Source organism: Micromonospora cathayae, from assembly GCF_028993575.1.
Lineage (GTDB): Bacteria > Actinomycetota > Actinomycetes > Mycobacteriales > Micromonosporaceae > Micromonospora > Micromonospora cathayae.
Genome location: NZ_CP118615.1, coordinates 6,348,818 through 6,406,488 on the forward strand (window position 1 = coordinate 6,348,818; position 57,671 = coordinate 6,406,488).

Genomic DNA, 57,671 nt, shown 5'->3' on the forward strand with positions numbered 1-57,671 from the left:
CCCTCGCCCGTGCCTTCCCCGCCGGCACCACCCAGCCGGTCGCCGTGCTCACCACCCCGTCGGCGGTACCGGCGGTCACCGCCGCCGCCGAGGCCGTACCCGGGGTCGCCTCGGTCCGCCCCGGCGACGCCGGTCAGGACGTCGCCCAGGTCGACGTGATCCTCGAGGACGAACCCGGCACCCCCGCCTCCGACCGGACCGTCGCGGCGCTGCGCGAGGCGGTCGCCGCGGTACCCGACTCGGCCCCACCCGCCGTCGACGGGGTGGACGCGTTCACCGGGGCGGTGGTCGGCGGCAGCGTCGCCGCCACCTACGACACCGACGAGGCCAACGGCCGGGACCTGCGGCTGATCCTGCCGATCATCCTGCTGCTCGTGCTCGGCGTGCTGGTGGCGCTGCTGCGCGGCCTGGTCGCGCCGGTGCTGCTGGTGCTCACCGTGGTGGCGTCGTTCTTCGCCAGCCTCGGCGCGGCCTGGCTGCTCTTCGACCACGTGCTCGGCTTCCCGGCCCTGGACAGCGGGGTCGCGCTGCTCGCCTTCGTGTTCCTGGTCGCCCTCGGCGTGGACTACAACATCTTCCTGGTCACCCGGGCCCGCGAGGACGCCCGGACCGCCGGCACCCGGGACGGGATGCTCTCCGCGCTGCGGGTCACCGGCGGTGTCATCACCAGCGCCGGCGTGCTGCTCGCCGCGGTCTTCGCCGTGCTCGGCGTGCTGCCGCTGATCCTGCTCACCCAGATCGGGATCATCGTCTGCATCGGTGTGCTGCTGGACACCCTGCTGGTGCGGACCGTGCTGGTGCCGGCGCTGGCGTTCCTGCTCGGCGACCGCTTCTGGTGGCCGGGCCGGATCACGCCCGCGCCGGCCGAGGACACGCCCACCGAGCGGGAGCCGGTGCCCGCCGGACAGTAGACCGGTCCGGTGGCCGGTGGGCGGCGGGATCCCGCCCACCGGCCACGGCCGGCTCACACCCCGAGCCGGGCCCAGTCGCCCCAGATCGCGAAGGTCATCCCCCGGCTGGCCTGGATGTTGACGAACAGGGTCCGTCCGTCCGGGCTGAACGTCGACCCGGCGAACTCGTCGTTCGACCGGTCCGCGCCGGTGCTGCTGCGCAGCCGGTTCAGCGCGATGTCGAACAGCTCACCGCGCGGGGTCAGCCCCCGGATGAAGTTGTCCGCCGAGTTGTCCTCGCACACCACCAGGGTGCCGCGCGGGCTGGTGGTGACGTTGTCCGGGAAGTCCAGCACGTCCGGGCCGGGCGACTCGTACACCAGGCGCAGCACCCGCGCCCGGCAGTCGTACGCCCACACCTGGCCGTGCCCGTTGCCGTAGCCGTCGGCGACCGGCCCGGTCGACGTCTCCGCCGGCCCACCGCCCTGGGTGGCGGTGAAGTACACCACCCCGTCGTCGTACGCGGCGCCCTCCAGCCGGGAGAAGTACGCCGCGCCCTGCGACCAGCCCTGCCGCCCGACGTACGTCAGGGCGGTGTCGTTGCTGGTCGGCGCGGTCTCGCCCGGCGTGTACGGGAACGTCGGCGCCGGGTCGTCGATGTCGACCCACTGCACCGGGTAGGTGGCGTGCCGCCGCTGCCCGGCGGCCAGGTCCAGGTTGGGCCGTCCGCGTACCGCCAGCATCTGCAACCGGCCGCCGTCGGCCAGCCGCCCGGTCTTCATCGGATCCTTCGGCGGGGTGTACCGGTAGAACCCGGACGGGAAACCGAAGTTGTCCTCGGTGAGATAGAGGTGCCCGCCACGCGGGTCGTACGCCACCGACTCGTGCGCGAACCGGCCGGCGTGGGTGACCGGCTGCCGGTCGGAGTGCCCGTCGGCGGGCACCTCGAACACGTACCCGTGCGGCTTGGTCAGCGGCACGTTCGACGCGCCGGTGAAGTCGGGGCCGACGTCCGGCCCGTTGACCGTCTCCTCGCAGGTGATCCAGCTGCCCCACGGCATCCGCCCGCCGGAGCAGTTCATCATGGTGCCGTTGAGGCTGGTCCAGGCGCGCCGCACCTCGCCGGTGCGGGTCACCTCGACGGTGGTGGTGCCGCCCTGCGCCATCGGGTCGTACGCCCGCGCGGCGTCCCCGAACGCCGGACCCGGGTTGTTGACCTCATGGTTGCGGACCAGCCGCACGGTGCCCCCGGGGCCCGGGAACGCGCCCATGCCGTCGTGCCGGCCGGGCAGCAGCGTGCCGTCGTCGAGCACCACCGGGGACTCGGTGTCGTGGAACGACCGGTACCCGAACCCGTCGGGCAGCCACAGCCGCACCGCGCCGTCACGCAGGTCGGGCACCGGCTTCAGGGCGGGCCGGGGACGGGGACGGTGGCCGGCCGCGCCGGCCGCGTCGCGGGCCACGAAACCGAGGAACGGTCCACCGAGGACGGCGCCGCCGGCCACCGCGGCGGCACCGCGCAGCAGACCACGCCGGTTCACGTCAGACATGAGGGACTCCCTTGTCGCCACGGCCACCGGGGGAGGTGACCGACCACGTGATCCTCGTCAGAGAGATCGACGTTGGCAACCTCGGTCACCGGCGGTACCGGTGCCGGAACCCGCCGCCGGGCTCCGGGTGACCGGTCAGTAGTCCAGGCAGACGCACTCGGTCATCAGGGCCCGCACGTTACGCACGTACTGCGGGTTGGGCACCGCCAGCGGCTCGCCCTCCCGGGCCACCGCGTGGTGGCCGACGTTGTACGCGGCGATGACCGCGTTCAGCAGGCAGGAGTCCAGCTCGGCGGTGCACAGGTCGGCGTCGAGCCGGTAGTCGGCGTCGAAGTACATGTCGCCGATGTACTTGGTCAACCAGGCCAGGTAGGTGGCGCCCAGGTACGCGTTGTCCCGGTGGTCCCGGACGTCGTACGACTGACCGAACCGCTGGTTCATCCAGTCCGCGGTCGCCGGCATCACCTGCATCAGGCCGATACCCCCGTCGCAGGCGACGATGGTCGACTGCCAGCCGCTCTCCTGCCAGGCGGTGGCCTTCACCAGGTCCAGCGGGATGCGGATGTCCGGGGCCGACGTCGGCCAGTACGTCCGCGCCGCCGCGTCACCCAGCGCCGCCTTGACCTGGCTACGGCTGGCCTCGGTGCCGGAGTAGGTGGGCCGGCAGCCGCTCGGGGCCGGCTTCGGCGGGGGCGGCGGCACCTTCGTCTCGGTCGGGGGCTTCGGGGTGGCCCGGGGACCGGTGGTGCGTTTCGGGGTGGGTTTCGGCGTCGGTTTCCCCGACACCGACGGGCTGGCCGTCACCGTCGGCCCGCGGCCCATCGACTCCACCGCCGACGGCGTGGCCGCCGGGACCGGCGACCCGTCGACCGGTGGGACCAGCGGCAGGCCGGTCGACCCGGCGGCCAGGTCGTCGACCGGCACCTCCCCGCCGCCACAGCCGGCGGCCGAACCCGCCGCCAGCGCCCCGACGAGCAGCACCGCACCGATCCGACGCGCGAACGACGACCGCATCGCCCACCTCCCCCGTGACCCGACGACGCCGCACCCTAACAGGGATCGACCTGCCCGGTTGCCCCCTGCCGGAGCGGGCCGGCAGGGTCGGCCGGCGGGCTGCCGGCGTCGACCGGCGGCCCCGCACCCCGGTCGGAGCCAGGCCGGTCGGAGCCAGGGTCGTCCCGGCGGGCCTGCCGGACGGCGCGGTCCCGGGTGGCCCAGGCCACCACGAACACCACCGTCCAGAGCACCCCCAGCAGGATCGAGCCGACCGTCCCGCTGGCCGAGCTCAACCCCAGGTAGAGCCGGGCCAGCCCGACCCCGGCGACACCGACCGCGGCCGCCGTCCAGACCGCCACCGCCACCGGCCACCGGGTGCCCCGGGCCAGCAGCCAGGCCAGGGTGCAGAAACCGGCCGACACCACCGCGTTCTGGGTGGGGAAGAGCAGCCCGCCGGCCGGCCGGGTCACGTCGGCCACCACCGCCACCACCACCGGCGGGACGAACGCGCCCACCGTGCCCAGCAGACCCAGCAGGTCCGCCCGGCAGATCCGCCGCCGCCAGGCCAGCACCGCGGCGGCCAGGGCGACCACCGCGATCAGCACCGGGCCGCGCAGCACCGACACCACGGCGAGCGTCACGTCCACCGCCCCCGGGGTGCGCCGGGACGCGAACCACTGCGCGATCGCCGTGTCCACCACGGCCAGCCCGCTGTGCCGGACCACCAGCCCGAGCAGCCAGGCCATGGCGAACCCGGCCCCGAACAGCAACGCCAACCCCACGGTGAGGTTGAGCAGCAGCGTCCAGGTCGGGCCGATCCGGGTGCCGAGCAGGAACAGCAGCACCCCGTACCGGCGGCTCACCCAGCTCAGCGGGGGCACCGCCATCGCCCGGTCGAACAGCGCCCGCACCGGATCGGGGTTCCGTCCCAGCCACCGCCCGGCCAGCACGATCACCAGCACGCAGCCGGCCAGCACCAGCACCGCCCCGGTGGCCCGGCCCAGGTACGCCGAGACCGTCTCGTACGACCCGCCGGCGAGGTAGCCGACCAGCACCGAACCGCCGACCCAGGTGACCACGCCGGCGACGTTCCACGGCAGGAACCTCGCGTACGGCATGCCCGCCGCCCCCGCCAGCCGGGGCACCAGGGTCCGGGCGAAGGCCACCCAGCGGGCCGCGCACACGCCCCGCCCACCCAGCCGGCCGAGCATCGCGTCGGCCCGGCCCCACCGCTCGGGCCCGACCCGGGCACCCCAGCGGGAGGCCCGCAGCCGGGGACCGTACCGCCGGCCGGACCGGAAGGCCAGCGCGTCCCCCAGCACCGCCGCCGCGACCATCAGCACCATCGCCGGCCCCAGCCGCAGGGTGCCGGTGAAGGAGAGGAAGCCCACCAGCAGCAGCGTCGCCTCACCCGGCGCGACCAGCCCCACCAGCAGGGCGGTTTCCCCGGCGACGACCAGCGCCGCGACCAGGTAGATCAGCTCGGCCGGCAGGTGCTGGAGCAGACTCACCAGATCGTGCACATCAGCCCCCGACACACGGGGGCCAGCATGCCAGGTCCCCTACCCAGTGTGACAGGAGTTTCACGGGAGATCCGGGCCGGCTCCGGGGTGACCCCGACGCCGCCCCTGATCCCGGGGGACGGGAGGATGGAGAGCATGCAGCTTCGCACCGACCTCCGCAACGTCGCCATCATCGCCCACGTCGACCACGGCAAGACCACCCTGGTCGACGCCATGTTGCGGCAGGCCGGCGCCTACGGCGCCCGCGGCGAGACGACCGAGCGGGTGATGGACTCGATGGACCTGGAACGGGAGAAGGGCATCACCATCCTGGCCAAGAACACCGGCGTGCGCTACCTGCCGGCGGACGGCTCCGACCCGGTCACCATCAACATCATCGACACCCCCGGGCACGCCGACTTCGGTGGCGAGGTCGAGCGCGGGCTGACCATGGTCGACGGGGTGGTGCTGCTCGTCGACGCCAGCGAGGGCCCGCTGCCGCAGACCCGCTTCGTGCTGCGCAAGGCGCTGAAGGCCCGGATGCCCATCATCCTCGTGATCAACAAGGTGGACCGTCCGGACGCCCGGATCAAGGACGTCGTCGACGACACGTACGAACTCTTCCTCGACCTGGACGCCGACGAGGAGCAGATCGACTTCCCGATCGTCTACGCCTGCGCCCGCGACGGCATCGCCTCCCTCACCCAGCCCGCCGACGGCGCGGTCCCCGAGGACAGCACCTCCCTGGAGCCGCTGTTCCGTACCCTGCTCGACACCATCCCGCCGCCCGCGTACGACGAGGACGCGCCGCTGCAGGCGCACGTCACCAACCTCGACGCGTCGCCGTTCCTGGGCCGGCTCGCGCTGTGCCGGGTCCGGCAGGGCACCATCGCCAAGGGCCAGACCGTCGCCTGGTGCCGCACCGACGGCAGCACCTCGCGGGTCCGTATCTCCGAACTGCTGATGACCGAGGGCCTGGAACGCAAGCCGGCCGACTCCGCCGGGCCGGGCGACATCATCGCCGTCGCCGGCATCCCCGAGATCATGATCGGTGAGACCCTCGCCGACGCGGAGGACCCCCGCCCGCTGCCGCTGATCACCGTCGACGAGCCGGCCATCTCGATGACCATCGGCACCAACACCTCCCCGCTGGTGGGCCGGGTCAAGGGCGCCAAGGTCACCGCCCGGATGGTCAAGGACCGCCTCGACAAGGAACTGGTCGGCAACGTCTCGCTGCGGGTGCTGCCCACCGAACGCCCCGACGCCTGGGAGGTGCAGGGCCGTGGCGAACTGGCCCTGGCCATCCTGGTCGAGCAGATGCGCCGGGAGAACTACGAACTCACCGTCGGCAAGCCGCAGGTGGTCACCCGGGAGATCGACGGCAAGACCTGCGAGCCGGTCGAGCGGCTCACCATCGACGCCCCCGACGAGTACCTCGGGGCGATCACCCAGCTCCTCGCCACCCGCAAGGGCCGGATGGAGCAGCTGGTCAACCACGGCACCGGCTGGATCCGAATGGAGTGGCTGGTCCCGGCGCGCGGCCTGATCGGCTTCCGGACCGAGTTCCTCACCGAGACCCGCGGCACCGGCATCCTGCACCACGTCTTCGAGTCCTACGAGCCCTGGTTCGGCGAGCTGCGTACCCGCAACAACGGCTCCCTGGTCGCCGACCGGTCCGGGGCCGTCACCGCGTTCGCCATGACCAACCTCCAGGAGCGCGGCCAGCTCTTCGTCGAGCCCGGCACCGAGGTGTACGAAGGCATGATCGTCGGCGAGAACTCCCGCTCCGACGACATGGACGTCAACATCACCAAGGAGAAGAAGCTCACCAACATGCGGGCGTCGACCTCCGACGAGACCGAGAAGCTGATCCCGCCGCGCAAGCTCTCCCTGGAGCAGGCGCTGGAGTTCTGCCGCGAGGACGAGTGCGTCGAGGTCACCCCGGTCGCCGTCCGGATCCGTAAGGTCGTGCTCGACCAGACCCAGCGCGGCCGGATGGCGGCCCGCCGCAAGCACGCCGGCTGACCCGCGCGTCGCGCCGGCCGGCCCACTGAGCAGCCGACCGGCCCGCTGAACACCCGACCGGGACCGGGGGGACGGGCCACCACGCCCGTCCCCCCGTCCGCTACGGTCAGCGCCATGACCTGGGACGACCTCGACGCCCGTCTGGCCGCCGTACCCGGCACCGTCTCCGCGTACGTGGGCCGGCCCGGCACCGCCCCGACCTGGGTCCACGCCGAACACGCCACCCACTACGCGGCCAGCACCATGAAGGTCGCCGTGCTGGCCGCCCTGTACCGGGCCGCCGACGCCGGCCGGCTCGACCTGGACACCCCGGTACCCGTGCACAACGACTTCCCGTCGGCCCGCCCTGACGCGCCGCGCTACCAGCTCACCCCGCACTACGACAACGACGACGCCGTCTGGCACCGCCTCGACCGCACCGCCCCGCTGCGCTGGCTCGCCGAACGGATGATCGTCCGGTCCAGCAACCTCGCCACCAACATCGTCCTCGGCCACGTCGGCGTCCCCGCCGTCGCCGAGGTCTGGGCGGCGGTCGGCGCCCGGCACAGCGTCACCGGCCGGGGCATCGAGGACTTCGCCGCCCGGGAGGCCGGCATCACCAACCTGGTCACCGCCGCCGACCTGGCCGCCCTGTTCGGCGCGCTCGCCCTCGGTGCCGCCCACCCCGGCGGCCCGGCCACCCCGGCCAGCTGCGCCGCCATGATCGACGTGCTCTGCCGCCAGGAGTTCCGCGAGGACCTCCCCGCCGGGCTGCCCGCCGGCGTCCGGATCGCCCACAAGAACGGCTGGGTACGCGGTGTGCGGCACGGGGCCGGCCTGGTCCTGCCCGACGACGCGCCCCCGTACGTGATCGTGGTCTGTGCCACCACCGACCTCGCCGACGGCGGCCCCAGCGGCGACGACACCGACGACGACGCCTGCCGGCTGCTCGCCGACGTGTCCGCCCAGGTCTGGGCCGCCCGCCATCGGCTCGACCCCGCCCGCTGACCGACGCACCGAAGCCGCGCCCGGCCCGCCCGCCGAGAGCGCACCCCGGCGGTGGCCGGCACCCGGCCCCACCGCCTACGCTCCCCGCACCACCCCCACCAGGGAGCCCACCATGCCGTACCGCCGGATCCTGCTCGCCGCCTTCGTCGCGGTGACCGTGGCGAACCTCGCCGCCCACGTCACCGACAGCCGGACCGGCGAACTGCTCACCAAGCCGCTGCTGATGCCGCTGCTCGCCGGCTACCTCTGGCGGGCCGCCCGCGACCAGGGCCGACGACCCGACCGGCTGGTCCTGGCCGCGCTGGCCCTCTCCACCGGCGGCGACATCGCCCTGCTCGGCGACGGCACCGGCCCGTTCCTGACCGGCATGGTGCTGTTCCTCGCCGCGCACGGGTGCTACATCACCGCGTTCACCCGCGGTGGCGCGGCCCGGCCCCTGCGCCGCCCGCCGCTGGTCGCCGTCCCGATCGGGTACGCCGTCGCCACCACCGCAGCCCTGGCCTGGATGTGGTCGGGCCTCACCGACGCCGGCCTGGCGCTGCCCGTCGCCGGGTACGCCGTCGCCCTCGCCACCATGGCCGCCACCGCCGCCGCGCACGGCCCCCGGGTCGCTCTCGGTGGCGCGCTGTTCCTCGTCTCCGACCTGCTCATCGCCACCGGGGTCGCCGAGGTCGGCGACCTGCCCGGCCCACCGGTGTGGGTGATGGCCACCTACTGCGCCGCTCAGGCCCTCATCGCCACCGGCTGGGCGGCCCGCGCCGGCACCCCGGCGGCGCTCACTCCAGCAGGTTCGCCCGTACCGCGCTGACCAGCTCGTCGGTCATCCCCAGCCCGTCCCGCAGGTACGCCCCGAACGACCCGTGCACCCGCGTCACCTCGTCGTACGCCGCGTCCAGGTACTCCGCGCGCACCTCCAGCACCGGACCCACCGCCGCCGGGTCCAGCTCCGGCCGACGCCGGCACATCGCCTCCAGCAGCACCTCCCGCAGACTCACCGTCAACTCGTTGTGCCGCAGGTAGTCGGCCCGGATCGCCGCCTCGTCCACCCCCAGCACGGTCAACAGCAGCACCGCCAGCCAGCCGGTCCGGTCCTTACCGGCCGAACAGTGGAACACCAGCGGCAGGTTCGCCGGGTCGGCAGCCAACCGCAGCGCCCCGGCGAACCCGCGCCGCGCCGCGTCCCCGGTCACGAACCACCGGTAGATCGCCGCCATCGCCGCCGGAGTGCCCTCCCGCGCCAGCCCGTCGTACGCGGCCAGGTCGTGCCCCAGCAGCAACGCCGACACGTACGTGAAGACCGGGTGCTCCGGATCGTGCACCGGCAGGTGCGCCACCCGCGCCCCGGCGGTCAACCGGTCCGGCGGCGCTTCGGCGATCTCCACGGGAGCCCGCAGGTCCACCACACAGGCCGGGTCGATCGTCCCCAGCACCAGCAGGTCCTCGTCGGTCAACCGACCCAGCGCCGGGGTACGCAGCAACCGTCCGGCCCGCACCCGTCGCCCGTCCGCGCCGACCAGGCCACCCAGGTCCCGCGCGTTCGGCGCGCCCACCAGTTCCCATTCCCGAACAGTCATCCGGCCCTCCCCTGCCCGCGTCCGTCCGCGTATAGGGTGCCGCACATGACGATCGCCGCGGTACGCACCCACCGGCTTTCCGCCCCCTTACACACCCCCTTCGTCACCGCCCTGCGCCGCACCACCACCGTGGAGACCCTGGTCGTGGAGGTCACCGACGACGACGGCCGCTCCGGGTTCGGGGAGGCCCCCCAGGTGTGGCAGGTCACCGGGGCGTCCATCGCCGGGGCCCGGGCCTGCGTGCACGAGGTGCTCGGGCCGTTGGTCGCCGGCCGGGACGCCGACGACCTCAACGCCCGCTGCGCCGAGGTACGCCGGGCGGTCGCCGGTAACGAGGCCGCCAAGGCGGCGCTGGACGTGGCCCTGCACGACCTCGCCGCCCGCCGGCTCGGCGTACCGCTGGTCCGGCTGCTCGGCGGCACCGCCCGGCAGGTCCAGACGGACGTCACCCTCGCCGCCGGTGACGCCGTCGAGCTGGCGGCGACGGCGAAGCAGCGCCACGCCGACGGTTTCACCGTGCTCAAGCTGAAGGTCGGCACCGACCCGGCCGGCGACCTGGAACGGGTCCGCGCGGTGCGCTCGGCGGTCGGGCCCGGGGTGCGGGTCCGGCTCGACGCCAACCAGGGCTGGACGCCCCGCGAGGCGGTCCGGATCATCCGGGGCATCGAGGACGCCGGACTCGACGTCGAACTCGTCGAGCAGCCCGTCGCGCACTGGGACCTGGACGGGCTGGCCTGGGTCAGCGACCGGGTCGACGTGCCGATCCTCGCCGACGAGTCGGTGTTCGGCCCCCGTGACCTGATCGAGGTGATCCGCCGCCGGGCCGCCGACATGGTCAACGTCAAGCTCGCCAAGGCCGGTGGCCTGCACCCGGCCCGGACGCTGCTCGACCTGGCCGCCGCGCACGGCGTCGGCACCGTGGTCGGGTCGATGATGGAAAGTCAGATCGGCGTCGGCGCGGCGGCGAGCCTGGCCGCCGCCTGCGGCACCAGCGCCGTCGCCGACCTCGACGCCGCCTGGTGGCTGGCCTGGTCCCCGGTGCGCGGTGGCATCCGGTACGACGGCGCCACCGTCGTGCTGCCGGACACGCCGGGGCTCGGTGTCACCTCGATCGATGAAGCAAAGGTGCAGCGACATGGTTGATGCCCGTCGGATTCTTTCATAGGCTCACGGGGAACCGACCGGGCGACGCTGCCACCGGGACCGACCGGGCAGGCTGTCACGGAGCCGGCCGGGTGACGCTGGAGGATGCACGTGGAACCGCTGACCGGCCACCGGGCCGTCGTCCGGGTCGCCGTGGCGACCCTGTGGACCTCCCCCGACGCGGTACGCCCGGTCGACGCCCCCGCGCTCGGCCCGCACGCCGACACCGCCGCCTGGATCGCCGGCATGGACGCCGACCAGCAGGTCGGTGACTGTGTGCTCAGCCAACTGCTCCTCGGCGAACAGGTCCTGGTCACCGAGGAGCGCACCGGCTGGGCGCGCGTCGTCGCCGTCGAACAGGCCGCCGCACCGCTCGACCCGCGCGGCTACCCCGGCTGGCTCCCCACCGACCAGCTCGCTCCCGTACCGGACGACGAGCCGACCGGCCCGCCGCTGGTCGTGGACACCACGGTCACCGCCCTGCGTGCCACCCCGCACGGCCCGGTACGCGTCCCCGGGGTCGTGCTCGGCACCCGGCTGCTCCCGGCCGGCCCGGCGGTGGACGGCTGGCGACCGGTGCACGTACCCGGCCAGCCCGCCCCGCACTGGCTTCCCGAGCACCACGTCGTCCCGTTACCGGACCGGCCGCCCGCCGCCGGGGAGGTGCTCGGCGTCGCCGACCGGCTCCGCGACGTCCGGTACGTGTGGGGCGGCCTCTCCCCGGCCGGCATCGACTGCTCCGGGCTGGTGCACCTGGCCTGGCGGCGGTTCGGGGTGCGGCTGCCCCGCGACGCCGGCGCGCAGGCGGCGGCCACCGCACCGGTCGAGCTGGGCACGGAACGCGTCGGCGACCTGTACTTCTTCGCCCGCCCCGGGCGCGGGGTCCACCACGTCGGCATCGTCACCGCGCCGCCGGGTGAGGCCGGGCGGCGGATGCTGCACGCCTGCTACCGGCACCGCCGGGTGGTGGAGGAGCAGCTTCCCCCGGACCGTACCGCGACCCTGATCGGCGCCCACCGCATCTGACCCGGTACCCGGCTGGCCCGGGACGCCCAGACATGGTGCGGGCGTCCGTCGCGGTGCTCGCGGCGGACGCCCCCGGTGGTGCGACGGATCAGTGCTTGACGACGGTGGTCAGTTCCCGGCGGCGGTCCCGGGAGGACTTGATCAGGCTCGCCGCGGTGGCGACCGCGAGCGTGCCCAGGATGACCGTCAGGGAGAGCCAGATCGGGATGTGCGGTGCCCAGCCGACGTGCTCGCCGCCGTTGATGAACGGCAGGTTGTTGTCGGCCAACGCCTCCAGCACCAGCTTGACGCCGATGAAACCGAGCACCACGGCCAGGCCGATGCTCAGGTAGATCAACCGGTTGAGCAGGCCGCCGAGCAGGAAGTAGAGCTGCCGGAGCCCCATCAGGGCGAACACGTTCGCGGTGAAGACCAGGTACGGCTCCTGGGTGATCCCGAAGATCGCCGGGATGGAGTCCAACGCGAAGATCAGGTCGGTGGTGCCGATCGCGATCATGACGATCAGCATCGGGGTGAAGTACCGCCGGCCGTTCTCGTGGGTGGTCAACCGCGCCCCGTCGTAGCCCTTGGAGATGGGCAACGCCCGGCGGCTCCACCTGATCAGCACGTTCTCGGTGAACTCGTCCTCGTCCGGCTCGCCCTGCCGGGCCAGATTGATCGCGGTGTAGATCAGGAACGCGCCGAAGATGTAGAACACCCAGGAGAACTGCGAGATCAGGGCCGCGCCCGCCGCGATGAAGCCACCGCGCATGACCAGCGCCAGCACGATGCCGATCAGCAGCACCTTCTGCTGGTACTGCCGGGGCACGGCGAACCGGGCCATGATGATCACGAAGACGAAGAGATTGTCCACCGAGAGGCTGTACTCGGTGAGCCAACCGGTGTAGAACTCGCCCGCCGCCTTGCCGCCGGCGGTCAGCCAGAGGCCGGCTCCGAAGAGCAGCGCCAGACCGACGTAGAAGCCGACCCAGAGGCTGGATTCGCGGACACTGGGTTCGTGGGGGCGTCGACCGATCACCAACAGGTCGATGACCAGGATCGCGGTCAGCGCGACGAGGGTTCCCGCCCAGACCAGTCCGGACACGTTCAAAGTCTATCCTCCGGCAGACACGCAGCGCCGGGCACACCACGAGGGCCGGGCTGGGCCCGGTGAAGCTTCGGTGTGCCGGCGACGCTGACTCTGGTGACTGTCGGAGGTCTCTCCCGCCACCGCGCCGCCGAGGCGGATCGGTGACCGACGATGCCGGGTCGTCCGCCGGGTGGCGTTCGACCGTGCTGACGACATCGCCGCGAGGGAATACTCCCCTCCTCGGCGGTCATTGTTCCCCATCCGGACCGCTGCGCGCACCTCCGAGCGGGGCGATGCCGGCCACGTCACCGTCCGTAGGGCTTCCTAGGAGACTAGGTGCCGGGTGGGAGCGGGCAGGCCCCTGACCCCACCCGGCGCCCCGACCCCGCATCTCGACCCGCGCCCCGGCCCGCACGCCGACCCCGTGTCCCGGCCCCGCCGCACCTCCGGCCATCGCACTCCCGGCCCCGCCGCACCTTCCGGCCATCGCACTCCCGGCCCCGCCGCACCTCCGGCCATCGCACTCCCGGCCCCGCACCGCACGCCCGGGGACCGGCATGGCAGGCTGCCACCATGGTGCTCGAGGTCGCGCTGATCGACGTACTGCCCGGACACGAGGACGCGTTCGCCGCCGCGTACGCGCAGGGACACCCCATCCTCGCCGGCACGCCCGGCTGCCGTTCGGTGCGGATGACCCGTGGCATCGAGTCACCGTCGCGGTTCGTGCTGCTGGTGGAGTGGGACTCCGTCGAGGCGCACGACCAGGAGTTCCGCGCCACCGAGCGGTTCCAGCAGTGGCGGGCCCTGATCGGCCCGCACTTCGCCAACCCGCCGCTGGTGGAGCACTTCACCGACGTACCCGCCTGACACCCGACCCGGGCGGTCGCGCGCGGTCCGGCGGGCAGCGGTCCGCAGGCGCTGCCGTTCTGGCAGCTGGTCATCGCGGTCTGGCGGCCCCGACGGACCCGGCAGGCCCGACGGATGCAGGCCGGCGACCCCGACGGACGCGGGCCGACAGTCCCGACGGACGCGGTAGGCCCGACGGACGCGGGCCGGCCGACCCCGGCGGACGCGCAGGTGACCGGACGGGCAGCGGGTCGCAGGTGGGCGGGCGGACGCAGGCAGTTGGGCGGACCGCAGCGGCTCCCGGGCAGCCACGAGGGCCGGCGGAACGGGTGGCCGGCGGAAACGGGTGGCGGGCGGGACGGGGCTTCCGGTTGAGTGGCCGGCATGACCGACGATCGGGTGGCTCTGGTGACCGGCGTCAGCCGGGGTGTCGGCATCGGCGCAGCGGTCTCCCGGGCACTCGCGGCGGACGGCCACCGGCTGCTGCTCACCGGGCTGCCCAGCTACGACGACGCCCAGCCCCACGGCGGTGACCCGCACGGCGTGCCGACCCTCCTGGCGGAGCTGGACGACCGTGCCGACCACGTCACCGCCGACCTGCTCGCCCCGGCCGGCCCCGCCGAGCTGGTCGCCGAAGCGGTCCGCCGGCACGGACGGTTGAACACGGTGGTCGCCGTGCACGCCTACTCCACTCACACCCGGCTGGGCGCGCTGGACGCCACCGAGATCGACCGGCACCTGCTGGTCAACGTCCGGGCCACTCTGCTGCTCGCCGAGGCGTTCGCCGCCGCGTTCACCGCCGGCACCGGCGGCCGGCTGGTGTTCTTCACCAGCGGACAGCGGCTCGGCCCGATGCCCGACGAACTGGCGTACGCGGCGAGCAAGGCCGCGGTGGAGAACCTCACCGTCCAGCTCGCGCCGCTGCTGATGCCCCGGGGGATCACCGTCAACTGCGTCAACCCCGGCCCCACCGACACCGGCTACGCGCCGGCCGACCTGCACGCCGCGGTGGCCCGGCTCTTTCCCGGCGGCCGCTGGGGCACCCCGCAGGACGCGGCCCGGCTGGTGCGGTTCCTCTGCTCACCCGAGGCCGGCTGGATCACCGGTCAGGTGATCGACTCCGAGGGCGGGTTCAACCGGTACGCCTGAGGCGACCCCGGTCACTCCTCGGCGTACCGGTTCAGCAGCGCCACCGTGTCCGGGGTGGACAGCGCCGCGTCCAGCAGCCAGCCGGCGAGCTGTTCGTACCGACGGACGTCCGGTTCCGCGGTCAGCCGCAGGTCGGTGGTGAGCGCCTCCAGTACCACGGTGCGCGGGTCGGCCGGGTCGGGGAAGGCGTAACAGGAGAACGGCGTCATCGGGTGCAGCACGCTCCCGGCCACGGGCACCCCGCGCGGCAGCACCCGGATGGTCACGTTGGCCCGCCTGGTCAACGTCACCAGGTGCCGCGCCTGCTCCCGCCACACCGGCTCGGGAACGCCGGCGCGGGAGAGGGCGGCCTCGTCGAGGACCGCCGTGTACCGGGGCGCGTCCGCCCGGTGCAGCACGTCCTGCCGGGCCGCGCGGGCGCGGGTGTCCGCCTCCACGTCGATCTCCGGGTCGAGGAGCCGGCCGGCGGCGACCCGCAGTCGCGCGTACGCCCGGGTCTGGAGCAGGCCCGGCACCACCGCCGGTTGGTACTCGAAGATGGTGGCGGCGCCGGCCTCCAGCTCGGCGTAGGTGCGCTGCCGTTCCCCCATCTCGCCCAGTGCCTTCCACCAGCTCCGGTTGGTGGCGGCGTCCCGCGCGATGACGATGAGTGTCTCGCGCTGCCCACCCGGGACGTCGTAGACGTCCAGCAGGTCGAAGACGTCGGCCAGGTCGGGCCGGCTCTGCCCCAGCTCGATCCGGGACAGTTTGGAGGTGGAGGCCCAGCCGAGCCGCTCACAGACCTGGTCGAGGGTGAGCCCGGCCTGCCGGCGGAGCTGACGCAGCTCCGCGCCCAGGCGCGCCCGACGAATGACAGGACTTGTTGGCAGCGGCATCCGGCCTCCCATCGTGGGAGAGTACGGGCACCGGCAACCCAAAGCAATACCCTGCTCACAGAGAGCAACAACGGTAGTGGTGGCCGGTCCGGGCACCTCGACAGGGCACGCACTTGGGCGGGTGGACCGACGGCCCGGGGCGTCGACCGAGAGCCCCGGGGCGGTGGACCGAGAGCCGGGGCCGTCAAACCGAGGACCGGCGACGCCGAGGTCAGCTCACCCCGGCCGCGTCCATGCCGCGCAGTTCCTTCTTGAGGTCGGCCACCTCGTCCCGGATCCGGGCGGCCAGCTCGAACTGCAACTCCCGGGCGGCGGCCAGCATCTGGTCGTTGAGTTCCTGGATGAGCTGGGCCAGATCGGCCCGGGCCATGCCGGCCCGGGACGGACCGGCGGTGGCCCGGGACCGGCTGCGGGTCTCCTTGACCGGGGCCTTGCCCCGGGAGAGCTGCCGGGCCGCGCCGCCGACCCGGGAGTCGGTCTCGGTGTCCTCCGCCTCCCGGTAGATGTCGTCCAGGATGTCGTGGATCTTCTTGCGCAGCGGCTCGGGGCTGATCCCGTGCGCCTCGTTGTGCGCGATCTGCTTGGCCCGCCGCCGGTTCGTCTCGTCGATCGCGGCGGCCATCGACGGAGTGATCTTGTCGGCGTACATGTGCACCTGGCCGGACACGTTCCGGGCGGCCCGGCCGATGGTCTGGATCAGCGACCGGCCGCTGCGCAGGAAACCCTCCTTGTCGGCGTCGAGGATCGCCACCAGGGAGACCTCGGGCAGGTCGAGGCCCTCGCGGAGCAGGTTGATGCCGACCAGCACGTCGTACTCGCCCTTGCGCAGCTCACGCAGCAGCTCCACCCGGCGCAGCGTGTCCACCTCGGAGTGCAGATAACGCACCCGGATGCCGTTGTCCAGCAGGTAGTCCGACAGGTCCTCGGCCATCTTCTTGGTCAGCGTGGTGACCAGCACCCGCTCGTCCCGCTCGGTACGCAGCCGGATCTCGTGCATCAGGTCGTCGATCTGCCCCTTGGTGGGCTTGACGACCACCTCCGGGTCGATCAGGCCGGTGGGGCGGATCACCTGCTCGACGTACTCGCCCTGGGCCTGCTCCAGCTCCCAGGAGCCCGGGGTCGCGGACAGGTAGACCATCTGCCCGACCCGCTCCAGGAACTCGTCGAACCGCAGCGGCCGGTTGTCGGCGGCGCTGGGCAGCCGGAACCCGTGGTCGATCAGCATCCGCTTGCGCGAGGCGTCGCCCTCGAACATGGCGCCGATCTGCGGGATCGTCACGTGCGACTCGTCGACCACGGTGAGGAAGTCGTCCGGGAAGTAGTCGAGCAGGCAGTGCGGCGGGCTGCCCGGCAACCGGCCGTCGATGTGCATGGAGTAGTTCTCGATGCCCGAGCAGAAGCCGACCTGGCGCATCATCTCGATGTCGTAGGTGGTACGCATCCGCAGCCGTTGCGCCTCCAGCAGCTTGCCCTGCCGCTCCAGCTCGGCCAACCGCTCGGCCAGCTCGACCTCGATGTCCCCGATGGCGCGTTCCATCCGCTCCGGGCCGGCCGCGTAGTGCGTGGCGGGGAAGATCAGCAGATGGTCCACCTCGCGGACCACGTCCCCGGTCAGCGGGTTGAGGTAGTAGAGGTTCTCCACCTCGTCACCGAACAGCTCGATCCGCACGGCCAGTTCCTCGTACGCGGGAATGATCTCCAGGGTGTCGCCCCGGACCCGGAACGTGCCGCGCTGGAAGGCCATGTCGTTGCGGGCGTACTGGATGTCGACCAGCCGGCGCAGCAGCTTGTCGCGGTCCAGCTCCTGGCCGACGGCGACCCGGACGGCCCGGTCCAGGTACTCCTGCGGGGTGCCCAGGCCGTAGATCGCCGAGACGGTCGCCACCACGATCACGTCCCGCCGGGTCAGCAGCGACATGGTGGCCGAGTGCCGCAGCCGCTCGACCTCCTCGTTGATCGAGGAGTCCTTCTCGATGTACGTGTCGGTCTGCGGAATGTACGCCTCGGGCTGGTAGTAGTCGTAGTAGGAGACGAAGTACTCCACCGCGTTGTGCGGGAGCAGCTCGCCGAACTCCTTGGCCAACTGGGCGCAGAGGGTCTTGTTCGGGGCGAGCACCAGGGTCGGCCGTTGCAGCCGCTCGACCAGCCACGCGGTGGTGGCGCTCTTGCCGGTGCCGGTGGCGCCGAGCAGCACCGTACTGCGGTCACCGCGGCGGACCCGCCGCTCCAGGTCGTCGATGGCGGCCGGCTGGTCACCGGCGGGCTGGAACTCACTGACGACCTGGAAACGTCCGTCGAGGCGGGGGATGTCGAGCGCCATGGTCCCCACGGTACGCCGCCGGTGTGACACTCCGGGCCGGCTACCGCCGGTGCCCGACCGGCTTCGATATTCGCATTGTGGGCTACATCTCACCGGGCTAGGGTGTGCAGCGTAGGCCGCTCGCGGCGGCCGTCCGGGACGGTCCGGCCCTCGTCGGCCGGGACACCCGGCGCAGGGGTCGCAGCACCCGGTCAGGCCGGCGTGCGCCTCCGGTGCGGTCGCGCGGACGCGCAGACCGGCCGCCGCGAGCGCCCCTGCTCGTCACCCCAGCGCCGCCGGGCCGTTCAACCACTCGTGGAGACCTCGCCCCGACCGGCCCGGAGACCGGAGCCCGGACCGGCCCGGAGCCCCGAGCCGGAACCCGACCAGGCCCCTGCGCACCGGGCGGCCCGGACCCGGGAACCCGACCAGGCCCCGGCCCGCCGGACGGCGCGGACGGACCGCCGCCGACGGCGCGTGCGCGCCGGGCTCGGTGGGGTCGCGGCGGTGGCCGCCATCGCCCTGGTCGCCGGCCTGCTGAGCTGGGGCCCCGAACCGACGGAGCCGCCCCGCGCTCCGACCGCCGACGAGGTCGACCGGCTGGCCGCCGTCCGGGTCACGAACTACCGGGACGGGCGGGCCGGCCTGCGGGCCACGGTCGGCGACGGCGGTGCCCGCACCGAGGTCGTCGGCTGGGTGGACTGGGCCGATCCGCTGGTCTATCTCGACGTCGGCGGCCCCGGGGCGGGCCCGGCGCGCGGCCTGGTGCAGGCCCGGCCCGAGCTGGTCGCGGTACGGCCCGACCCGGCCGCGGTGCTCACTCCCGCGCCGCCACCGCTGGTCCCGCCGGCGGACGGCTGGCGGATCCGCGAACTACCCGACCGGCCACCCCTGGCGGACCTGCTCGACCTGCTGCTGGTGCTCGCGGCCGACCGGCCGGACCCGGCCGCGCCGCTGCGCTCCGGGGCGGTCCGCTGGGTGGGCCGGGACACCGTGGGCCGGACCCCGGTGGACGTCTTCGAGCTACCCGCCGGGACACCCGCCCCACCGGCCGGCACCCCCACCGCCACGTCGGTACCGGGCCCGCCGGCCCGCACCGGAACCCGCTACTGGGTGGACCGGGACGCCCGGCTGCACCGGCTGACCGCACGGTTGCCCGGCCGGCTACCGGTCACGGTGGAACTGGACCGGGCCCAGCGTCCCCCGCTGCGCCCGGTGGACGCGCTCGGCGGGCGGCCCGGCCTTCCCCGGGACCTCACCTGGGAGGAGGCCGACCGGCTGTCCCGGCTGCCCGCCCGCACCCGCGACCTCGGCAGCGTGGCGTTGCACCTCACCGTCCCGACCGGTACCGGGGCGAACCTGCGCGGTGCGGGCTGGCTCGACTGGGGCGACCAGGTCGCCTACCTCGCCACCACCGACCTCGACGCGCCCGGCACCCGGACCCTGGCCCACTACCAGCGTTCCCGGGTGGCCCGTTCGCAGCTACCCGCCGGGGACACGGATCCGGCCGCCCGACCACCGCTTCCACCACCACGGAGCCTCGTCTGGCAGCAGACCGGGACCGGGACGGGGGTGGTGGACCGGCTCGTCGCGGCGGCGCTGCGGACCGGCCGGCCGCCGGCAGAGCGGGGGCGGGCGACCTGGCTACGCCGGGACAGCACCGGCAACCGGCAGGTGGACGTGATCGAGCTACGCACCACGCAGGCCACCCTGCGCTACTGGATCGACCGGGCCGGCCTGCTCCGCCGGCTGGAACTGCGCGTCCCGGTCGGCGCGTGGGCCCAACTCGACCTGGTACAGGCTCCGGTGCCCCGGCTTCCCCCGCCCCCTGCCCCGCCCCCCGCCGCCGACGCGGCGCGCCCGGCCCCGTCCACCGCACCACCCCGGTGACCCGGACCGGTCAGGGACGCCAACCGGTCCGCGCGGCCCACTCCTCGGCCCGCAGGTGCTCCTCGTCGAACCAGGGGTCCTTCGCGGTGGCGTAGGCCGCGCCGTCCGGAGCCGAGGCGGCCAGCTCCCGCTTCAGCATCAGGTACGCGGCCCGCTGGTCCGGGTCCGCGCGCAGGTGGTCGCGCATCAACAGCGCGTACCGCCACCCCGGCGAACCCGACTCGCGGACGTGCAGGTGGACCGGTCGGCCGGGGTCGGCGCTGCCGTGCAGCCGTTTGGGCCACCGCTGCCCGCCGGCCGGTCGCGGAGCGTCCCACCACTCGCCGGGGAACCGGGGGAAACCGGCCCGGGCCAGCGGTTCGGCGAGCCGGTCGGCGTCGGCGAGCGAGTCCACGGTGAGCTGGACGTCGATGACGTCCTTCGCGGCGAGCCCGGGTACCGCGGTCGATCCGATGTGGTCGACCCGCAGGTCGGCGGGGGCGACCGCGTGCCGGATCCGGGCGGCCAGCCGGGCGTACTGCGCCGGCCACGTCGGGTCCGCCTCGGTGATCAGCACCCGCTCGGGCCGCCGGACCACCCGACGCTGCCGCAGGTTCTCCTCGTACGGCACCAGGCGGTCGTGCCAGAGGGCGTCCACCCCGGCGTGCAGCTCGTCACGGCTGTCGTCGTTGGTGAGCAGCACGTCGGCCGCGGCCCGGCGGCGGTCGTCGTCGGCCTGCGCGGCGATCCGCCGTTCCGCCTCGGCCCGGCTCATCCCCCGGTCGCGCGCCAACCGCTCCACCCGGGTCGGCACCGCGGTCTGCACCACCACCACCAGGTGGTACGTCGGGGCCAGGCCCACCTCGACCAGCAGCGGTACGTCGTTCACCACGATCGCGTCCGGGGGTGCGGCGGCGGCCAGGGCGGCGGACCGCTCCCGGACCCGGGGATGGGTGATCGCCTCCAGCCGTCGGCGGGCGGTCTCGTCACCGAAGACCAGCGTCCCGAGGGCGGGCCGGTCCAGTGCGCCGTCCGGGCCGAGTACGCCCGCGCCGAACGCGGCGACGATCTCGGCGAGCCCCTCGCTGCCGGGGGCGACCACCTCCCGGGCGATCCGGTCGGAGTCGATGATCACCGCTCCGAGCTGCGCGAACCTCGCCGCCACCGCGCTCTTGCCGGACCCGATGCCGCCGGTCAGTCCCACCATCAACACCCCACCAGTCAACCTGATCACCCGGGCGTCGCCGCGTCGGGGTGGGGCGGGGGAAAGGGGAAGGCCCCGTCCGACCGTGGGGAGCCGGTGGACGGGGCCTTCGGGTGGTGCCTGTGGGTCACTTACCGCCGGCGAGCTTCTCCCGCAGCGCGGCGAGCGCCTCGTCGGTGGCCAGGGTGCCGGCCGGCTCCTCGGCCTGCCGGCTCGGGGCCGGGCTGGACGAGGAGGTGGTGCCGCCGGTGACGACCGGGGCCGGGTTGGCAGCGGCCTCGGCGTCGGCGGCCCGGGAGTTCTGCACCTGCTTGGTGTGCGCCTCCCAGCGCTGACGTGCCTCGGCGTACTGGTTCTCCCAGGTCTCCCGCTGCTTGTCGTACCCCTCGAGCCACTCGCCCGTCTCCGGGTCGAAGCCCTCCGGGTAGATGTAGTTGCCCTCGGCGTCGTACGTCGCGGCCATGCCGTAGAGGGTCGGGTCGAAGTGCTCCTCGCCCTCGACGAAGCCCTCGTTGGCCTGCTTGAGCGAGAGCGAGATCCGCCGACGCTCGAGGTCGATGTCGATGACCTTGACCATGACCTCGGAGCCGACCTGGACGACCTGCTCCGGGATCTCCACGTGGCGCTCGGCCAGCTCGGAGATGTGCACCAGGCCCTCGATGCCGTCGTCGACCCGCACGAACGCACCGAACGGCACCAGCTTGGTGACCTTACCCGGGACGATCTGCTGGATCGCGTGGGTCCGGGCGAACTGCCGCCACGGGTCCTCCTGGGTCGCCTTCAGCGACAGCGAGACCCGCTCGCGGTCCAGGTCGACGTCCAGGACCTCGACCTCGACCTCCTGGCCCACCTCGACGACCTCGGACGGGTGGTCGATGTGCTTCCAGGACAGCTCGGAGACGTGCACCAGACCGTCCACGCCGCCGAGGTCGACGAACGCGCCGAAGTTGACGATCGAGGAGACGACGCCCTTGCGGACCTGCCCCTTCTGGAGCTTGTTGAGGAACTCGGTGCGCACCTCGGACTGGGTCTGCTCGAGCCAGGCCCGGCGGGACAGGACCACGTTGTTGCGGTTCTTGTCCAGCTCGATGATCTTGGCTTCGAGCTCCCGGCCGACGTACGGCTGCAGGTCCCGCACCCGACGCATCTCGACCAGGGAGGCGGGCAGGAAGCCGCGCAGCCCGATGTCGAGGATGAGACCACCCTTGACCACCTCGATGACCGAGCCGCGGACGACGCCGTCCTCGTCCTTGATCTTCTCGATGGTGCCCCAGGCCCGCTCGTACTGCGCCCGCTTCTTGGAGAGGATCAGACGACCCTCCTTGTCCTCCTTCTGGAGGACAAGCGCCTCGATGTGGTCGCCAACCGACACCACCTCGGCCGGGTCCACGTCGTGCTTGATCGACAACTCACGAGAGGGGATGACACCCTCGGTCTTGTAGCCGATGTCGAGCAGGACCTCGTCCCGATCGACCTTGACGACGGTTCCTTCGACAATGTCGCCGTCGTTGAAGTACTTGATGGTCTCGTCGATCGCGGCGAGGAAAGCCTCCTCGGAACCGAGATCGTCGTGGGTGACCCGGGTGGCGCTCGAGGGGGCCTCGATGCTGCTCGTCATGTGGGCGGTTGCTCCGGTCGGATGGTTTGTCACAGCAGGCTTGTGTCGCAGTGACCTGTTCGCGCCAGCGGATCCGCCTCCGGGCACACCGAACGATCGCCTAGTGAGATCATGATGTGGCTCCGTTGACCGCGCGCCTGCTCCCTGCCGAGACACACGATCCGCGAGCGCATCGTCTAGCCTACCGGGTGCATTACCACAGCGTGCAAGCCCTCCCGTCTCCTCAGGGACGCGTCAGCTGCGAAAGCCGAAGAATCACCCGCAATCCCCCACTCCTGTAACACGCATCACACCGGCCCCGTACGCCCATCCGTCCACCGCCGCCGGCTCACCTCTCGCACCGGGGGCCTAGCGTGGGCGCGTGGATGACGACAACCGGGTGCTGCGCCGCCGGGTCGGCGACGCCGAGGCGCGCCGGGCCAACCGCCGCTGGTGGGACGCCGACGCCGACGACTACCAGGCCGAACACGGTCACTTCCTCGGCGACGTGGACTTCGTCTGGTGCCCGGAGGGGCTGCGCGAGACCGACGCCCGGTTGCTCGGCGACCTGACCGGCCGGCGGATCCTGGAACTCGGCTGCGGTGCCGCGTCCGCCGCCCGCTGGCTGGCCACCCAGGGCGCCCGACCGGCCGCGCTGGACCTCTCCGCCGGCATGCTGCGGCACGCCGCCCAGGCCGCCGCCCGCACCGGCGTACGCGTACCGCTGGTGCAGGCCGACGCGCTCGCGCTGCCGTTCGCCGACGCCGCCTTCGACACCGTCTGCACGGCGTTCGGCGCGATCCCGTTCGTCGCCGACTCGGCGGCGGTGATGCGCGAGGTGGCCCGGGTGCTGCGCCCCGGCGGACGCTGGGTCTTCTCGGTCACCCACCCGATGCGCTGGATCTTCCTGGACGATCCCGGCGAGGGTGGCCTGACCGCCGTGCACTCCTACTTCGACCGCAGCCCCTACGTCGAACAGGACGAGGACGGCACGGCCAGCTACGTCGAGCAGCACCGCACCCTCGGCGACCGGATCCGGGAACTGGTCGGAGCCGGCTTCCGCCTACTCGACCTGGTCGAGCCGGAGTGGCCCGACGGGCACACCGGGATCTGGGGGCAGTGGAGCCCGCTGCGCGGCCGGCTCTTCCCCGGCACCGCCATCTTCGTCGCCGAGAAGCCCACCACCTGACCCGCCCCGTCGCACCAGGTGTCCGGCCCGCTCACTCCGCCGGCGTTAGGCTGACCCGGTGAGTGCCGAGCCCATCCCGACATCACCTGGCCCCTGGTGTCCGGACCCGACGCGGCAGCAGCGTGCCGACTACACGCTGGCGGACCTGATCGCCCTGCCGGACGACGCCCCCCGCGTCGAACTCGTCGACGGAGTCATCCAGGTGACACCCTCCCCCACCGTGGGCCACCAGAGCATCTCCAGCCTCCTCTGGATGTGGCTGCACGCCCATGCCCCCGACCACCTGCGGGCCACCCAGGCCGTCGGAGTGGCGCTGAACCACAACACCAGCCGGCAACCGGACGTACTGCTCTGCCGGACCGACGTCTCCCCGGACCGGTCCCTGCTCCGCCCTGAGGACGTCGTCCTCGCCGTCGAGGTGGTCTCCCCCGGCACCCGCAGGATCGACCGCTTCGCCAAGCCCGGCGAGTACGCCGCCGCCGGCATTCCGTTCTACTGGCGGGTCGAGCAGGACCCGGTACACCTGTACGCGTACCGCCTCGGTGACCGGATCGGGCCGGGTGGCGAACGCCAGTACGAACTCGCCGCCGCCAGCGCCGACCTGGTCGAGCTGACCGACCCGTTCCCGATCAAACTCGCCGTCACCGACCTCGCCCCCTGACCAACCGCCACCGGCGTCTCCGACCCCACCCACCCACCCAGCCGCCGCGGACGTTTCCGACCCCCTGACGGGCCGCCACGGCGTTTCGACGCACACCGGTCGGGTAGCCGGAGCACATGGCAGCCGAGCAGCGGAAGTTCCGCCGGGGCGAGCACGTCTCCTGGGCCAGCCACAGCGGCCGGGGACACGGAGTCGTCACCGACGTGATCACCGAACGGACCCGGATCCGGGGGCGGACCGTCGACGCCTCCCCGCAGGAGCCGCAGTACCGCATCCGCAACGACCATTCGGGCCGCGACGTCGCCCACCGTCCGGAGGCGCTGCGCCATGAGCCGCACTGAGCCGGGTCACGAGGACCGCGACACCTACCGCGAGTTCACCGACGCGGTCAACATGAGCCCCACCGAACTCACCCGTTGGCTGGACAGCGACGAGTCCAAACACGTCGGCTGGCACAAGAAGGGCAGCCCCGGCGGCGAGTCGGTCGGCCACGAGTCCGGCCGGAAGATCATCGACCTGCTCCGCCGCAAACGCGCCGAGCTCTCCGACGCCGACTACCGGCACATGCGCAAGGTCGTCGGGTACGTGCACCGGCACCTGGCCCAGCGCCCCTCCGGCGACGTCCGCGACACCCGCTGGCGCTGGTCCCTGATGAACTGGGGCCACGACCCCCTCAAGTAACCCGACGCCTCAGGTAACCGGTACCAAGCCAGCCACCCAGATCAGATCCCTCCAGCCGGCGCCGACCACACTCACCCGGCCCACGTCAGGCTTCCGGGGCAGCCCGACCCGCGCAGGGATCAAGCCTGACCGCCCGGAGCGGGTCGGGCTGCCCCGGAAACCCGTCCACGAGCGACATCAGTGGTCGGCGCTGTTCCAGTCCCGCCCCTCGCCCACCGACACCTCCAGCGGCACCGACAGCGGGTACGCCCCGCCCATCTCCCGCCGCACCAGCGCCTCCAGGGCCTCCCGCTCGTCGGGGGCCACCTCGAAGACCAGTTCGTCGTGCACCTGCAACAGCATCCGCGAGCGCAGCCCGGCCTCGCGCAGCGCCGTGTCGACGTGCAGCATGGCGATCTTGATAATGTCCGCCGCGGAACCCTGGATCGGGGCGTTGAGCGCCATCCGCTCGGCCATCTCCCGGCGCTGCCGGTTGTCGCTGACCAGGTCGGGAAGATACCGGCGGCGACCCAGCACGGTGGAGGTGTAGCCGTCCTGGCGGGCCTTGTCGACCACGGTACGCAGGTAGTCGCGTACCCCGCCGAACCCGGCGAAGTAGTTCTCCATCAGGCCCCGGGCCTCCTCGGCGGTGATGCCGAGCTGCTGGGCCAGACCGAACGCGCTCAGGCCGTACGCCAGGCCGTAGTTCATCGCCTTGATCTTGCGGCGCTGGTCCGGGGTGACCTGCTCGACCGGCACCTCGAACACCGACGACGCGGTCGCGGCGTGGAAGTCGGCCCCCGAGTTGAACGCCTCGATCAGCTTCTCGTCGCCGGAGAGGTGCGCCATGATCCGCATCTCGATCTGGCTGTAGTCGGCGGTGAGCAGGCAGTCGTACCCCTCGCCGACCACGAACGCCCGACGGATCCGCCGGCCCTCCTCGGTGCGGATCGGGATGTTCTGCAGGTTGGGCTCGGTGGAGGAGAGCCGGCCGGTGGCGGCCACCGTCTGGTTGAAGGTGGTGTGGATGCGGCCGTCGTCGGAGACCGACTTGAGCAGCCCGTCCACGGTCACCTTCAGCTTGGCGACGTCCCGGTGGCGCAGCAGGTGCGCCAGGATCGGGTGCTCGGTCTGCGCGTACAGCCACTGGAGGGCGTCCGCGTCGGTGGTGTAGCCGGTCTTGATCTTCTTGGTCTTGGGCAGTTCCAGCTCACCGAAGAGGATCTCCTGGAGCTGCTTCGGCGAGCCCAGGTTGAACTCCCGCCCGATCTGCGTGTACGCGGCCTGCGCGGCGGACTTCACCTCACCGGCGAAGTGGGCCTCCAGCTCGTGCAGGTAGTCGGTGTCGGCGGCGATGCCGACCCGCTCCAGCTGGGCCAGCACCCGCATCAGCGGCAACTCCACCTCGGCCATCAGCGTGGTGGACTGCTCGCCGTCGCGGGACAGCTCGGCGTCGATCGCGTCGGCCAGGTCCAGGGTGGCGCGGGCGTGCAGCATGAGGTTCTGCTCGGCCTCCCGGTCGTCGCCGAACCCCTCCAGGGTGAGCTGGCCGGTCTCCGGGGCGTCCACCCGCAGCTCCCGGTGCAGGTAGCGCAGCGCCAGGTCGGTCAGGTCGTAGGAGCGCTGATCGGGACGGGCCAGGTAGGCGGCGATCTGGGTGTCGCGCCGGATGCCGGCGAGGGTCCACCCGTGCGCGCCGAAGGCCAGCACCGCCGGCTTGCTGTCGTGCAGCACCTTGGGCCGCTCCGGGTCGGCCAGCCAGGCGGCCAGCGCCGACTCGTCGTCCGCCGTCAGCTTCGCCGGGTCGCACCAGGCCGCCGCGCCGTCGGCGGTGGCCAACGCCAGGCCGGTGACCGAGGCGGTGTGCCGGCGGTTGGGGCCGGTGTCGAGCTTGACCGCCAGCCCCACCGGGGTACCGGCGGGGGTGTGCGCGGCCAGCCAGCCGGCCAGCGCGCCCGGTGCGGTGAGCACCTCCCCGGCCAGGTCGAAGCCCGCCTCGGCCTCCGGCTCGACCGCTTCGAGGTACTGGTAGAGCCGGTCGCGCAGGATACGGAACTGGAGGGTGTCGAAGACCTGGTGCACGGCCTCCCGGTCCCAGCCCTGCCAGCGGGCGTCCTCCGGGCGCAGCGGCAGCTCCAGGTCGGCGACCAGGCAGTTGATCTCGTAGTTGCGGATCACGTCGGCCAGCCGCTCGCGCAGGCTGTCACCGGCCTTGCCCTTGATCGCGTCGGCCTGCGCCACCACGCCCTCGACCCCGCCGTACAGGTTGATCCACTTGGCGGCGGTCTTCGGGCCGACCCCGGGCACGCCGGGCAGGTTGTCGCTGGTCTCGCCGACCAGCGCGGCCAGGTCACGGTACCGCTCGGGGCGGACACCGTACTTCGCCTCGACCGCGTCGGCGTCCATCCGGGCCAGGTCCGAGACGCCCTTACGCGGGTAGAGCACGGTGATCCGGTCGTCGACGAGCTGGAAGGCGTCCCGGTCACCGGTGGAGATCAGCACCGACATGCCCTGGTCCCGGGCCTGGCAGGCCAGGGTGGCGATGACGTCGTCGGCTTCGTACCCCTCCTTCTCCACCACCGGGATGCGCAGCGCGGCGAGGACCTCCTTGACCAGGCTCACCTGGCCCTTGAAGTCGCTGGGGGTCTCGCTGCGGCCGGCCTTGTACTCGGCGTACTTCTCGGTACGGAAGGAGCGGCGGGAGACGTCGAACGCCACCACGATGTGGGTGGGCTGCTCGTCCCGGAGCACGTTGATCAGCATCGAGGTGAAGCCGTAGACCGCGTTGGTGGGCTGCCCGGTCGTGGTGGAGAAGTTCTCCACCGGCAGGGCGAAGAAGGCCCGGTAGGCCAGCGAGTGGCCGTCGACGAGGAGCAGGCGCGGGTTCGTGGCAGTCACGCAGGCGACTCTAGTCCGTACCCCCGACAAGCCCCGGCGGCGGCACGGCCCGCCCACGAACTCGGCCGCCGACCCGGACGGCGCGCCCGACGGCGGGCCTGCCACGCGCGTCGGCCGCCCCACCCCGCTGGTGGCACGGGCCGGCACGCGCGTCGGCCGCCCGACCCCGACGGGGAACGGACGGCCGACGCGGACGGCACCTCAGGCCACGCCCAGGTACGCCTCCTTGACCGACGGGTCGTGCAGCAGGTCCTGGCCGGTGCCCTCCTTGACGATCCGGCCGGTCTCCAGCACGTAACCCCGGTGGGCCCGGGACAGCGCCTGCTGGGCGTTCTGCTCCACCAGCAGGATGGTGGTGCCCTGCTGGTTGATCTCCGTGATGATGTCGAAGATCTGCCGGATCACCATCGGGGCCAGCCCCATCGACGGCTCGTCCAGCAGCAGCAGCTTCGGGCGGGCCATCAGCGCCCGACCGACCGCGAGCATCTGCTGCTCGCCGCCGGAGAGGGTGCCGCCGGCCTGCTTACGCCGCTCCCGCAGCCGGGGGAACAGGGTCAGCACCCGCTCCAGGTCCTCGGCGATGCCCGCCCGGTCCTTGCGGGTGTACGCCCCCATGTCCAGGTTCTCCAGCACCGTCATGCCGGGGAACACGCCCCGACCCTCCGGCGACTGGCAGATCCCCCGGACCACCCGCAGGTCGGCCCGGACGTTCGTGATGTCCTCGCCGTTGAACCGGATCTTCCCGGTCTTGGCCGGCAACAGCCCGGAGATGCCCCGCATGGTGGTGGTCTTGCCGGCGCCGTTGGCACCGATCAGGGCCACCACCTCGCCCTCGTCGACGTGCAGGCTGACCGAGTGCAGGGCCTCGATCCGCCCGTACGCCAGCGTCAGGTCCTCGATCTCAAGCAGCATCGACGGACTCCCCCAGGTAGGCGGCGATCACCTTCGGGTTCTCCCGGACCTCGGCCGGCGAGCCCTCGGCGATCTTCTTGCCGAACTCCAGCACCACGATCCGGTCGGTGACCCCCATGACCAGGCGCATGTCGTGCTCGATGAGCAGCACCGTGTAGCCGAGGTCACGGATCCGCTTGATCAGGGCGTTCAGCTCCTCCTTCTCCGCCGGGTTGAAGCCGGCGGCCGGCTCGTCCAGGCAGAGCAGTTTCGGCTCGGTGGCCAGCGCGCGGGCGATCTCCAGCCGCCGCTGGTCACCGTAGGGCAGGTTGCGGGCCAACTCGTTGGCCCGGCCCACGATGCCGACGAACTTCAGCAGCTCCAGGGCCTTCCTCTCACCGGCCCGCTCCTCCAGCGTGTGCCGGGAGATACCGAAGATCTTCGCGCTGCTGCGGCGGACCTGCTGCCAGGCCCGCACCACCCCGTTGGTCGCGTCGACCACCGGCAGCTCGTGCGGCTTGGCCTTCACCCGGTACAGCCGGAACAGCGCGCCGACGACGCTGGTCTTGTGCCGCGCGTCGGTGCCGATCATGACGTTCTCCAGGGCCGTCATCTCCGGGAAGAGACGGATGTTCTGGAACGTCCGGGCGATGCCCATCCGGTTGATCTGGTGCGGCTTGCGGCCGGTCACCTGCTGCCCGTCGAACCGCACCGCCCCGTCGGTCGGGCGGTACACGCCGGTCATCACGTTGAAGCAGGTGGTCTTGCCGGCCCCGTTCGGGCCGATCAGACCGAGGATCTCACCCCGGAACAGGCTGAAGCTGACGTCGTCCAGCGCGGTGACCCCGCCGAAGCGCAGCGTGACGTGGTCGACGTCGAGCAGCACCTCCCGCTGCTGCGGCACCGGCCGGTGCAGCTTGATCTCGTCCAGGTCCGGTTCGGTGGCGGCCTCGGCCGCCAGCCGGTCGTCGGGGACCGCCTTCTCCTCAGACACTGGCCGGCACCTCCTCGGCACGGTCCTTCAACTCGCGGGCCCGTCGTCTGCTCGGGATCAGACCCTGCGGACGCAGCAGCATCACCAGCACCAGCGCCAGACCGAAGACCAGGAACCGCCACTCGGCGAAGTCCCGGAACCGCTCCGGCAGGTACGCCAGCAGGAACGCGCCGAGCGCCACGCCGGCCATGTTGCCGGCCCCGCCGACCACCACCATCGCCACGAACAGGATGGAGAGCTGGGCGTTGAACTGGTTCGGCTCGATGAAGCCCTGCCGGCTGGCGAACAGGAACCCGGAGATGCCGCCCAGCGCCGCGCCGATGGCGAACGCCCACAGCTTGTACTTGAACGGGTACACGCCCATCACCGCGGCGGCGTCCTCGTCCTCGCGGACCGCCAGCCAGGCCCGGCCGACCCGGCTGTTCTCCAGCCGGCGTACCGCGAAGACCAGCACCAGCACCACGGTCAACGCCAGCCAGTACCACGGCTTCGCGTCGATCAGGCCGAACACGTCGTTGTCCGCCGACGGCGCGCCCTGCGGGCCGGGGATCGCCGCCACGCCCTGCGGGCCACCGGACCACTCCACGTTCCGGACCACGATCCGGATGATCTCGCCGAAGCCGAGCGTGACGATGGCCAGGTAGTCACCGCGCAGCCGCAGCGTCGGCCAGCCGAGCAGCACCCCGGAGATCATCGTCAGGGCGATGGCCAGCGGGATGCAGATCGCCCAGGCGACCGCCCAGCCCTCCGGCATGTCGAAGCGCTCCTGGAGCGCCTTGACCACCGGCGACTGGGTGGAACCGAACAGCGCCACGCTGTACGCCCCGACCGCGAAGAAGCCGACGTAGCCCAGGTCGAGCAGACCGGCCAGGCCGATCACCACGTTCAGGCCGATCGCGATCAGCACGTACACCGCGCAGACGAACAGCACGCCGGCCCAGTTGTTGCCGCCGTTGACGTCGGTACGCAGCCAGGTCAGCCCGGGGATGCCGAGCAGCGGCAGGTAGTAGAGGAACGCCACGAACGCGGCGAAGGCCAGCATCCGCTGCCACTTCGGCAGCGCCCGGAACCGCTCACCGATGCTGCCGGTGGCGTCCCGCAGGCCGTCCAGCGGCCCCTTCCTCGTCGTCGTCATGCGCGGGCCCTCCCCAGCGACTCGCCGAGCAGACCGGTCGGACGGAACAGCAGCACGACCACCAGCACCACGAAGGCCGCCACGTCCTCCCAGCTCGACTTGGTCAGGGTCGCCGCGTAGACCTCGACGACACCGAGCAGCAGCCCGCCGAGCAGCGCGCCGCGGATGTTGCCGATGCCGCCGAGCACGGCGGCGGTGAACGCCTTCAGGCCCAGGATGAAGCCGACGTTGAACCGGGTGTTGCCGTACCGCAGCGCGTACAGCAGCGCCGCCGCGCCGGCCAGCAGACCGCCGAGCAGGAAGATCAGCGCGATCACCCGGTCCTTGTTGACGCCCATCAGCGCCGCGGTGTCCGGGTTCTGCGCCACCGCCCGCACCCCCCGGCCGTACCGGGTGCGGTTGATGAAGACGTCCAGCCCGGCCATCATGACCAGCGCGGCGACCACCGTGATCAGCTGGGTGTTGGTGATGTCGGTGCCGGCGACGGTGAAGAGCACCTCGCGCTCCAGGATCGTCGGCATGCCGACCACCAGCCGGCCCTGCCAGAGACCGAACGCCTCGGACATCACCAGCGACAGGCCGATCGCGGTGATCAGGAAGATCAGCGGTGGGGCGTTCATCCGGCGCAGCCGGCGGTACGCCACCCGTTCCACCACCACGGCGGTCAGCCCGGACGCCGCGGCGGCGGCCAGCAGACCGACCGTGAGCAGCAGCAACATGGTGCCCAGCGGCGGCGAGTCGGTCGCGCCCAGCAGGCTCCACACCCCGACCACGGTGAAGGTACCCACCATGAAGACCTCGGCGTGGGCGAAGTTGATCAGCCTCAGGACGCCGTAGACCAGCGTGTAGCCCAGCGCGACGAGGGCGTAGATCGAGCCCTTCGCCAAACCGTCCACCGTGTGCTGGCCCAGGTGCCCGAAGAGTTCATCGAAATTCACGATTGCTCCCTTTGCACCGAGAGCGGCCGGGGGCTCGTGGCCCCCGGCCGCACCCAAATGAGGCTCAGCTGAGCTTGATCTCCTGCTGCGCGGTGATCTGGCCGCCCTTGATCTCGTACGCCCAGATCACGACCTTGGACTTGTCGACGTCACCGGTCTCGTCGAACTTGATGTACTTCGAGACGCCCTGCTTGTCGTAGGCGTCCACCCACTCCAGCAGTTCCTTACGGGTGGTCTTGCCGGCGGCGTAGCCCTCCAGCAGCACCATCGCGCCGTCGTAGCCCTCGGCGCCGTAGGAGCCCGGCGCCTGGCCGTACTCCTTCTCGTAGTCGGCGGAGAAGGTGCCACCGGCCTCGGCGGCCGGCAGGCACGGGCAGGTCACGATCGCACCCTCGGCGCCGGCACCGGCACCCGAGGCGAAGCCGGGGTCGTAGAGGCCGTCGAAGCCGAGGAACTTCGCGGTCACGCCGGAGGCACGCATCTGCTTCACCAGCGGGGCGGCCTCGTTGGTGTAACCGCCGTAGGTGATCGCGTCCGCACCCGAAGACTTGATCTTCGAGATGGTGGCGTCGAAGTTGGTCTGGTCGGTCTGGACCTTGTCCTCGCCGACGACCTTCGCGCCCAGGCCCTTCTTGACCTCGGCGATGATGCCCGCACCGTACGGCTGGCCGTCGTCGATCACGAAGACCTTGCTCGGCTTGACCACGTTGTTCAGGTAGGTCACGGCCGCCGCGCCCTGGGTGGCGTCGTTGCCGACCACCCGGTGGAACGACTTGTTGCCGGCGGTGGTCAGCTCGGCGGCGGTCGCCGACGGGCTCACCATGACCATCTCGGCGGCCTCGTAGATCGGCATGGTGGCCTTGGTCTCGCCGGAGAAGTGCCCGCCGATCACCGAGGTGAACGACTGGTCCTGCGCGACCTGGTTCGCGACCGGGGTGGCCTGGGTCGGGTCACCGGTGGTGTCGAACTCCTTGAGCTCGACCTTGCAGTCCGGGTTCTTCTCGTTGTGCTGCTTCACGGCCAGCTTCGCGCCGTTCAGCGACGGCAGCACCAGACCGGCGTTCGGGCCGGTGAAGGCACCGAAGATAGCGATCTTGCCGCCGCACTTGCCGTCGCCACCGCCGGCCTCGCTGTCGCTGCCGGCGTCCTGGCAGCCGGCGGACGCGAACAACGCCGCCGCCAGACCGACGGCGCCCAGCGCCCGTACATAGTTACGCCTCACGGCTTCCTGACCTCCTCCAGATGCAGGCACGGCGTCCCGGAGGGGCCACGATCACGCCCGGCAGCACTGCCACTCCCCGGTGAGGATCCGCACACCTGCGTTACGGCTCGTGATGGCGGAGCGTACTGGAGCCGTAATCCGTCCCGGAAGGCCTGAAAGCCAGGCTTGCCAAAACGTTACGAACAAAAGCGTCGATGATCCTCCGGCCGTCACACGTGGGAAACCACGAATCAGTCCCCCGGAAGGGAGGCGAGAAATACCCGACCGGCGCTTGCGTCGTCCACCACCAGCAACAGCCGCTCCCCCGACGCCGCCAGCGCCACCGACCGCTCCGCCCCGGCCGGCATCGACACCGGCACCTCCACCGACCGCCACGAGTCGCCCCGGTCGGTCGACGCCCACAGCGCGTGCCCGCCGCCGTCCACCGTCACCGCGACCAGCCGACCCGCCACCACCGTCAGCCCCCGGATCCCCGGCACCCCGTCCACCCGGGCCGTCCCGAACCCCCCGGCCACCCGCCACCCGCCGGCTTCCGCGTCGCCACCGGCCGTCGGGGTGCCGCTGGTCGCCGGGCCGCCGCCGGCTGCCGGAGATCCGTCGGCCGGGGCCGCGTCCGCGCGCCAGGTGCCGAAGGCCCGACCCCGCAGCCCCACCGCCACCGGTACGCCGTCCAGCAGCACCACCCGCTGCAACTCGTCGTACTCCGGCCCACCCGGCACCGGCACCCGCTGCCAGGCCACCCCGTCGGCCGACGTCCAGGCCAGCGGATCCCGGTCGGTCCGACCCGCCGGCACCAGGCCACCCACCATCAGCCACCGGCCGTCGTGCCCGACGGCGTCGAAACCCCACGTCTCGCCGCGGGCGTCCGAGGCCAGTTCCGGCGCGCCCTCGACGATGGTGAACCGGTTCGAGTCCGGCGACACCCAGCTCGCCGCGCCACCCGTCCGGTTCCCCGTGATCAACCAACCGGGCGGGCCGGCCACCATCCGGGCCACGTTCACCGCCCGGGGACCACCGAACAACTCGAACGGGGCGGTCACCTCGGCCAGCGAACCGTCCGGCAACTGCCGCCAGCTACTGGTGCGGGGATTGGCGTGCGCGCCACCGCGCTTCGACCCCAGTAGCGCCACCCGGCCGTCCCGGCAGGCCACCGAGTACAGCACGTGCTGCTTGCCGTAGTACGACTTCGGCAGCATCGCGATGGACGTCCAGGTCGTCCCGTCGGCGCTGGTCCAGGCCGCCGGGCGGGTCGCGCCGGCGGCGTCGGCCACCCCACCCAGCACGTACCACCGGTCGGCGCAGGCCGCCGCGTCGCGGACCAGCAACCGGCCCGGCGGCCCCGGTGGGGCGGGCAGCGTCACCGGCTGCCAGGCGGGCGTGATCGGCGGCGGCGCAGCCGCGTCCGGGTCGGCAGCTGGCTCGCAGGCGGTGGACAGCACGGCGACCAGAGCGAGCAGCGCCACCGCGCGCCGGGAAGACATGGACGGAATGCTATCCAGCTCCCGCCCGGAAATGTGACCCCCGGCACAGCCAAGATCAGGAGGCGGGCTGCTCCACCTCGCCGCCGGCGGTCTCGGCCAGGATCCGCTCGGCGACCTCCTTCATGGTCATCCGGTGGTCCATCGCGGTCCGCTGGATCCACTTGAACGCCTGCGGCTCGGTCATCCCGTAGGTGGTCATCAGCGCGCCCTTGGCCCGCTCCACCGTCTTGCGGATCTCCAGCCGGTCGGTGAGGCTGGCGACCTCCGCCTCCAGCGCGGCGACCTCGGAGTACCGGGAGAGGGCGATCTCCACCGCCGGGACCAGGTCGCTCTTCTGGAAGGGCTTCACCAGGTACGCCATCGCGCCGGCCGCCCGCGCCCGCTCCACCAGGTCCCGCTGGCTGAACGCGGTCAGGATGATCACCGGGGCGATCCGCGCGCCGGCGATCCGCTCGGCGGCGGCCAACCCGTCCATGATCGGCATCTTGATGTCGAGGATGACCAGGTCGGGCTTGAGCTCCTCGGCCAGCCGAACGGCGGTCTCACCGTCACCGGCCTCGCCGACCACCTCGTAGCCCTCCTCGACGAGCATCTCGGCCAGATCGAGCCGGATCAGCGCCTCGTCCTCCGCGATCAGTACGCGCCTGCGCTCGGCATCCGTCTGCGTCTCGGCCACCAGCCCTACTCCCACCGTCGATCATCAAACCGCTGCCACCCATGTTCCCGCAGAAGCCTAGTCCGGTACAGTTGGACCCACCCGCCGGGATGGTGGAACGGCATACACGGAAGTCTCAAACACTTCTGCCCGAAAGGGCTTGCGGGTTCGAATCCCGCTCCCGGCACTTCTGTCATACACCCGTTCGATACTGACCGGGTGCACCCACCCGAGGTTCGGGCCCGCGCCCGCACGCTCTACCTGTCCGGCGCGACGGTGGCGGAAGCAGCGCGCGCGGTCGGCCTCCCCTACGGCACCGTCCGGCACTGGTGCGTGGACAGACCGGTCCCCAGGCAGCAGAGCACCGCATTGCGGTGCTTCCGCTGTCGGCCGGGCCTCGAGCAACCGTCAGCTCCGGCTGCCTACGCCTACCTCCTCGGCCTGTACCTCGGCGACGGCCACCTCGTCACCAACACGCGCATACCCGTACTGCGCATCTACTGCGCGAACGCGTGGCCCGGTCTGATCGACGCCTGCGAGACGGCGATGCTGGACGTCCTGGCCGCCAACGTCCAGCGGGTCCGTGACGTGGGTTGCGTCAAGGTACAGAGCTATGGCATGCACTGGCCGTGCCTGTTGCCGCAGCACGGGCCCGGCAAGAAGCACAATCGGCCGATCATCCTCGCCGACTGGCAGCGCAGGATCGTCGGTGCGCACCCCGGGGACTTCGTCCGCGGTCTCATCCACTCCGACGGATGCCGGGTCGCCAATCGGGTGACCACCAGGGGCAAGGCGTACGTCTATCCGCGGTACATGTTCACCAACGAGTCGGCCGACATCATGGGCCTGTGCCAGTGGGCGCTCGACCTGCTCGACATCCCCTGGCGGATGAACCGCCGTAACTCGTTGTCCGTCGCGCGCCGGGAGGCGGTCGCCGCCCTCGACCGGCACGTCGGCCCGAAGTCCTGACGGTCCGTGCCGGCCGCCGCACGAGGTCGTCAGGCCGTCGTACGCCCGGGGGTCAGATGGTGTCGAGCGCTTGGGCGAGGTCGGCGCGCAGGTCGTCGGGGTCCTCCAGGCCGACGGAGACGCGCAGCAGGCCGGGGGCCGGTTTGGCCTCCCCCGCGACGGGCCGGTGGGTGAGCGAGGCCGGGTGCTGGATGAGGGTGTCGACGCCACCGAGCGAGACGGCGTGGGTGATCAGCTGGCAGGCTGCGGCGACGGTGGCGGCGGCGGGCGCTCCGCCGCGTACCTCGAAGGCGAGCAGGCTGCCGGTGCCGCGCAGTTGCCGGCCGACGAGCCCGGCGGGGTCGTCGAGGCTGGGGTGGTGGACGCGCGCGACGGCGGGGTGGCCGGTGAGCCAGGCGGCGAGTTTCTCCGCGCCGGCCTGTTGGGCGCGGACCCGCAGCGGGAGGGTCTGTAGGCCGCGGTGCAGCAGGTACGCGCCGAGCGGGTGGAGGATCGCGCCGGTGAGGGCGCGGACCTGGCGCAGTCGGGTGGCCCACCCGGCGTCGCAGGCGACGACGCCGGCGAGGACGTCGCCGTGCCCGCCGATGCTCTTGGTGGCGCTGTGCAGGACGAGGGTGGCGCCGTGCCGGGCGGGTTGCTGGAGGACCGGGGTGGCGACGGTGTTGTCGACGAGCAGCGGCACGTCGCCGCAGGCGGCGGCGAGGGCGTCGAGGTCGACCAGGTCGAGGGTGGGGTTGGCGGGGGTCTCCACGACGACCAGGGCGGTGTCGGGGCGGACGGCGGTGGCGACCTGGTGGGGGTGGGCCCAGGTGACGGTGGTGCCGAGCAGTCCGGTGGCGAGGACGTGGTCGGTGCCGCCGTAGAGGGGGCGGACGGCGACGACGTGCCGGTTCCCGTCGCGGGTGGCGGCGAGTAGGCAGGCGGTGAGGGCGGCCATGCCGCTGGCGAAGGCGACCGCGTCGGTGGTTTCTTCGAGGTGGGCGAGGGCGGTCTCGAAGCGGGCCACGGTGGGGTTCCAGAGCCGCTGGTAGACGGCGTTGCCGCCGGCCGGGAGGGGGTTGCCGGTGGCGAGGGTCTCGTACGCGTCGCCGCCGTCGCCGACCGAGGGCAGCGGGTTGGTGGTGGACAGGTCGATGGGTGGCACGTGGACGCCCAGGCCGGCGAGGTCGTCGCGGCCGGCGTGCACGGCCCGGGTGTCGAGGGCGGTCATGGCGGAAGCGTCGAACATAGCGATGTGACGGGGCAAGGCTTCCGTAGAAGATTCTACGTGTCTGCTTTGGCTTCGACGGATGTTCGGTAGATCATGGGTGGATGCCAGTCGGATCGAATGTTGTACGGCCGTTCGCCGCCCTGGACGACACCGATCGCGCCATCCTCGCCGTGTTGGCGGGTGACGGGCGGATCCCGAACAACGCGCTCGCCGAACGGGTGGGGGTGGCCCCGTCGACCTGCCTGTCCCGGGTGCGGGCGTTGCGGGAGTGCGGGGCGATCCGGGGTTTCCACGCGGACGTGGATCCGGCGGCGGTGGGTCTGCCGTTGCAGGCGCTGGTGTCGGTGCGGTTGACCGCGCACGAGCGGGCGGCGGTGGACGCGTTCCGGGCCCGGTCGGCGCGGTTGCCGGGGGTGGTGTCGGTGTTCCACGTGGCGGGCGCGGACGACTACGTGCTGCACGTGCGGGCGGCGTCGGGCGACGCGCTGCGGGACTTCGTACTGGACCATCTGGCGGTGGATCCGGTGGTGCAGCACACCCAGACCAGTCTGATCTTCGAGCAGGTGCGGGGTACGGGTTGACGGCGGCGGGGAAGAATCCGGGCACGTGCCGGGTTGGCACTGCGTGTGATCGACGTACCGTTGTCTGTTCTTGATCTTGCTCCGGTCGCGGCGGGGGCGTCCGCCGGGGCGGCGCTGCGACACACCACCGAGCTGGCCCGGCGGACGGAGGAACTGGGCTACCACCGGTTCTGGGTGGCCGAACACCACAACATGCCGGCGATCGCCTCGTCGGCGCCGGCGGTGCTGATCGCCCACCTGGCGGCGCACACCTCGACGATCCGGTTGGGGTCCGGCGGGGTGATGCTGCCGAACCACGCGCCGCTGGTGGTGGCCGAGCAGTTCGGCACCCTGGAGGCGTTGCACCCGGGCCGGATCGACCTGGGCATCGGGCGGGCGCCCGGCACCGACCAGGTGACCGCGCTGGCGTTACGCCGGACCGTGGAGGGGCTGTCGGCGGAGGGGTTCCCCCGGGAGCTGGCGGACCTGATGAACTACTTCAGCGGGGACCGGCCGGGGCCCATCGTGGCGACGCCGGGGCGGGGTGAGCGGCCGGCGATCTGGCTGCTCGGGTCGAGCGGGTTCAGCGCGCAACTGGCCGGGACGCTGGGTCTGCCGTTCTCGTTCGCGCACCACTTCAGCGCGGCGAACACCGAGCCGGCGCTGGCGCTGTACCGGCGCAGCTTCCGGCCGTCGCAGTGGTTGGAGCGGCCGTACGCGATGGTGGCGGTGAACACCGTCTGCGCGGAGACCGACGAGCGGGCGCGGTGGCTGGCCGGGCCGGCCGGGCTGTCGTTCCTGAAGCTGCGCTCGGGTCGGCCGGAGCCGCTGGTCAGCCCGGAGGAGGCGGCGGCGTACCCGTACACGGCGATGGAGCGGGAGTTCGTGGCGTCACGCGGGGACGGCCAGGCGATGGGCTCACCGGAGACGGTCCGCCGGCAGTTGACCGAGCTGCTGGCCCGTACCGGCGCGGACGAGCTGATGCTGACCGCGATGGTGTACGACGTGGCGGACCGGGTCCGGTCGTTCGAGCTGGTCGCGGAGCAGGTGGCAGGCGGGCTGCGCCGGACGGACTGACACCGGGCGGACCGAAGGCGCACGGACCGAAGGCGGGGCGGACTGACACCGGGCGGGCCGACGCCGGGCGGACCGAAGGCGGGGCGCCGGGGTGTGCGGGGGCACCGGGAGGGTGCCCCCGCACACCAGGGTCAGCGCAGGTAGATGTTCGGGGTGGGTGGGGTGGACATGCCGTCGCCGAGGAAGAAGCCCGGGTGCGGCGGCTGGTTGTAGGCGGTGTTCTGCCAGGCGATGGCGGTGCGGTACTGCGGGTCGTGCATCAGGGTGTGGATGCGGGTGGTGGTCGGGGTGGGTGTGCTGTAGATGCGCAGCCGGCTGTTGTCGCTGGTCCGCCAGATCACCTCTTCCCGCCAGTCGCCGAGGATGTCGGCGGAGAGCGCCGGGGTGGACTTGGTGCCGTTGTTCGAGGCGACGTCGCTGCCGGTGAGCAGCCGGGTGTCGCCGCCGGTGCCGTACTTGTCGATCCGGGTGCCGTCGAGGAGTTCCCGGACCGGGTCGCCGTCCCACCAGGCGAGGAAGTTCGTCGAGGACGGCTTGCGGCCGACGTTCTGGCCGCGGGTGTTGGCGAGCCCGGACACCGCCGACGACCAGGATTCCGCGCCGGGGCTGCCGGCCCAGATGTCGCCGGAGACGCCCCGGCCGTTGTCGCCGCCGGACGGGGTGGACCAGAGGATCTGGCCGGTGCGGGCGTCGGCGAACCAGGAGCTGGGCTTGCTGCCGTCCTCGCTGACCTTGAAGTACTCCAGGCCGGGGCGGGACGGGTCGAGGTCGCCGACGTGCCCGGCGTCGCCGTGGCCGTACCCGGTGGACCAGAGCAGCCGGCCGTTGTCGTCGACGGTGGCCGCGCCGTAGACGATCTCGTCCCGGCCGTCGGCGTCCACGTCGGCGATGGAGAGGCTGTGGTTGCCCTGCCCGGCGGCGGCTCCGTTGCCGGAGGCGTTGGAGTCGAACGTCCACCGCTTGGTGAGGGTGCCGTTGCGGAAGTCCCAGGCGGCGACGACGGCGCGGGTGTAGTAGCCCCGGGCCATGATCAGTGATGGGCGCTGGCCGTCGAGGTAGGCGGTGCCGGCGAGGAACCGGTCGACCCGGTTGCCGTAGCTGTCGCCCCAGGAGGAGACGGTGCCGCGCGGCGGGTCGTAGGTGACGGTGGAGAGGGCGACACCGGTCCGGCCGTCGAACATGGTCAGGTACTCGGGGCCGGCGAGGACGTAGCCGCTGGAGTTGCGGTGGTCGGCGGACGACGAGCCGATCACCTGGCCGGTGCCGGAGCGGGTGCCGTCGGCGGTCTTCATGGCGACCTCGGCGTCCCCGTCGCCGTCGTAGTCGTACACCTGGAACTGGGTGTAGTGGGCGCCGGCCCGGATGTTGCGGCCCAGGTCGACGCGCCACAGCCGGCTGCCGGTGAGGGTGTACGCGTCGATGTACACGTTGCCGGTGTAGCCGGACTGTGAGTTGTCCTTGGCGTTGGACGGGTCCCACTTGAGCACGATCTCGTAGTCGCCGTCGCCGTCGAGGTCACCGACGGAGGCGTCGTTCGCGGCGTACGTGTACGCCTCGCCGCCGGGGGTGGTGCCGCCGGCGGGCGGCTGGATCGGTACGTCGAGGTACCCGTTGCCGAACTGGAGGGCGGGCGCGGACGCGGCCTGCTCGGTGCCGTTCACCACGGCCCGCACGGTGTACGCGGACCCGGCGGCGGCACCGGCGTCGAGCCAGCTGGTGGCCCCGGTGATCGGGGTGCTGTTGACCCGGGTGGTGCCCCGGTACAGGTTGAACGACACCCCGGTGGTCTCGGTGCCGAGCAGCCGCCAGGAGACGTGGTTGCCGGTGCCGGAGCGGACGCTGACCAGCCCCCGGTCGAGGTTCTCCAGCTGCTTGGCCCCGGCGGGCGGGGTGGTCGGCGGTGGCGTCGTGGGTGGTGGGGTGGTCGGCGGCGGCGTGGTCGTGGGCGGTGGGGTGCTCGGCGGCGGGGCGGTGGTGGGGGTGGTGGCGCCGGTGCAGGTGGTGCCGTTGAGCGTGAAGCTCGCCGGCGGCGGGTTGCTGGTGTCGTTCCACGAGGCGTTGAAGCCGAAGTTCGCGGTGCCGCCGGTGCCGACCACCGCGTTGTAGCCGACGTCGCGGGCGGTGACCTGCGCGCCGGACTGGGTGACGGTGGCGTTCCAGGCCTGGCCGACCTGCTGGCCGGCGGCGAAGGACCAGGCGAGGGTCCAGCCGTCGACCGGGTCGCCGAGGTTGGTGACGGTGACGTCGGCGCCGAAGCCGCCGCCCCACTGGTTGGTGATCCGGTAGTCCACCCGACAGCCCGCAGCGGCGGCCGAGGCGGTCACGGCGGTCAGGGTGCCGGCGGTCAGGGTGGCCGCCGCAACGGCGGCGAGCAGAAGGGTACGACGGTGTGGTGTGATGAAGCGCACGAAGGTGCCTCCCGGTCGGGACGCACAGCCGGTGCGGCGTCGACCTTGCCCGGTTCGACGGCGGCCCTGCTGTGCTGGTCGGGCCGGCGGACGGGCAGGTCCCGGGCCGGCGGGACGGCTCCGCGCACTGTGGACGATAGAAGACCGCCATCCGGGGCACAACACCCGTGACGATCACTGGGCAAGATGCCCGAAACACGATCTTCACACCGGCTTCACCCACGGGTGGCGGCGACCGCCTAACGTTGGTTCCGGTGGTGGTAGGGCACTCCCGGTCGGGACGGGTCGGGGGTGCTGCGGTGTGGTGCACCGGGCCGGAGCTGTGCGGATTCCGCGGCTGCGGCCCGGTGCCTGCCGTTTGAGGGCGGGCACCCGGATCGACTTGCCCCGGGCGGGAAATGTTGGTCGACTCCGGGGGTGGCCGAACCCGCCGAACACGCCGAGTCTGCCGGACATTCCGGACCCGCCGAACCCGCCGCTCATGCCGAACCCGCCGCGCACATGGACGCCGAGGAGTTCCGCCGCGCCGGACACGCGGTGGTGGACTGGATCGCCGACTACTGGGCGACCCTGGGGCAACGCCCGGTGACCTCGTCGGATCCGCCGGGCACGATCACCGCCGCACTGCCGGCCGGGCCGCCCGTGCACGGCGAGCCGGTCGACGCGGTACTGGCCGACCTCGACCGGGTGATCACCCCGGGGCTGACCCACTGGCAGCATCCCGGCTTCTTCGGCTACTTCCCGGCGAACACCAGCGGCCCGAGCGTGCTCGGTGACCTGGTCAGTTCCGGCCTCGGCGTCCAGGGCATGCTCTGGGCGACCGGCCCGGCCTGCACCGAGCTGGAGACGGTGATGCTCGACTGGCTGGCCGGGCTGCTCGGCCTGCCGGAGCGGTTCCACTCGGCCGGCCGGGGCGGTGGGGTCATCCAGGACTCGGCGTCGTCGGCGACCCTGGTGGCCACCCTGGTGGCGCTGCACCGGGCCAGCGGCGGCCGGTGGCGCGACGTCGGGGTCGACCGCCGGTACCGCGCCTACACCTCCACCCAGGGGCACTCCTCGATCGAGAAGGCGGCCCGGATCGCCGGGCTCGGTGACGACGGGGTCCGCCCGATCGAGGTGGACCCGGACACCCTGGCCATGCGCCCGGAGGCGCTACGGGCCGCGATCCGGGCCGACCTGGCCGCCGGCGAGGTACCGACCATCGTGGTGGCGACGGTCGGCACCACCTCCACCACCGCCGTCGACCCGCTGCCCGCGATCGGCGCGATCTGCGCCGAGTACGGGATCTGGCTGCACGTGGACGCCGCGTACGCGGGGGCGGCGGCGGTCTGCCCGGAACTGCGGTGGGCGCACGACGGACTGGAGTACGCCGACTCGTACTGCTTCGACCCGCACAAGTGGCTGCTGACCGGCTTCGACTGCGACGCGTTCTGGGTCGCCGACTCCGCCGAACTGGTCGGGGCGCTGACCGTGATGCCGGAGTTCCTGCGTAACGCCGCCACCGAGTCGGGTGCGGTGGTCGACTACCGGGACTGGCAGGTGCCGTTGGGTCGCCGGTTCCGGGCGCTGAAGCTCTGGTTCGTGCTGCGCTGGTACGGCGTCGAGGGGCTGCGGGCGCACATCCGTTCCGGGGTGGCGCTGGCCGCCCGGTTCGCCGGGCACGTCCTGGCCGACGACCGGTTCGAGTTGGCCGCCCCGCACCCGTTCTCGCTGGTCTGCTTCCGGTTACGGCCCGGGGACGAGAACGACGTACGGTCCGGGGACGAGATCAACGCCGCGTTGCTGGCCCGGGTCAACGGCACCGGTCGGGTACACCTGACCCACACCCGGGTCGCGGGCCGGTACACGCTGCGGCTGGCGGTCGGCTCCCCGCAGACCACCGGGCGGCACGTGGACGAGGCCTGGGACCTGCTCAGCGCCACGGCGGACGCGCTGCTCACCGAACCCCCACCGACCACCGGCCGTCCACCCACCACCGAGCGTCCACCGACCGGCTGACCACGCCGCACCCGGCCGCCCCGACCGCTCGGACACCCGCCTGCCCAGACAGCACCCCCAACCGGACCGGCCGCCACCCCCACCCGGGCCGGCCGCTGCCCACGTGGACCGGCCGCCAGTTGCGGCACATGGGGGTGTCCAGCACCGGCGAGACCCCCACATGCCGCAACCGGAGTTGACCACGGCGGCAGTGGGCCGACAGGGTGCCCGAGACGGCAGGCCAGGCCCGGAGACGGGGCGGCCCGGAGACGGGGTGGGTCAGTGGTCGGCGGCGACCAGCGGCGGCTGCGGCTCGGTCCCGTCGGCAGCGGACACGGCCGTTCCGGCGCGCGCGTCAGTCACGGTCTGCGTAGCCGTTCCGGCTTGCGCGTCGGTGCGGGCCTGCCGGGCACGGCGCAGGACACGTACCGCCAGCAGCAGGGCGGTCAGCCAGCCGAGCCCGAGCAGCAGGTACACCAGCACGGGGGTGGCTCCGTCGAGGTCGGCGGCGCGCATCAGGCCACGGGCGTTGGTGAGCACGATCACGCCACCGACGGCCGCGCCGAGCAGTTGGGCCGGCACGATCCGGACCAGCCAGGCGGCGATCGGGGCGGCGATCAGTCCGCCGACCAGCAGCGCCGCCACGATCGGCAGCAGGAACCCCTCGGTGCCGAGGCCGATCAGGAATCCGATGCTGGCCGCGGCGGCGACGACGAACTCGGAGGTGTCCACCGAGCCGATCACCTTGCGTGGCTGCATCCGGCCGGAGACGAGCAGCGCCGGGGTGGCGACCGGGCCCCAACCGCCGCCGCCGGTGGCGTCGACGAAGCCGGCGACCAGGCCGAGCGGCCCGAGGAACCGGCCACGCAACCGGCCCGCCTGCGGGTTGGGGCGCAGCGGTCGGGAGAAGCGGATCAGCAGGTACGCGCCGAGCACGAACAGGATGCCGGCCATCCAGGGGGCGGCGGCCTCGGTGGAGATGGCGCTGAGGAAGGTCGCCCCGGCGAAGGCCCCGACCGCGCCGGGTAGGGCGATGCGGCTGACCACCCGCCAGTCGACGTTACCGAAACGCCAGTGGGCGACCCCGGCGGCGAGGGTGGTGCCGATCTCGGCCAGGTGCACCGACGCCGACGCGGCAGCCGGCGCGACTCCGACGAGCAGCAGGAGGGTCGAGGAGGTCAGCCCGTACGCCATGCCGAGCGAGCCGTCCACCAACTGTGCGACGAGCCCGACCAGGGCGAGGACCAGCAGCTTGCGCACGGAGCACCCTCCCGGGCTTTTAGGCATCTCCTATCGGCATGGTCGACAATGCGGCACGCGGAGACTCCGGTCAAGTCCTGATCGAAGGATGGGACGGCTCCGTCCGGTCCGGACGTCAGGTCCAGGCGCTGGGGTCGGCGGCGAGTTCGTTGACCCGGTCGGGCAGGGTGCCGGCGGCCACGTCGGCGACGGTGACCAGTTCGAGGATCTGCCGTTCGCTGGCGCGCAGGGCGATCCACACCTCCTGCAACGCCTGGGCCGCCCCGTGGTAGCCGAGCTGCTCCGGGCGCTGCCCCCGTACGTGCGCGAGCGGGCCGTCGATCACCCGGATCACCTCGGCGAGGGAGATCTCCGCTGCCGGCCGGGCCAGCCAGTAGCCGCCCTCGGGACCGCGCTGGGCGTGCACGATGCCGCCCCGGCGCAGTTGGAGCAGGATGCTCTCCAGGAACTTCGGTGGGATCTCCTGGGCCCGGGCGATCTGTTCGGCGGTGACCGGCCGGGTCCGTCCGGGCCCGTCACCGGCCATCGCCGCGAGTTCGGCGGCGGCGCGCAGGGCGTAGTCAACCCGGGCGGAGAGTCGCATGTCGGACAGGTTACTGGCCGGCCGGAGCGGAGCGCCGATCGGCCCGGCAGGTCACCCGCCGACCCGGCGCAGCAACCCCTCCTGGACGGCGCTGGCGATGTGCCGACCGTCGGTGGTGAACATCCGGCCGGTGGCGAGGCCACGACCGCCCGACGCGGACGGGCTCCAACAGTCGTAGAGGAACCACTCGTCGGCCCGGACCGGGCGGTGGAACCACAGCGCGTGGTCCAGGCTGGCCCCGATCACCCCGCCCGGCCCCCAGACCTCGCCGTGCACCGACAGCACCGAGTCGAGCAGGGTCAGGTCGGAGGCGTACGTCAGGGCGCAGGCGTGCAGCAGCGGATCGTCGGGCAGCTTGCCGTCGATCCGCATCCAGACCCGCTGGTGCGGGTCGGCGGGCCGGTCACCGGGGCGGACCCAGCCGGGCTCGCCGACGTAGCGTACGTCGATCGGGCGCGGGATCATCGCCCAGATGCCCAGCCGCTCCGGGTACCGGGCCAGCCGGTCGGTCATGGTGGGCACGCCCTCCGGGCCGGGCACGTCCGGCGGAGTGGGGGCCTGGTGGTCCAGCCCCTCCTCCCGGTGCTGGAAGGAGGCCGACATGAAGAAGATCGGCTTGTCGTGCTGGAGGGCCACCGAGCGGCGGACCGAGAACGACCGGCCGTCGCGGACGTTCTCCACCTGGTACTCGATGGGTTCGGCGGGGTCGCCGGGGCGGACGAAGTAGCCGTGCAGGGAGTGCACGAACCGCTCCGGGTCCACCGTCCGCCCGGCGGCCACCAGGGCCTGACCGGCGACCTGGCCGCCGTACACCCGCTGCGGGCCGACCGGGGGGCTGATCCCCCGGAAGGACATCGCGCCGGTGGGCGCGAGGTCGAGGACCTCCAGCAACTGGTCGACGGCGGCCTGGCCGGTCAGGACGTCGGTCACTGCAACGCCCGTGCCGCGGCCGCGTCGACCAGCGAACCGAGCTGGTGTACGCGCAGGGTGTTGGTGGAGCCGGGGGTGCCGGGCGGGCTGCCGGCGACGATCACCACGTAGTCGCCGGGGTTGGCCCGGTTGAGCCCGAGCAGCGCCTGGTCGACCTGGCGGAACATGTCGTCGGTGTGCTGCACGAACGGCATCAGGAAGGTCTGCACGCCCCAGGAGAGGGCGAGCTGCTGGTACACCTCGGGGACCGGTGTGAAGGCCAGCAGCGGCAGGTCGCAGTGCAGCCGGGACAGCCGCCGGACGGTGTCGCCGGTCTGCGAGAACGCGACCAGCGCCTTCGCGCCGATGGCCCGGGCGATCGACGACGCGGCCGAGGTCAGCGCGCCGCCGTGGGTACGCGGGTCGTGCTGGAGCCGGGGCACCGCGATCGAGCCGGCCTCGGTGGTGGTGACGATCTTCGCCATGGTGCTGACGGTGAGCACCGGGTACTTGCCGACGCTGGTCTCGCCGGAGAGCATCACCGCGTCCGCGCCGTCGAGCACCGCGTTGGCGACGTCGGACGCCTCGGCGCGGGTCGGGCGGGAGTTCTCGATCATCGAGTCGAGCATCTGGGTGGCGACGATGACCGGCTTGGCGTTCTCCCGGCAGAGCTGCACGGCGCGCTTCTGCACCAGCGGGACCTGGTCCAGCGGCAGTTCGACGCCGAGGTCGCCACGGGCCACCATGACCCCGTCGAAGGCCAGCACGATCGCCTCGAGGTGGTCGACCGCCTCGGGCTTCTCGACCTTCGCCAGTACCGGGCGGTGCGTCCCGACCTCGCTCATGATCGCGTGGACGAGCTTGATGTCCTCCGCGGACCGGACGAACGACAGCGCGACCAGGTCGACGCCGAGGCCGAGGGCGAAGCGGAGGTCCTCGGCGTCCTTGTCGGAGAGCGCCGGGACGCTGACCGCCACGTTCGGCAGTGAGACGCCCTTGTTGTTGCTGACCGGGCCGCCCTCGGTGACCAGGACCCGGATGTCGTTGCCGGTGACGTCGGTGACCTCGACGGCGACCCGGCCGTCGTCGATCAGCAGCCGGTCGCCCGGCTTCACCTCCTGCGGCAGCTTGCGGTAGGTGCAGGAGACCCGCTCCCGGGTGCCGAGGACGTCGTCCCCGGTGATCACCACGGAGTCGCCGGTACGCCACTCGTGCGGCCCGTCGGCGAACCGGCCGAGGCGGATCTTCGGCCCCTGGAGGTCGGCCAGCACGGCGACCGGCCGGCCGGCCGCCTCGGCGGCCTCGCGGACCAGCCGGTAGACGGCCTCGTGGTCGGCGTGGCTGCCGTGGCTGAAGTTCAACCTCGCCACGTTCATGCCCGCCTCGACCAGCCCGCGGATGCGTTCCGGCGAGGAGGTGGCGGGACCGAGAGTACAGACGATCTTCGCGCGGCGTGTCACGCCCATCAGGCTAGTCTCTTCCCCGGGCCGGGTTGACGGCCGACCCTCTTGCAGGATGCGGAACAGTTCTCCAACGGCGCGCGAGGCGCGCATGGCCGGTGGGCGGCACCACACCGGTACGTTGTGTCGGCGGGCATCGGCGACCGCGCGCCGGGAATCGTACCGCCCGATGGCACGCCCCGGTGGGTCGTCCCTCGCCGCAGCGGCGTACGCAGGCCGTCCCCGTGATCGACCGTCGGTTCACCCACGGTGCCGGTGATACGGTCCGAACGGTTGGACCTGCCACGGACGTCGGGCGGAGGTGGCGGATGGCGGACGCGCGTGCCGTCGAACCCGCACGCCCCGACGGGCACCGGTGGCGGGAGGTCTTCGCCGCCGGTGGCGCGGCCGGCGCCCGGATCGCCACCCACGACTGGGCGACCACCGCGCTGGGTCCGGTGACCGGCTGGCCGCAGAGCCTCCGCACGGCGGTGACCATCTGCCTGCACTCGCGGTTCCCGATCCTGCTGTGGTGGGGCCCCGACCTGGTCATGCTGCACAATGACGCGTACCAGCCGATTCTGGGCGAATCGAAGCGGGACGCCATGGGTCGCCCCGGTGCCGAGGTGTGGCCGGAGGTCTGGGACGTCACCGGGCCGGTGCTCGACGGCGTGCTGGCCGGTCAGGGCGCGACCTGGTCCCAGGACCAGCTCCTGCTGCTGGACCGCAACGGCTTCCTCGAGGAGTGCTACTTCACCTTCTCGTACAGCCCGATCATCGACGAGACCGGCGCGCCCGGCGGGGTGTTCACCGCGGTCACCGAGACCACCGACCGGGTGGTCGGCGACCGGCGGCTGCGCACCCTCAGCGACCTGGGCGCGAGCCTGGTCGACGCGGGCACACCGGAGGAGATCGGCCGGCGGGCGGTCAAGGTCCTCGCCGGGAACCGGACCGACGTGCCGTTCGTCCGGCTGTACCTGGTGACGGCGGACGGCCCCCGGCTGGCCGCCGGCGGCGGGCCCACCGGCACCGGCGACGACGCCTGGCCGCTGGCGGCGGTGCTGGCCGACGGGGTCGCCCGGGTGCTCCCGGTGGACCCGGCCGCCGACCCCGACCGTCCGGGCACCGCGTTGGCCGTGGTGACCCCGGTCGTGGAGCCGGGCGGCGGACCGCCGACCGCCGTGCTGGTGACCGGGCTGAACCCGCGCCGGCCGCTGGACGACGACTACCGTTCCTTCGTCGACCTGCTCGCCGGGCACCTCGGCGCGGCCAGCGCCGGCGCCCGCGCCTGCCAGGCGGAACGACTGCGCGCGGAGGCCCTCGCCGAACTCGACGCGGCCAGGTCCACCTTCTCCGCCGACGTCAGCCACGAGCTGCGTACCCCGTTACCGCCGATCACCGGGCCGGTCCCGGCGGCGGGTGACCGGGAACGCGCCCGGCGGGCCGAGGCGGCGGCCCGGGCCGACCAGCAGCACGCCGACCGGCGGTTCCGGACCCTGGTCGAGGCGTCGTCGGCGGTGGTCTGGTCGGCCGACGCGGACGGCGCGATCGGCGAGCCCCAGCCGACCTGGGCGGCGTACACCGGGCAGCGCTGGCCGGAGTACGCCGGGACCGGCTGGGCGGCGATGGTGCACCCGGCGGACGCGCCGCGGCTGCTGGCCGCCTGGCGGCAGGTACGGGCCGCCGGCGCGCCGCTGTTCGAGTTCGAGGGCCGGCTCTGGCACGCCGACAGCGGCACCTACCGGCACGTGGCGGTCCGCGCGGCCAGCCAGCGCGACGGGCGGGGCGCGATCACCGAGTGGATCGGCACGATCTACGACACCGACGACCGGGTACGCGCCGAGGAACGCGCCCGCCGTACCGCGGCGATCAGTGACGCCCTGCTGGACACCTCCCCGGTCGGTTTCGGCTGGGTGGACGCGGACCTGCGCTACCGGTACCTGAACCCGGCGCTGGCCGTGATGCACCAGGTGCCGGCCGAGGCGCACCTGGGCCGCCGGCCGGGTGAGGTGACGCCGGGGTACGGCCGGCGGGTCGAGGAGCTGCTGCGCCGCACGCTGACCCACGGGCCGGTCAGCGGGGTGGAGTTCCGGCTGCCCGACCCGGACCCCGCCGCCCGCCCACGGCACGTGGTGGCGAACTACTTCCCGATCCGGATCGCGCAACCCGGCGAGCTGGTCGGGGTGGGGTTCACCCTGGTCGACGTCACCGAGCGGACCCGGCTGGCGCAGGCCCTCGGTGAGCAGCAGGCCCGGTACGAGCGGCTGGCCGCCACCGACGTGCTGGCCGTGTTCGGGGGCGAGGGCGACCGGATCACCGAGGCGAACGAGGCGTTCCTCACCATGCTCGGCCACACCGCCGGCGACGTCGTCGAGGGTCGGTTGACCTGGCCGGGGCTGACTCCCCCGGGTTGGGAGGAGCCGGACCGGCAGGCGCTGGACGAGTTGGCCGCCACCGGCCGGGCGCAGGCGTACCGCAAGGAGTACCTGCACCGCGACGGGCACCCCGTGCCGGTGCAGATCGGGGTGGTCGCCCTGCGGCGGCGACCGCTGCGCTGGCTGGCGTACGCCACCGATCTGAGCGCCGAACGGGCCGCCCAGACCGAGCTGCGGCTGTTCCAGGCGTTGGTGGAACGCTCGGGTGACTTCATCGCGGTGGCCGCGCCGGACGGGCGGGTGGTGTACGTCAACCCGGCCGGGCGGGAGTTCGTCGGCCTGGCCGGGGACGCGCCGCTGGACCGGCTGCGGCTGCTCGACTTCGCCGCCCCCGAGGTGCGCCGGGTGTGGCGGCGGGACCTGATCCCGGCCGCCCTGCGGGCCGGGCACCACCGGGCGGAGAGCCTGCTGGTCCGCCTCGACACCGGTGAGCGGCGGGACGTCGACCACCAGACGTTCACCGTCACCACCGGCGACGGACCGGAGTCGACGGCCTTCCTCGCCACCGTGGCCCGGGACGTCGGCGACCGGCGGCGGGCCCTGCGGCAGGCCGAGGGGCTGGCCCGGCTGGCCGGGGCGCTGAGCACGGCCGCCGGCCGGTCGGACGTGGTGACGGCGGTGGTGGCCATCGCACCGGACGTCCTCGACGGGGCCCGGGTCCGGATCACCACCGCCGCTCCCGGCGACACCGTCCTGACCGTCACCGACCGGGGCGCCGGCGACCGGTTGGACATCGACGACGACGTCCCGCTGGCCCGCGCGGTCCGCGACAACGAGGTGGTCACCTTCGGCGCCGCCGACCGGGCCGGCACGGTCGGCGGGCTCTGTCTGCCGCTGCGCTACGGCGACGGCGGGCCGCTGGGCGCGGTCGAGGCGCGCTGGGCCCGGCCGGTGACCGACGACGACGCGCTGCGCAACCTGCTGGACACCGTGGCGGGGCTGTGCAGCCAGGCGTTGCAGCGGGCCGAGCTGACCCGGTCGGCGCGGGCGATGGCGGAGTTCGCCGCCCGGCTCAGCGTCACCCGCAGCACAGCGGAGGCGATCGAGGTGATCCTGACCGCGGCGCCGGTCGCGCTCGGCGCGACGGCCCCCGGGTTGGCGATCTACGAGGAGGGCCAGCCGATCCGGCTGCACCACGCCGGCCTGTCGGCGGACCTGGCCGGCCACTACGACGACCTGACCCTCGACGATCCCCGGCCGATGGCGGTGGCGTTGCGGACCGGGGAGCGGATCATCCTGCCGGACCGGGCCGCGTTCGCCGCGCGGTTCCCCGGCCTGGTCGACCGGGTGGGGGCCGAGGGCCTGGTCACCACGGCGGTGCTGCCGCTGCTGGACGCTCAGCGCCGGCCGTTCGCCGCGCTGGGCTTCGGCTGGCCCCGGGTCCGCCCGTTGCGGGAGGGCGACCTGGCGCTGCTGGACACCATCGCCGACCTGTGCGAGCAGACCCTGGAACGGGTCCGGCTGGCCGCCGCCGAACACAACCTGGTCACCCGGCTGGCCGGGCGGCTGCGTACCTCCAGCCGGCCGGCACCGGCCAGTCTGGACATCGCGATGCGCTACCGGCCGGCGATGACCGGGCTGAACCTCGGTGGCGACTGGTACGACCTGATCCGGCTCGACGGCGACCGGCTCGCGGTGGTGGTCGGTGACGTGGTCGGTCACCAGGTCGAGGCCGCCGCCGACATGGCGCAGCTACGGACCATGGTGAACACGCTGATCCGTACCGGCGTGCCGTTGGGTGAGGTGTTCCCCCGGCTGACCGACCTGGTCGGGGTGGGGTTCCTCGGCACCTGCCTGGCCCTGGTGGTGGACCCGGCGGCGGGACGGGCCAGCATGGTCCGGGCCGGGCACCCGCATCCGCTGCTGGCGCGCCGCCGACGCCGACCGGTGACCGTGGAGACCGCGCCGTCGCTGCCGCTGGGCATGGTCCGGGACACGATGCCGGTCACCGAGGTCCCGTTCGAGACCGGGGACCTGCTGGTGGCGTACACCGACGGGGTGGTGGAACGGCGCGACCTGCCGTACGACGCCGGGGTGGCGGCGTTGCGGACGGTGGTCTCGGCGCACCGGCGGCGGCCGGTGGAACGGATCGCCGACGCCATCCTGACCGCGCTGCCCGGCTCCGACGACGACCAGGCGCTGGTGGTGATCCGGCACGTCGGCCAACCGTCCACCGACGACGGACGACCGGCGACGGACGGTGACCGGACCCGCACTTCCGGGTGAGTGATCGACCGGCTACCGTCTGACCGGTCGCGCCAACGTCGGCCGGAGGTCCAGTGTGGAAGAGTTCGACTACGTCGTGGTCGGGGCGGGCACGGCCGGGTGTGTGCTCGCGTACCGGCTCAGCGCCGACCCGACGAACCGGGTCCTGCTGGTCGAGGCCGGCGGCTGGGACAGCAGCCTCTTCGTCCGCATCCCCAAGGGCTTCTCGAAGCTGATGGACGGCGGGAGCACCACGTGGCACTACGCCGCCACCACCAACGCCGGTCGACGGGAGAGGTGGCAGCGTGGGCGGCTGGTGGGCGGCTCCAGCTCGATCAACGGAATGATCTACGCCCGGGGCGGCCCGGCGGACTGGGACGCGCTGGCCGAACGCGGCAACCCGGGCTGGGGCTGGCACACCATGCTGCCGGTCTACCAGCAGATCGAGGACCACCCCGCGCGACCCACGCCCGACCCCGGTCCGCTGCGGCTGTCCACCGCCGTCGGCACCGACGACCTGTGCGAGGAGATGATCGCCGCCGGGGTCGGGCAGGGGTTGCGCCGCACCGACGACCTGGACGACGGCGACGACGAGCGGATCGGGTACACCACGGCGACCATCTCCGCCGGCCGGCGGGTCAGCGCCGCCGACGCGTTCCTGCACCCGGTCCGGGACCGACCCAACCTGACCGTCCTGGTCCGCGCCACCGTGCAGCGGGTGCTGGTGGTGGAGGGCCGGGCGGTCGGGGTGCGGGTCCGTCGGGCCGGGCAGAGCGTCGACTACCGGGCCCGGGCCGAGGTGGTCCTCGCCGCCGGCGCGATCGCCAGCCCGCAGCTGCTCCAGGTCTCCGGGATCGGGCCGGGGGACGTGCTGCGCTCGGCCGGGGTGCCGGTGCTGCTGGACCGGCCCCGGGTGGGCGCCGGCATGCGGGAGCACCGGATGGCGGTGCTCCAGTACCGGCTGGCCGGCGAGGTCGGGTACAACCCCCTGCTGAACAACGTCGTCGGCCAGTCCCTGGCGGCGCTGCGCTGGCTGGTCGCCCGGCGGGGGCCGCTGGCGCTGCCGGTGCACGACGTGGCCGCGTACCTGCGCTCCACACCCGAGGCGGACCGGCCGGACGCGCACCTGCTGATGGCCCCGTTCTCCGCCGCCCCGCCCCGCCCGGGGCGGGCGCTGGAACTGGAACGGCAGGCCGGGCTGATGTGCCTGGGCGGGGTGACCCGGGCCCGCAGCGAGGGCAGCCTGGAGATCACCGCCCCGACCCCGCAGACGCCGCCCCGGATCACCGTCAACTACCTCACCGACCCGTACGACCGGGCGGTGGCGGTGGCGACGTTCCGTCGGATGCGGGAGTTCTTCGCGTCCGGCCCGATCGCCCGGCACATCGTGGCCGAGACGGTGCCCGGTCCGGCGGTACGCACCGAACGGGACCTTCTCGACGCGGCGCTGCACCACGGTTACACCGGCTACCACGCGGTCGGCACCTGCGCGATGGGCCCGGACGACGCCGACGTCGTCGACCCGGAGCTGCGGGTACGCGGGGTGGACGGGCTGCGCGTGGTGGACGCCTCGGTGCTGCCGACCCTGGTCGCCGGCTGGATCAACGGCCCGGTCGCCGCCCTGGCCTGGCGCGCCGCCGACCTGATCCTGGGAAAGGTGTAGGAAGGACCGCCCCGGGTACCGGAAGGCCCGGCGACCGTCCCTGCTCGGGCAGGGAGCAGACTGGCCCGGGGACGCGGGCGCGACCCCGGTGGGAGGGATCATGGCAGGCGAGGCCAGCAGTCAGCCGGCGAAGGCGTCGGGGGTGTTCCGCATCGGCGGTGACCTGCCGGTGGTGCGGCTCGGGTACGGGGCGATGCAGCTCACCGGGCCGGGTGTCTGGGGTGACCCGAAGGACCCGGACGAGGCGGTCCGGGTGCTGCGCCGGGCGGTCGAGCTGGGCGTCACGTTCATCGACACCGCCGACTCGTACGGGCCGTTCGTCAGCGAGCTGCTGATCGCGAAGGCGCTGCGCCCGTACGCCGACGACCTGGTGGTCGCGACCAAGGCCGGGCTCACCCGTTCCGGGCCGAACGTGTGGCGGCCGGTGGGCCGCCCGGAGTACCTGCGTCAGCAGTGCGAGCTGAGCCTGCGGCACCTGGGCCTGGAGACCATCGGGCTGTTCCAGTTGCACCGGATCGACGCGAAGGTGCCCCTGGCCGACCAGCTCGGTGAGCTGGACCTGCTCCGCCGGGAGGGCAAGATCCGGCACATCGGGCTCTCCGAGGTGAGCGTCGAGCAGATCGAGCAGGCACGGGCGATCGCCCCGATCGCCTCGGTACAGAACCTCTACAACGTGGCGAACCGCCAGTCCGAGGAGGTCCTGGCGTACTGCGAGCGGCACGGGCTGGCGTTCGTACCGTGGTTCCCGATGGCCACCGGCGAGCTGGCCCGGCCGGGCGGCCCGCTGGACGCGATCGCCGCCGACCACCACGCGACGCCCGCGCAGCTCGCGCTCGCCTGGCTGTTGCGCCGGTCACCGGTGGTGCTGCCGATTCCCGGTACGTCGTCGGTGGCGCACCTGGAGGAGAACGTGGCCGCCGCCGAGGTGACGCTCACCGACGACGAGTACGCGGCGCTGACCCGCGCCGCCTGAGCGGAACGGGTGGCGTACGGCGTGCGCCGGGGCCACCCGTTCCCGACGCCCGCTACGGCCAGTAGCAGCCGGAGAGGTTGTCGGCGGGGACCCAGCCGTCCTGCGCCGGCGCTTCGGCCCCGTGCCCGTACATCCACATCACGCCGCTGCCGTTGTCGGCGCCGGTGCCGTGCCACCGGAACCCGCGCCCCGCGGTCAGCGTGCGCAGCACACCGCCGTGCGGTGAGTCCCGCAGCCAGGTGTTCTGGTTGAGCACGCAGATCGCGCCACCGCTGTCGCTGGCCGAGGCCGGCGAGGCGGCCACGGCGGTGCCGGCGAGCGCCAGGGCCAGCGCCGCCGACGCGCCCAGGATCTTGTTCTTCACGAGTGTCCTCTCTGGATGGACGGTTGGTCGGCGACCATTGTGCGGCCCGGTCGGGCCGGGTGGCGGTCCGGGGTGATCGCACGATCGACCGGGGTGTCCACAGCCTCCGAAACCGGCTGGCGACGGCCGGCCGGGCGGTGCGATGATCGACGCCTGGGTCGCTAGCTCAACTGGCAGAGCATTCGACTGGTAGCGCGTCCGCCCTCCGCTGGCCGGCCATGGAGGCGCTTCCTTCTCCACTTTCTTAATCGGAAGGTTCGGGGTTCGAGTCCCCGGCGACCCACGTACACGCGGCGGCTGCCGGAGCCGGCCGGAGGGAGGGTCACGTGCTCGACAAGGCGATCATCCAGCGGACCCTGCGCGTGCCGGCCGGTGACGGCACGGCCGGTGACGGCACGGCGGTGGCCCGGCAACTGGATGCGGCGCTGCTCGATGTCGGGTTCTCGGCGTCGCGGGACCTGCTGGAACACGTCGGCACGCTGGCCCCGGGGCCGGCGATGGACCTCGCCGTCACGGTCGTCGCGGCGGTACGCGAGCTGGTCGGCGACCACGTCCGGCACAACGCCTACTTCATCGGGTTCCCGGACGACGTGCCGGACACCGTCGAGTTCTGGGTGGATCGGCTGCGGGCGGCCGTCCTCGCCGGCGGGGGCACGGCGACCGACGAGCGGCTACGCGCCGCCGTCGTTTCGGGCGGGATGAACCTGCTCGACCTGCCCGGCTACGGGACCTACCAGCACAGCTACGCCGAGCTGCTGGCCGTACACGACGCCCTGGTCGGCGCCGCCGGGGACCGGTTGACCCTGCTGCGGCTCGGCGACACCGTCGAGGCGGAGGCGACGCGGCTGTACCTGACGCTGGCCGGCAGCGTCACGCCGCCCGGCGAGGCCGACCTCGCGATCCTCGGCGAACTCGCGGTGGCCTGCGCGGACGGCCCCCAGCCGGCCGAGATCCCGGTACGGGAGAACCGTGCCGTCCTCAACGGGATCCGGCTCGTCCTGGGCCGTCCCCTGGTCGGGGTGGACACCACGACCGACGTGTTGCGGCTGGCCTGCCAGGTCTCCGGCGGGGACGCCGCGCTCACCACCCCCACCCGGTTCCGGGCGTTCCGTCGGCCGGAGCGGCGGATGCTGCTGGCCGCGCTGGACCAGGTCGTCGGGGCGAACCCGAGCAAGCTCGGTGACGTCGTGCGCTACGCGGAACGGTGGAAGCGGCTCGGGGAGCGGCTGCACCCGCACGAGTACGGTCAGTGGCCGTACGCGCAGCAGGTGTTCGCGGTCGCGCGGGGCGAGCGGCGGGCGCCCAGCCTCGCCGGCCGCGCGGAGGCGGCGATCCGGGCCGGGGCCGTCGGTCCGGCCGCGTCGGTGCTGTCGGCCGCCCCGGGCCTGCTGCTGCGGTCCGCGGACCGGCTGCTGCGGCTGGCCCCGGCGGCGGAGCGCGGCACGGTGGTCGACGCGGTCACCGGGGCGCTCGGTTCGGCGTCCGGCCGGGTGCTGCTCTCGCTGCGTGAGCACGTCGAGAACCGGTCGACGCCCGCGTCCGCCCGGATGTACGCGAGCCGTTCGCGTACCTCGTTCGTCGGCCCCGACCGACGGCCACCGCTGTCGGCCGACCTGGTGGCCGAACTGTCCGCGCTACTCGACGCCGAGATCGCCGCCCGGCTGCCGGCGCTGGAGCGGCGGCTGCTGGTGGACCCGGCGGTGCTCGACGTGGCCCTGCCGTTGTCCGGCAGGGCGGCCGAGGGCGGTTTCGCGGTGCTGCCGAGGGGCTCACGGGCGTCGGTGTCGGGTGAGCTGCTGCGGTTCTTCACCTACTGGCGGCAGGCCAGCCGGCGCACCGACTACGACCTGTCGGTGCTGCTGCTCGACGACGAGTTCCACAGCGCGGGCCAGGTGTCCTGGACGAACTACCACCACGACGGCGTGGTGCACTCCGGTGACGTCACCGAGGCGAAGAACGGCGCGACCGAGTTCGTCGACGTGCCGCTGACCGTCCGGGGGCGGTACGTGGTCCCGCAGGTCAACATCTACGCGGGTGAGTCGTTCGACGAGGTCGCCGAGTCGATGTTCGGGTACCAGACCCGGGCCCGGGAGCAGCGTGGCGCGCCGTTCGACGCCCGGACCGTGCAGGCCCGTTCGCAGCTGCGCGGGCCGGGCCGGGTGGCGCTGCCGATCGTGTTCGCCCGGACCGCGCGCGGCTGGCAGGCCGTGTGGCTGCATCTCTACCTGCGGGGCACGCCGTCGTTCAACCGGGTGGAGGACAACACCTTCGGCACCGCCGACCGGGTCCGGGCGCTGGTCGAGCGGCGGTACCT

Annotated in this window: 44 protein-coding genes, 2 tRNA genes and 1 pseudogene (2 of these 47 running past the window's edge); 23 read left to right on the forward strand and 24 right to left on the reverse strand. The window is 73.0% G+C overall.

Annotation, left to right across the window (positions count from 1 at the left end; all coding sequences use genetic code 11):
• Nucleotides 1–911 carry the 3' portion of an MMPL family transporter gene (locus tag PVK37_RS27890; protein ID WP_275030800.1) on the forward strand. Its footprint begins 1,216 nt before the window's first position, so only the last 911 of its 2,127 coding nucleotides appear in the window; the start codon falls outside the window, past its left edge; it ends in the stop codon at nucleotides 909–911.
• A 53-nt stretch (nucleotides 912–964) separates the two neighbouring features.
• Here the strand turns inward: PVK37_RS27890 and PVK37_RS27895 are convergent, their stop codons facing one another.
• The 3 genes from PVK37_RS27895 to PVK37_RS27905 form a co-directional block, all read right to left on the reverse strand.
• Entirely contained in the window at nucleotides 965–2,440 is a 1,476-nt protein-coding gene (locus tag PVK37_RS27895; RefSeq protein ID WP_275030801.1) for a PhoX family protein, read from the reverse strand.
• Between the two features lie 135 nt (nucleotides 2,441–2,575).
• A complete protein-coding gene (locus PVK37_RS27900; protein ID WP_275030802.1) occupies nucleotides 2,576–3,454 on the reverse strand; it encodes a lytic transglycosylase domain-containing protein in 879 nt (292 codons plus the stop codon).
• A 35-nt stretch (nucleotides 3,455–3,489) separates the two neighbouring features.
• Nucleotides 3,490–4,959 (reverse strand): DedA family protein, encoded by a 1,470-nt coding sequence (locus tag PVK37_RS27905; protein WP_275035249.1) that lies wholly within the window; start codon nucleotides 4,957–4,959, stop codon nucleotides 3,490–3,492.
• Between the two features lie 135 nt (nucleotides 4,960–5,094).
• Here PVK37_RS27905 and typA point away from each other — a divergent pair, with 135 nt between their 5' ends.
• From typA to PVK37_RS27920, 3 genes are all read left to right on the forward strand, one after another.
• Nucleotides 5,095–6,963, forward strand: a complete 1,869-nt coding sequence (typA, locus tag PVK37_RS27910) for a translational GTPase TypA (protein WP_275030803.1) — start codon at nucleotides 5,095–5,097, stop codon at nucleotides 6,961–6,963.
• 114 nt (nucleotides 6,964–7,077) lie between these two features.
• Nucleotides 7,078–7,950: a serine hydrolase gene (locus PVK37_RS27915; RefSeq protein WP_275030804.1), complete on the forward strand. Its 873-nt coding sequence runs from the start codon at nucleotides 7,078–7,080 to the stop codon at nucleotides 7,948–7,950.
• A gap of 112 nt (nucleotides 7,951–8,062) precedes the next feature.
• Nucleotides 8,063–8,758 carry a lysoplasmalogenase gene (locus PVK37_RS27920; protein WP_275030805.1) on the forward strand — a complete coding sequence of 232 codons (696 nt, stop codon included), beginning with the start codon at nucleotides 8,063–8,065 and terminating at the stop codon, nucleotides 8,756–8,758.
• On the opposite strand, the gene PVK37_RS27925 is transcribed toward PVK37_RS27920, so the two are convergent.
• Nucleotides 8,727–9,524: a tyrosine-protein phosphatase gene (locus PVK37_RS27925; RefSeq protein WP_275030806.1), complete on the reverse strand. Its 798-nt coding sequence runs from the start codon at nucleotides 9,522–9,524 to the stop codon at nucleotides 8,727–8,729. The genes PVK37_RS27920 and PVK37_RS27925 overlap by 32 nt on opposite strands.
• Before the next feature lie 45 nt (nucleotides 9,525–9,569).
• Between PVK37_RS27925 and PVK37_RS27930 the strand changes: the two genes are divergently transcribed.
• Together PVK37_RS27930 and PVK37_RS27935 are read left to right on the forward strand one after the other, a co-directional pair.
• Complete coding sequence (locus PVK37_RS27930; RefSeq protein ID WP_275030807.1) at nucleotides 9,570–10,667, forward strand: mandelate racemase/muconate lactonizing enzyme family protein; 1,098 nt, start codon at nucleotides 9,570–9,572, stop codon at nucleotides 10,665–10,667.
• 105 nt (nucleotides 10,668–10,772) lie between these two features.
• Nucleotides 10,773–11,693, forward strand: a complete 921-nt coding sequence (locus PVK37_RS27935; RefSeq protein WP_275030808.1) for a C40 family peptidase — start codon at nucleotides 10,773–10,775, stop codon at nucleotides 11,691–11,693.
• Between the two features lie 88 nt (nucleotides 11,694–11,781).
• Here the strand turns inward: PVK37_RS27935 and PVK37_RS27940 are convergent, their stop codons facing one another.
• Nucleotides 11,782–12,783, reverse strand: a complete 1,002-nt coding sequence (locus PVK37_RS27940; RefSeq protein WP_275030809.1) for a TerC family protein — start codon at nucleotides 12,781–12,783, stop codon at nucleotides 11,782–11,784.
• 552 nt (nucleotides 12,784–13,335) lie between these two features.
• On the opposite strand from PVK37_RS27940, the gene PVK37_RS27945 reads away from it, so the two are divergent.
• On the forward strand, nucleotides 13,336–13,629 hold the full coding sequence (locus PVK37_RS27945; protein WP_275030810.1) for an antibiotic biosynthesis monooxygenase family protein: 294 nt from the start codon (nucleotides 13,336–13,338) through the stop codon (nucleotides 13,627–13,629).
• 363 nt (nucleotides 13,630–13,992) lie between these two features.
• A complete protein-coding gene (locus PVK37_RS27950) occupies nucleotides 13,993–14,757 on the forward strand; it encodes an SDR family oxidoreductase (RefSeq protein WP_275030811.1) in 765 nt (254 codons plus the stop codon).
• Between the two features lie 11 nt (nucleotides 14,758–14,768).
• On the opposite strand, the gene PVK37_RS27955 is transcribed toward PVK37_RS27950, so the two are convergent.
• Together PVK37_RS27955 and uvrB are read right to left on the reverse strand one after the other, a co-directional pair.
• On the reverse strand, nucleotides 14,769–15,632 hold the full coding sequence (locus tag PVK37_RS27955) for a helix-turn-helix domain-containing protein (RefSeq protein WP_275030812.1): 864 nt from the start codon (nucleotides 15,630–15,632) through the stop codon (nucleotides 14,769–14,771).
• Between the two features lie 211 nt (nucleotides 15,633–15,843).
• Nucleotides 15,844–17,952 carry an excinuclease ABC subunit UvrB gene (gene uvrB, locus PVK37_RS27960; RefSeq protein WP_275030813.1) on the reverse strand — a complete coding sequence of 703 codons (2,109 nt, stop codon included), beginning with the start codon at nucleotides 17,950–17,952 and terminating at the stop codon, nucleotides 15,844–15,846.
• Nucleotides 17,953–18,438: 486 nt separating this feature from the next.
• On the opposite strand from uvrB, the gene PVK37_RS27965 reads away from it, so the two are divergent.
• Nucleotides 18,439–19,821: a hypothetical protein gene (locus PVK37_RS27965; protein ID WP_275030814.1), complete on the forward strand. Its 1,383-nt coding sequence runs from the start codon at nucleotides 18,439–18,441 to the stop codon at nucleotides 19,819–19,821.
• A gap of 10 nt (nucleotides 19,822–19,831) precedes the next feature.
• On the opposite strand, the gene coaE is transcribed toward PVK37_RS27965, so the two are convergent.
• Together coaE and rpsA are read right to left on the reverse strand one after the other, a co-directional pair.
• Nucleotides 19,832–21,013, reverse strand: a complete 1,182-nt coding sequence (gene coaE / locus PVK37_RS27970; RefSeq protein WP_275030815.1) for a dephospho-CoA kinase — start codon at nucleotides 21,011–21,013, stop codon at nucleotides 19,832–19,834.
• Between the two features lie 118 nt (nucleotides 21,014–21,131).
• Nucleotides 21,132–22,622: a 30S ribosomal protein S1 gene (gene rpsA, locus PVK37_RS27975; RefSeq protein WP_275030816.1), complete on the reverse strand. Its 1,491-nt coding sequence runs from the start codon at nucleotides 22,620–22,622 to the stop codon at nucleotides 21,132–21,134.
• Between the two features lie 361 nt (nucleotides 22,623–22,983).
• On the opposite strand from rpsA, the gene PVK37_RS27980 reads away from it, so the two are divergent.
• The 4 genes and pseudogenes from PVK37_RS27980 to PVK37_RS27995 form a co-directional block, all read left to right on the forward strand.
• Nucleotides 22,984–23,790: a class I SAM-dependent methyltransferase gene (locus PVK37_RS27980; protein WP_275030817.1), complete on the forward strand. Its 807-nt coding sequence runs from the start codon at nucleotides 22,984–22,986 to the stop codon at nucleotides 23,788–23,790.
• 58 nt (nucleotides 23,791–23,848) lie between these two features.
• Nucleotides 23,849–24,451, forward strand: coding sequence for a Uma2 family endonuclease (locus PVK37_RS27985; protein ID WP_275030818.1), 603 nt, complete (start codon nucleotides 23,849–23,851; stop codon nucleotides 24,449–24,451).
• A 116-nt stretch (nucleotides 24,452–24,567) separates the two neighbouring features.
• Entirely contained in the window at nucleotides 24,568–24,792 is a 225-nt protein-coding gene (locus tag PVK37_RS27990; protein WP_275030819.1) for a hypervirulence associated TUDOR domain-containing protein, read from the forward strand.
• A pseudogene (locus PVK37_RS27995) lies at nucleotides 24,779–25,129 on the forward strand (DUF3140 domain-containing protein); the annotation flags it as partial. The gene PVK37_RS27990 and the pseudogene PVK37_RS27995, both read left to right, overlap by 14 nt.
• Nucleotides 25,130–25,309: 180 nt before the next feature.
• Here PVK37_RS27995 and polA read toward each other — a convergent pair.
• The 8 genes from polA to PVK37_RS28035 all read right to left on the reverse strand — a co-directional run bounded on the left by polA (nucleotide 25,310) and on the right by PVK37_RS28035 (nucleotide 35,346).
• Nucleotides 25,310–28,009 carry a DNA polymerase I gene (gene polA, locus PVK37_RS28000; protein WP_275030821.1) on the reverse strand — a complete coding sequence of 900 codons (2,700 nt, stop codon included), beginning with the start codon at nucleotides 28,007–28,009 and terminating at the stop codon, nucleotides 25,310–25,312.
• Between the two features lie 201 nt (nucleotides 28,010–28,210).
• Nucleotides 28,211–28,921: an ABC transporter ATP-binding protein gene (locus PVK37_RS28005; protein ID WP_275030822.1), complete on the reverse strand. Its 711-nt coding sequence runs from the start codon at nucleotides 28,919–28,921 to the stop codon at nucleotides 28,211–28,213.
• Nucleotides 28,911–29,816: an ABC transporter ATP-binding protein gene (locus PVK37_RS28010; protein ID WP_275035250.1), complete on the reverse strand. Its 906-nt coding sequence runs from the start codon at nucleotides 29,814–29,816 to the stop codon at nucleotides 28,911–28,913. Before PVK37_RS28010 ends, PVK37_RS28005 begins: the two co-directional genes overlap by 11 nt.
• Before the next feature lie 70 nt (nucleotides 29,817–29,886).
• Nucleotides 29,887–30,975 carry a branched-chain amino acid ABC transporter permease gene (locus PVK37_RS28015; RefSeq protein WP_423791116.1) on the reverse strand — a complete coding sequence of 363 codons (1,089 nt, stop codon included), beginning with the start codon at nucleotides 30,973–30,975 and terminating at the stop codon, nucleotides 29,887–29,889.
• Between the two features lie 50 nt (nucleotides 30,976–31,025).
• Nucleotides 31,026–31,967, reverse strand: coding sequence for a branched-chain amino acid ABC transporter permease (locus PVK37_RS28020; RefSeq protein ID WP_275030824.1), 942 nt, complete (start codon nucleotides 31,965–31,967; stop codon nucleotides 31,026–31,028).
• Nucleotides 31,968–32,031: 64 nt separating this feature from the next.
• Nucleotides 32,032–33,189, reverse strand: coding sequence for a branched-chain amino acid ABC transporter substrate-binding protein (locus tag PVK37_RS28025; RefSeq protein ID WP_275030825.1), 1,158 nt, complete (start codon nucleotides 33,187–33,189; stop codon nucleotides 32,032–32,034).
• 230 nt (nucleotides 33,190–33,419) lie between these two features.
• A complete protein-coding gene (locus PVK37_RS28030) occupies nucleotides 33,420–34,670 on the reverse strand; it encodes a hypothetical protein (protein WP_275030826.1) in 1,251 nt (416 codons plus the stop codon).
• A gap of 55 nt (nucleotides 34,671–34,725) precedes the next feature.
• Nucleotides 34,726–35,346, reverse strand: a complete 621-nt coding sequence (locus PVK37_RS28035; RefSeq protein WP_275030827.1) for an ANTAR domain-containing response regulator — start codon at nucleotides 35,344–35,346, stop codon at nucleotides 34,726–34,728.
• An 83-nt stretch (nucleotides 35,347–35,429) separates the two neighbouring features.
• Here PVK37_RS28035 and PVK37_RS28040 point away from each other — a divergent pair.
• Nucleotides 35,430–35,512 (forward strand) — tRNA-Leu (locus tag PVK37_RS28040).
• A gap of 32 nt (nucleotides 35,513–35,544) precedes the next feature.
• Nucleotides 35,545–36,294 carry a terminase gpP N-terminus-related DNA-binding protein gene (locus PVK37_RS28045; RefSeq protein WP_275030828.1) on the forward strand — a complete coding sequence of 250 codons (750 nt, stop codon included), beginning with the start codon at nucleotides 35,545–35,547 and terminating at the stop codon, nucleotides 36,292–36,294.
• A 52-nt stretch (nucleotides 36,295–36,346) separates the two neighbouring features.
• On the opposite strand, the gene PVK37_RS28050 is transcribed toward PVK37_RS28045, so the two are convergent.
• Nucleotides 36,347–37,522: a trans-sulfuration enzyme family protein gene (locus PVK37_RS28050; RefSeq protein WP_275030829.1), complete on the reverse strand. Its 1,176-nt coding sequence runs from the start codon at nucleotides 37,520–37,522 to the stop codon at nucleotides 36,347–36,349.
• Between the two features lie 83 nt (nucleotides 37,523–37,605).
• Here PVK37_RS28050 and PVK37_RS28055 point away from each other — a divergent pair, with 83 nt between their 5' ends.
• Both PVK37_RS28055 and PVK37_RS28060 read left to right on the forward strand, forming a co-directional pair.
• Nucleotides 37,606–38,085 carry an Lrp/AsnC family transcriptional regulator gene (locus PVK37_RS28055; RefSeq protein WP_275030830.1) on the forward strand — a complete coding sequence of 160 codons (480 nt, stop codon included), beginning with the start codon at nucleotides 37,606–37,608 and terminating at the stop codon, nucleotides 38,083–38,085.
• A 33-nt stretch (nucleotides 38,086–38,118) separates the two neighbouring features.
• The gene (locus tag PVK37_RS28060) at nucleotides 38,119–39,141 is read left to right on the forward strand and encodes an LLM class flavin-dependent oxidoreductase (protein WP_275030831.1); all 1,023 of its coding nucleotides are present in this window, start codon (nucleotides 38,119–38,121) and stop codon (nucleotides 39,139–39,141) included.
• 131 nt (nucleotides 39,142–39,272) lie between these two features.
• Here PVK37_RS28060 and PVK37_RS28065 read toward each other — a convergent pair whose 3' ends face one another.
• Nucleotides 39,273–41,540: a rhamnogalacturonan lyase family protein gene (locus tag PVK37_RS28065; protein WP_423791117.1), complete on the reverse strand. Its 2,268-nt coding sequence runs from the start codon at nucleotides 41,538–41,540 to the stop codon at nucleotides 39,273–39,275.
• A gap of 510 nt (nucleotides 41,541–42,050) precedes the next feature.
• Here PVK37_RS28065 and PVK37_RS28070 point away from each other — a divergent pair.
• A complete protein-coding gene (locus PVK37_RS28070; protein WP_275030833.1) occupies nucleotides 42,051–43,547 on the forward strand; it encodes a pyridoxal-dependent decarboxylase in 1,497 nt (498 codons plus the stop codon).
• Nucleotides 43,548–43,805: 258 nt separating this feature from the next.
• Here PVK37_RS28070 and PVK37_RS28075 read toward each other — a convergent pair whose 3' ends face one another.
• From PVK37_RS28075 to pyk, 4 genes are all read right to left on the reverse strand, one after another.
• Nucleotides 43,806–44,786: a sulfite exporter TauE/SafE family protein gene (locus tag PVK37_RS28075; RefSeq protein WP_275030834.1), complete on the reverse strand. Its 981-nt coding sequence runs from the start codon at nucleotides 44,784–44,786 to the stop codon at nucleotides 43,806–43,808.
• A 115-nt stretch (nucleotides 44,787–44,901) separates the two neighbouring features.
• Nucleotides 44,902–45,369 carry an RrF2 family transcriptional regulator gene (locus PVK37_RS28080; RefSeq protein WP_275030835.1) on the reverse strand — a complete coding sequence of 156 codons (468 nt, stop codon included), beginning with the start codon at nucleotides 45,367–45,369 and terminating at the stop codon, nucleotides 44,902–44,904.
• A gap of 51 nt (nucleotides 45,370–45,420) precedes the next feature.
• A complete protein-coding gene (locus PVK37_RS28085; protein ID WP_275030836.1) occupies nucleotides 45,421–46,299 on the reverse strand; it encodes an acyl-CoA thioesterase in 879 nt (292 codons plus the stop codon).
• Entirely contained in the window at nucleotides 46,296–47,744 is a 1,449-nt protein-coding gene (gene pyk, locus PVK37_RS28090; protein WP_275030837.1) for a pyruvate kinase, read from the reverse strand. Before pyk ends, PVK37_RS28085 begins: the two co-directional genes overlap by 4 nt.
• Before the next feature lie 302 nt (nucleotides 47,745–48,046).
• Between pyk and PVK37_RS28095 the strand changes: the two genes are divergently transcribed.
• The 3 genes from PVK37_RS28095 (at nucleotide 48,047) to PVK37_RS28105 (ending at nucleotide 54,993) form a co-directional block, all read left to right on the forward strand.
• The gene (locus PVK37_RS28095) at nucleotides 48,047–52,378 is read left to right on the forward strand and encodes a SpoIIE family protein phosphatase (RefSeq protein WP_275030838.1); all 4,332 of its coding nucleotides are present in this window, start codon (nucleotides 48,047–48,049) and stop codon (nucleotides 52,376–52,378) included.
• 55 nt (nucleotides 52,379–52,433) lie between these two features.
• Complete coding sequence (locus PVK37_RS28100) at nucleotides 52,434–54,020, forward strand: GMC family oxidoreductase (protein ID WP_275030839.1); 1,587 nt, start codon at nucleotides 52,434–52,436, stop codon at nucleotides 54,018–54,020.
• A gap of 100 nt (nucleotides 54,021–54,120) precedes the next feature.
• Nucleotides 54,121–54,993: an aldo/keto reductase gene (locus PVK37_RS28105; protein WP_275030840.1), complete on the forward strand. Its 873-nt coding sequence runs from the start codon at nucleotides 54,121–54,123 to the stop codon at nucleotides 54,991–54,993.
• 52 nt (nucleotides 54,994–55,045) lie between these two features.
• Here PVK37_RS28105 and PVK37_RS28110 read toward each other — a convergent pair whose 3' ends face one another.
• Complete coding sequence (locus tag PVK37_RS28110) at nucleotides 55,046–55,357, reverse strand: hypothetical protein (protein ID WP_275030841.1); 312 nt, start codon at nucleotides 55,355–55,357, stop codon at nucleotides 55,046–55,048.
• 155 nt (nucleotides 55,358–55,512) lie between these two features.
• Between PVK37_RS28110 and PVK37_RS28115 the strand changes: the two genes are divergently transcribed.
• Nucleotides 55,513–55,640 (forward strand) — tRNA-OTHER (locus tag PVK37_RS28115).
• 43 nt (nucleotides 55,641–55,683) lie between these two features.
• Nucleotides 55,684–57,671 carry the 5' portion of a TerD family protein gene (locus tag PVK37_RS28120; RefSeq protein WP_275030842.1) on the forward strand. Its footprint extends 172 nt past the window's final position, so 1,988 of the gene's 2,160 nt are visible here — the first part of the coding sequence; the start codon lies at nucleotides 55,684–55,686; its stop codon lies beyond the right edge, outside the window.

Bases quoted from the DNA above. Each gene is read 5' to 3' on its own strand.
- PVK37_RS27895 (WP_275030801.1), bottom strand. From the start codon at position 2,440: ATGTCTGACGTGAACCGGCGTGGTCTGCTGCGCGGTGCCGCCGCGGTG.
- PVK37_RS27900 (WP_275030802.1), bottom strand. From the start codon at position 3,454: ATGCGGTCGTCGTTCGCGCGTCGGATCGGTGCGGTGCTGCTCGTCGGG.
- typA (WP_275030803.1), top strand. From the start codon at position 5,095: ATGCAGCTTCGCACCGACCTCCGCAACGTCGCCATCATCGCCCACGTC.
- PVK37_RS27915 (WP_275030804.1), top strand. From the start codon at position 7,078: ATGACCTGGGACGACCTCGACGCCCGTCTGGCCGCCGTACCCGGCACC.
- PVK37_RS27920 (WP_275030805.1), top strand. From the start codon at position 8,063: ATGCCGTACCGCCGGATCCTGCTCGCCGCCTTCGTCGCGGTGACCGTG.
- PVK37_RS27925 (WP_275030806.1), bottom strand. From the start codon at position 9,524: ATGACTGTTCGGGAATGGGAACTGGTGGGCGCGCCGAACGCGCGGGAC.
- PVK37_RS27930 (WP_275030807.1), top strand. From the start codon at position 9,570: ATGACGATCGCCGCGGTACGCACCCACCGGCTTTCCGCCCCCTTACAC.
- PVK37_RS27935 (WP_275030808.1), top strand. From the start codon at position 10,773: ATGCACGTGGAACCGCTGACCGGCCACCGGGCCGTCGTCCGGGTCGCC.
- PVK37_RS27945 (WP_275030810.1), top strand. From the start codon at position 13,336: ATGGTGCTCGAGGTCGCGCTGATCGACGTACTGCCCGGACACGAGGAC.
- PVK37_RS27950 (WP_275030811.1), top strand. From the start codon at position 13,993: ATGACCGACGATCGGGTGGCTCTGGTGACCGGCGTCAGCCGGGGTGTC.
- PVK37_RS27955 (WP_275030812.1), bottom strand. From the start codon at position 15,632: ATGCCGCTGCCAACAAGTCCTGTCATTCGTCGGGCGCGCCTGGGCGCG.
- uvrB (WP_275030813.1), bottom strand. From the start codon at position 17,952: ATGGCGCTCGACATCCCCCGCCTCGACGGACGTTTCCAGGTCGTCAGT.
- rpsA (WP_275030816.1), bottom strand. From the start codon at position 22,622: ATGACGAGCAGCATCGAGGCCCCCTCGAGCGCCACCCGGGTCACCCAC.
- PVK37_RS27990 (WP_275030819.1), top strand. From the start codon at position 24,568: ATGGCAGCCGAGCAGCGGAAGTTCCGCCGGGGCGAGCACGTCTCCTGG.
- PVK37_RS28005 (WP_275030822.1), bottom strand. From the start codon at position 28,921: ATGCTGCTTGAGATCGAGGACCTGACGCTGGCGTACGGGCGGATCGAG.
- PVK37_RS28030 (WP_275030826.1), bottom strand. From the start codon at position 34,670: ATGTCTTCCCGGCGCGCGGTGGCGCTGCTCGCTCTGGTCGCCGTGCTG.
- PVK37_RS28050 (WP_275030829.1), bottom strand. From the start codon at position 37,522: ATGTTCGACGCTTCCGCCATGACCGCCCTCGACACCCGGGCCGTGCAC.
- PVK37_RS28055 (WP_275030830.1), top strand. From the start codon at position 37,606: ATGCCAGTCGGATCGAATGTTGTACGGCCGTTCGCCGCCCTGGACGAC.
- PVK37_RS28070 (WP_275030833.1), top strand. From the start codon at position 42,051: ATGGACGCCGAGGAGTTCCGCCGCGCCGGACACGCGGTGGTGGACTGG.
- PVK37_RS28080 (WP_275030835.1), bottom strand. From the start codon at position 45,369: ATGCGACTCTCCGCCCGGGTTGACTACGCCCTGCGCGCCGCCGCCGAA.
- pyk (WP_275030837.1), bottom strand. From the start codon at position 47,744: ATGGGCGTGACACGCCGCGCGAAGATCGTCTGTACTCTCGGTCCCGCC.
- PVK37_RS28095 (WP_275030838.1), top strand. From the start codon at position 48,047: ATGGCGGACGCGCGTGCCGTCGAACCCGCACGCCCCGACGGGCACCGG.
- PVK37_RS28105 (WP_275030840.1), top strand. From the start codon at position 54,121: ATGGCAGGCGAGGCCAGCAGTCAGCCGGCGAAGGCGTCGGGGGTGTTC.